Source organism: Algoriphagus sp. Y33 (assembly GCF_014838715.1).
Lineage (GTDB): Bacteria > Bacteroidota > Bacteroidia > Cytophagales > Cyclobacteriaceae > Algoriphagus.
The window spans coordinates 5,022,057-5,079,727 of the sequence record NZ_CP061947.1 but is presented as its reverse complement, the minus strand read 5'-3'; the positions used below and the strand labels follow the sequence as shown (position 1 = coordinate 5,079,727).

Genomic DNA, 57,671 nt, shown 5'->3' with positions numbered 1-57,671 from the left:
ACTGAGAATTATAAGAAAGCAATGGAATCAGGGGCCAAGGAATTTTTCACTAAACCGATAGATTTTGATTCCCTAAAAAAAGAAATTGGAAGAATAATCAATCAAGAATAGATCATTGACCTATGGCTAAGATACTTGTAGTAGACGATGAAGCAGATTTGGAAATCCTGCTAATGCAGAAATTCAGGCGTAAGATTCGAACGGGGGAGTATGATTTTGTATTTGCGCTGAATGGGCGGGAGGCTTTAGAAAGGTTACAGGCACATCCTGATATCGACATGATTTTGAGTGATATTAATATGCCGGAAATGGATGGACTTACTCTCTTGACCAAAGTAAAAGAACAAAATCCACTGCTCAAAGCTGTGATTATCTCTGCTTACGGCGACTTGGAAAATATTCGTACTGCGATGAATAGAGGAGCATTTGATTTCATTACCAAGCCAGTCGATTTTCAGGATTTGGAGATTACTATAGAGAAGACTCTTCAGCACATCAACCAGATCAAATCTACCCTCACTGCGCTGAAGGAAAACAACATCCTGAAAATGTACGTGGATGAAACCGTCCTCAATTTCATGATAGGAAAGGAATCTGAAACATCCCTGATGGAAAACGAAACAGTGGAAGCAACAGTGGTTTTTGTGGACTTGTCAGGATTTACCCGGATTTCTGAAAATGAAGAACCTAATGTGGTCGTCTCCCTGCTTAATGAGTATTTCGACCTGATGGTACGCGAAATTATAGATCAAAAGGGAGCTGTGGACAAATTTATAGGTGACGCGGTAATGGCCGTTTTCAAAGGTCAGGATCAGATAGAAAGAGCATTGAGGGCTAGTATAGCTATTCGGGATAAAATGAACTCAATGCCTATGTATTCCAAAAAATCAAATTTCAGCCCCAAGGTATCTATAGGGCTGAATTCAGGGGAAATGGTTTCCGGAAATATCGGCTCCCAATCATTGAAAAGACTGGACTACACCGTGATCGGTGATGCTGTAAACGTAGCTGCCCGACTTCAAAGTACTGCAGCCCCCGGCCAGATTCTGATTTTGGAGAAATGTACTCAGGGAATTTCTGACCTATTTACTTTTCAACAACTGGGAGAGATCAGCCTGAAAAATAAGGCCAAACCGGTTTCCGTGCTAGAAGTTGTGAAATAGGACCTCTGAATTGCTTCTGTTCTTTTCTCTGCCTTACTTGGCTTCGTGAAAAATAAGTTGATCACGGCAATGGTATTCTTTCGTCTTCTGACATTTCAGAAAATAATTAACTATGCGCTGCTAGTCTGCTCGTTTCAGATTTCCAAGCTTGTGGGCAGACCGATTCTTTGGGGTAAGCCTACTACACTTTCCATAGAGCCTACTACTGGCTGTAACTTACGCTGTCCGGAATGCCCCTCGGGATTACGGGCATTTTCAAGACCTACGGGTATGCTTCAAGAAGCTCTTTTTCAAAGAACTATTGATCAAACATACCAGCATATCACTTGGCTGCATTTATATTTTCAGGGAGAACCATTTTTGAATCCACATTTTTTGGAAATGGTAGCCTATGCAGATTCCAAAGGAGTTTTCACCTCAACCTCTACCAATGCACATTATTTAACGGAGAATCAAGTCAATGGAGTTCTCCAAAGTGGCTTGAAACAATTGATAGTTTCAGTGGATGGGATCACGCAGGGGATTTATGAAAAATACCGCATAGGGGGCCGATTGGAGCAAGTGCAGGAGGGAATTAAGCTACTCTTGACAGAACGGAAAAAGTCCGGACAACACTTTCCCCGTGTGATATTGCAGTTTCTTGTCACGGGACAAAACGAACATCAACTTCCCGGATTAAAACGCTGGGCAGAGAAATTACAGGTTGATGAACTGCAGCTGAAAACTACCCAGATCTATAATTTCGAAAATGGTTCCGAGTTGATCCCGTCTGATTTGGGATATTCCAGATATGTACCTGCAGAAAATGGTAAATGGAGATTAAAGAAAAAGCAAGAGAATAAATGCTGGCGGATGTGGCAAGGCGTAGTAGCTACATGGGATGGAAAAGTAGTCCCATGCTGCTTTGACAAAGATGCCAAGTATGTAATGGGTGAATTGAAATCACAATCACTAGCTTCTATCTGGACATCTCTACCCTATCAACACTTCCGAACACAGCTGCTCGGTGATAGAAATAAGATCGACATTTGTAGGAATTGTACGGAGTAGTTTACTTGCCTCCACGGTGAAAAAGCTTTAACACAGAGAATGCGAAGGATGCCGCAGGGATTTTGTTTATTTCCTATGAGTTCATATACCCAGTAAATATGGGCTCCTGAACGTGTATCTGTAGGTTTTTGGGACTAAATTTGGAGGAACTAGGGAATTCATGGAATTTTAATCCCCATATTTGTTATTGATTCACCGGAACTACCTTTTCTTATGATTTCAATTGTACGATTCTCACACTTTTTCTTGTTTCTGGCCTTTATAGGGTTGGCTATTCCTCAAACTTTCGCACAAGAATTAAACGAGGCAAGCAAAATCATAGTTGATGAGCTTTCAGATGAACAGGTCGATGACTTGCTCTTGCGGGCAGAAGAGGCAGGCTTGTCCAGATCTGAGTTTCTCAAAGCACTGGAAGCGCAGGGAATGCCAAAAAGCGAAGTTGCAAAAATGAGGGCTAGAATTCAGGAAGATGTCCAAACATCGGGAAGAAATACTCAAAACTCCAAGAGAGAATCCCGCCAGCAGGTTAATATGGCAGGAATCAATGAAGGAATGATCCAGCCTTCTGGCGAAACTTCAATGAATACCGGTGAAAATGAAATTTTTGGATCCTCTCTTTTTTATCAGACGAATAGAAACTTAAGTTTTGAGCCAAGTCTGAATCAAGCTACCCCAAAAAGCTATATACTAAGTCCAGGAGATTTGATTTATGTGGATATCTATGGTCAGTCAGAGCAGTACTATGAAGCTACGGTCAACCCGGATGGGTTTGTTCTTCTTGATAATATTGGGCCTGTATATGTCTCAGGCAAGTCCATCGAGGAAGCCACAGGAATTCTGAAAAATCGCGTAGGAAAGTATTATTCGGGACTCCTCGGGAGTAATCCCAATACCTTTCTCCAAGTTACTTTAGGAAACGTGGGTACTATAAAGGTGAACATTTTGGGAGAAGTCCGGTTACCTGGCACATTTACATTAAGTGCATTTTCCACGGTTTTCAACGCACTCTATGCCGCAGGGGGGCCCAATGAAAACGGATCCATGCGAAAGATCAAATTGGTCAGAAATAATAAGCAAGTTGCGGAAATCGATGTCTATGATTTGCTAATTAATGGTACGGCACAACTTGATCTGAAGCTTCAAGACCAAGATGTCATATTAGTACCGCCCTATCTTTCTCATGTGAAAATCAAAGGAGAAGTAAAGCGACCAATGATTTTTGAGGCAAGTGACAGAGATACGTTTACTGACATTTTAAATTATGCGGGTGGATTTACAGACCATGCGTTCAAAGACCGTGTGGCGATTTCAAGAATTACCGGAAACCAGCGCTCCGTATCCGATGTGTATCAGAATCAATTTGATATGTTTATCCTTAAGGGTGGGGATGAGATCACCGTTCAGAGGATCTTGGATCGCTATTCCAATCGCGTTCAGATCAAAGGCGCAGTATATCGGCAAGGTACATTCGCATTGGACGAGGGACTTACCCTATCTCAACTGGTAAAAAATGCAGAAGGGCTCCGTGGAGATGCCTATACTACGCAGGCAAGTATCCTTCGGACTAAGGATGATCTGAGCACGGAGATGATTCAGGTAAATCTGCGGGGAATTTTGGATGGGACAAGTCCCGATATTTTACTTTATCGCGAAGATGTGGTAAGGATCGCCAGCATATATGATATCAATAACGAAGAATATGTACAGATACTTGGAGAGGTGAAAAGACCCGGCGTTTATCCTTATTCCGCAAAGATGAAGGTAGAGGATTTGATTGTGATGGCAGGAGGTTTTCAGGAATCGGCAAATTCCCAGGATATAGAGATAGCAAGGCGGCTGGAGGATTCAGACTTGGGAACCTTGGCGGATATCATTCCCACACAGGTGAATCCAGACTTGGGGTATCACCCAAACTCCCCTTCTTTGGTACCTTTTGATCAGGTCATTGTAAGAAAAAGAGCGAGTTTCACCATGCAGAGATTGGTAGCTGTTGAAGGTCAGGTGAACTCACCCGGGATATTTGCTATCGAGAGCAGTGCTGACCGTATTTCCGACTTGATCAAACGGGCTGGAGGGCTTAATCAATTTGGCTATGCAAAAGGCGCAACGCTAATCAGACGAACCGAGTTTTTCAACACCGAGTCTGAGCAACTGCGCCGGCAGCGGAATTTGGAAGGGCTGCGTATGAAACTTGCCGAAGATCCGAGCAACTCTGAGGCACAGACAGAACTGCTTCAGCGCTTGTTGAATGATTATCAGCAAACTAACTCTCCTGTAGACAACCAGTTGGCACAGGCGAAGAAAGAATCCTTGGATCAAATTGCCTCGGAAACGCCCGGGTTTGCGGTCAAACTAAAAGAAACCGAAGCAGTGGCAATCAATCTCGATGAAATATTGAAAACCCCGGGCTCAGAAAATGACCTTCTATTGGAAGAAGGTGATATTCTTTCAGTTCCCAAATTATTTCAAACGGTAAGAATGAGAGGCGACTTAGTTTATCCTACTACCCTTCGGCATGAGTCGGGACGCAGTCTGAAATATTACATCAATGGTGCAGGTGGTTTTGAGCGTCGTGCCAATAGAAAGCAAACTTACGTGGTCTATGCCAATGGGGCAGTGAAGCGGACCAAAGGCTTGTTGGGAATCAGAAATTATCCGCAGGTAGAGCCCGGGGCTGAAGTCATTGTACCCACGAAAGGACCTAAAATACCACTACGCTTAGGTGAAGTGGTCGGAATCACTACTGGATTGGCCACTCTGGGTTTGGTTATTTCTCAAATCAACTGGTAATGTCAAAATCTAAGCATTTTTCGGATAGTCAATTTACGTTTAGGGAAGTCACTCAAAACTTGTCAGGGTGGATGTCCTATTTTATCTCCCAGTGGAAAATATTAATTCTGGCAGGGATAGTGGGCATAGCGTTAGGAGCACTGGTTTCTATTTTCAAGAAGCCTGTATTTGTTGCCAGTACTTCCTTTGTATTGGAAGACGGCGATTCGGGAGGCATGGGGCAAATGTCAGGTTTAGCCTCATTGGTGGGTGTAAATCTGGGATCCATGGGTGGAACAAGCGGACTTTTTCAGGGAGACAATATAATGGAACTTTACCGCTCTGACCGCATGCTGGATGAGGCATTGCTAAGTCCATTTGATGAAAATCAATTGTTGATAGACCGGTTTATACAATTTGAGAAGATTGACAAAAGATGGGCTTCCAAAGTAGATATAGCCGCAATGGATTTCTCTATTCCCAGAGAGAATTTTACGGTTTCTCAGGATTCCGTAGTGAAAGAAGTAGCCAAACTGGTACGCGAGTATCAACTTTCGGTAACCAAACCGGATAGAAAATTGACGATAATCAAGGTTACTATCTCTTCGAAGGATGAGGCTTACGCCAAAGTGTTCAATGAAAACCTAGTGGAAAATGTCAATGAATTTTACAGGGAGACAAAGACAAAAAAAACCAGCGAAAACTTAGATATTCTTCAATCTCAAGCTGATAGTATTCGTAAGATTTTGGATGCAAGCATCGGTGCGTTTGCTTCGGCTACAGATCGTGTTCCCAATGTCAATCCCCTCCTTTCTTCCGCTACTATAGAGACGAAAAAGCGACAAATCGATGTACAGGCGACGGGTGCTGTCTATGAAGAAGTAGTCAAAAATCTGGAAATTGCCAAAGTCAACCACCGAAATAATTCTCCCCTGATCCAAATTATAGATTTCCCTAGATTTCCACTGGAAAGAAACGAAATTCGCTTAGTGAAAGGAATGGTGTTTGGCTGTATCATCGGGGGGTTATTCACAATTTTTGTATTGTATTTCCGCCGATTGTACCATAACCAGAGTCATGTGAGAGAAAGCTAATCCATAAGCCGGCATGCTAGAAAAACTCGGTCTTAATCCCATCTCTGACATTATCAAGAATAAATCAATCCAGAATTTTTTATTTCTGGCGACTATTCAGTCTTCAAACATTCTGATATCCATTATCTCCATGCCCCTACTGATTCAGGGGATAGGAGTGGATCAGTTTGGTCTGGTGAACCTAGCTCTTTCGGTAATTGTTTTGCTTAATGTACTGGTAGGCTTTGGATATAACCTGAGTGCTCCCCGGGAAGTGGCTGTCAATCAAATGGACAAAACTGCGCTCTCCCACTTGCTTAGCAATGTGTTTTCTACCAAAATCCTGCTTGCCGGCCTTGCCACATTTCTGATTCTGATAGGGGTTTTTGGACTAAATCTTTTTAAGGAGTATTCGTTGATTCTTGTCTATTCTGTATTGCTGCTATTTTCCGAAGCGACTTTACCGCTTTGGTTTTTCCAGGGAATGGAGAAAATGAAGCTGGTCAGCATCGCCAATATATTCAGCAAGTTACTTTTCCTGATGGGGATTGTATTGTTTATCCACAGTCCTGAGCTGAGCAAATGGGTGAATTTTATGATGGGATTTTCAGGTTTGCTGATCAACCTGTTCTTACTGGCTTATATCCATACATTCTTGCAGATTCAATTTTACAGGCCGCAGTTTTCTTCGATTTGGGCCAGTTTGAAGGAAAATGTCTTGTTCTTTTTCAGCAATCTTGCCAGTTATATTTCCATCAATGGGGGGTTGATTATCCTGAGTTTCTATGCTGCAGCCGAAACCTTGGGAATGTACAGTCTGGCAGAGCGGGTGGTGATGGTCTTACGGCTTTTTCCATCATTGATTGTTCAGGCGATATTTCCGAATGCCTCCAAACTTTACAAGACAGACGAACAATCTTTTTATCGGTTTTTGAGACTGGTGTATATCAGAGTTCTACTTTTCGGAGTGTTGATAGCCACTTCTGTTTATCTTGCGGCACCGTGGATCATCCGGGTATTGTCCAGATCGGACCTGAGCGAGTCCGTCAGGTATTTACAGCTTCTGTCCCCGCTTTTATTCCTTTCTTGTTTGAATATTCCGAATATTACCATGATGCTGGTGGCTGATCTCAAGCAGCTGTTGTTTAAGGCCAGCTGGATGATGTGCCTGTATATGATCATTGTGAGTTCTGTTCTGACTTATCTCTATCAGGGCAATGGACTTTGTTTTAGTATTCTATCCACGGAAATTGTAGCCTACATAATCTGTATGGTACTATTGTATAGGCGAAATAGAAAACTTTTCCATGGCTTTTACTCCTAATCCTTCTGTCGCAATTATTCTGGTGAATTGGAATGGATACGCCTTCACCGCAGATTGCTTAGAATCATTAAGATTAGTGCATTTCCCCGATTTTGGAGTTATTCTGGTGGACAATGCTTCCGATAACAGAGAAGGACAAAAGCTGAAAGCTGAATTTCCGGAGATTGACTTAATCGAAACTACCTCTAATCTGGGGTTTGCCGGCGGAAACAATGTTGGCATAAGGAAAGCTTTGGAAACAGGCTATACCCACGTTATGCTACTGAATAATGACACGGTGGTGGAACCGGAATTTCTTGATCAAATGATTAAGAAATTTGAAGATAACCCGCTTCTGGGTATTGTACAGCCACTGATTTTCTTCCTGCATGACCGGGAAAAAATATGGAGTGCAGGAGGGAAGTGGAGCCAACTTTTGTGCAGGGCAATTACCCGTGGGGACCGAAAGTATAAGGAGGAGTACCTTCCCAATGATTGTGAATTGGACTGGGCTACAGGTTGCTGCATGCTGATCGCAAGAGAAGCTTTACTGAAAACAGGACTGCTTAATGAGCAATATTTTACCTATTTTGAAGATGTAGAATGGTCGTTGCGTTTTCGAAAAAAGGGTTTTGAAATCAATTTGGCAACAGAGTCCATTATTTATCATGAAGCTGGAGCATCCTCTAAAAAAGAGCATTCCGAGGGGACGCTTAGCGCAAATGCATTTTATTTTCATGTTCGAAACCAATTTTATCTTATTCGCACAGAAGCAAAGGGAATCTCGGTTGCTCTATCGATTATTTATCATAGTTCGAGGTTCATGGGCTGGATTGGGTATTTTTGCCTGAGAAGGCGTTTTAATAAACTTAAAGCAGTCATTAGAGGAATAAAGGAAGGATTAATCTTACCAATCTAAAACAGGAGTATGGCTTTAGTATTTCGCCTGAGTTCTATTTCGGAATATTTATCACGGGAATAAAGCAATACTAATCAAAGAGTTAATATTATGATTCTACATAGAAGTTGTCCAATCTGTCAATCCGTGAATTTGAAAGGATACGCAATTGATACGGTTCGGAATGGCCCCCATATTTCAAGGGTCCAATGCAAAAATTGTAAACTGGTTTTTGCCAACCCCATGGCTGATGACAAGGAATTGACATTGCACTATACGCATTATTATGACAAAGATCATTACGAAGCACTTGACTATAAAAATTTGATCTTAGATCATTTTGAAAGAATTTCGAAATTGGATGAGACTTCAATCCGAAGGGAAGTTAGATTTCTAAATAAGTTGGAAAATAATGCCAAGTTCTTGGACATTGGCTGTGGATTGGGCTTGGGGCTAGCCTATGCTAATAGGCTGAACTGCGAACTATTTGCTACGGAATTTGATGCAGGAGCACTGGCGTTTGTGAGCGAGCATTTCCCTGTCAGGACTTTTCAGGGAGACGTATGGGATGCCAACTACCCAGATGACTATTTTGATTTTATCCATATCTCTCATGTGATCGAGCATGTCCTGGATCCTAAAGCCTATATTTTGGAGATGAAGCGTATATTAAAGCCGGGAGGGTATATGGCCATTGGTACCCCGAATATGTCAAGTAATCTTTATCGATTCCATAGATGGTACAAACTGCTCCGTTTGCAAGTCCCTGATATCATAGATGGATTAGAACACACTTTTATTTTTCCAAAAGAACTCCTTAGAAAAGTCTGTGAAGAGCAGGAACTGAGCGTAGTCGATCATTATACCCACGACCTTGGGGAGAAGTTTAGTAATTTGATCCGCTATAAAATGTCCATAAAAAAGAAATTCAATAGATTGGCTCAGAATGCATTTCAGGTAAATCAGTGGATTGTCTGCAGGAAGTAAAGCTCGATAGATATTTGATTGGTTGCGAAGGAATAAACGATGTGTGGTTTTATAACTATGCTTTTCAGTGGGATTTCAGGAATTGACTAAAAGGGGAGGTAAAATGCAGCGAAAGAATGAGAGGTTTTCAGAGGTACGGACTATTCCTTAGTTATAGGAAGAAACATGATTTTGCATGTTTCTTCCCAATAAAAACGTTAATTGAATTGATCAACTTTTATTGTATAAAAGGCAATTGCACCCCCAGTCCAACCGCCTGATGACACAACGCCATCATTTGTCAAAGTTGTAAAATGAAATCCTTTATTTGGATGATACCATTCATAAACCGGAGTTCTTTCAGAATTTCCGGTAGTATAAACCCGTGCAATTTCACCCTGATTTACATTGCCTGGATAAAGTGCTCCGAGGTTTGGATTCAAACTCAAATAGTCAACATGTGTAATATTGTGCCTGTATTTGTACAACGGAACCGTACCTGATTTGGGAGAAGTATAAACATACCCTATGTAACCCCAATAGGCAAACCCTTGCGCTCCATAACCATAAGTTGACCAATCAGGAGTCCAATTGTAACCCCCCGTAGCTGATTTTAGGTATGTATAAAATGGTTTCTCGCTTGTATCCAGAGGATATAAAGTTCTAATCGACAGCTGATCTAAATAAGGAAATCCTGTCCAGCTTGGAACAGGAAGGCCAAAGAAACCTCCAGAATTCATTATAGAGTGGGGATCTCCTGTGTATGTTCCTGGGACTAAAATATGATTTGGACTGGCACTACTATCTGTATGACGTAGACCTACTAGATGGCCTATTTCATGGGCAGTAACAAAAACTCTTTGGTCATAGTCTAAGTCTCCAAAGAGACTTAGTGTAATAACCATTTGATTCCCAACGGTACCATTTCCGCCTGAAGTTGGAATTGGCAGATAAGCATATGCGTAAGAATTAGGGTCAGAATTAGTGCTGGTTATTAATGTGTTATAAGTTCCTGAAGTAACTTCTTCATATCTAATTTTATAATTTCTTATTTGATTCCATTTCACAAAGCCATCTCTGATACTATTTCTTAATCCTGATGGGATATTTGAATCAAATTTATACTTAAATGTAGTAATTTGGTTTGCTGGCGTAGTTACCATTGTACTATATCTCCATTGTAAGTTTTGCCCTTGCAATTCCTCCATTTCATTATAGGCTGTGATTAATTCAGCTTTGGAAAAGCTGATATCCCCTTCTACCACATAACCGTCTTCTGTCTCATGAATTTCTGACAAAGAAATTTCATTAAAACCAATTGCTTCCAAGTAGCGAATAAATCTTGGATCAATAGAATTGCTTTCACTTGGCAAGTTCTGTTCATCAACGACAGGCAGATTTTCTTCAGTATCACAGCTGAAAAAGGCTGCGAAAATTCCTGCAAATAATACTTTTTTAAAATGTGTTTTCATAGTGTGTAAAAGTTTAGTGTTCAGGAATTTAGGTTTATTATTAATTAAATGCAAGAAAATATATAAAAAGTAGTATTTAATGCAATTTTATATGTTTAAAGATTAATTTTATCTATTTATAATAATTTATCACTAATTAAATGTCTTAAAGAGCGATAAAAACGTATTTTATAAAAATGATGCTCGGTTTCTTGGTTTTTTACATCAAAAAAATACCCTGTACAGGGTATTGTGAGTCTCGTTTTTTATGCTATAACTCTTGATTTTTATTGTCTTCTCTTAATCATCAGTTCATTAGGAATTTTTATTTTGCTGACAGACACTATTAATGAACAGTGCAAAATATGCAATAGTGTTGCAATAATTTCTTGTCTTAATCTAAACAAGTGTAGTGTTAACCAGAACCTGTCAGGTTTACACCGTCGATTTTTGATGAATAAATAGGTTCTGGGGGCCTAATAGCAAAATCAGACAGTTTTGCTCTGTACTTTTTACAATTATACATAACACTAGGAGGGAAGTAATCTTTCCCGCAAGGAAGGTAGCAGAGTAAAATACAGCCCATATTACCAAGTTTTTTTCATGATGTTGGAAGAATTCCAGTTAGCGATAGCATGGAGAGATAGAAGCACATAAGTTTCATATCAAATCGATCGTTACACGGATGATGCCGGGTAGCAGATTTAGATAGGGCTTGCTGAAAAAGTCTCAGGTATGCAGGGTTCAGGACGTCCGAGTGAAGATGTATGCCTATATCTCGAATGAGGCCAACGTAGAAGATGGTATGGCTGAGGCTAGCTTGGAAATCCCGATTTTGAGATGAATGAATGAAGACCTATTGTGGTCAATAAGTTTGCCCCCGCTAAAAAGCCATTTACATGAAAATGGGTTAATCATTCAAAATGAGAGCTTTTGATCTATTGCTGGCGTTTTCAGCATTCCCTAGATATTCAAAGGGTCAGGTTAAAGTCTGAGGACATTTTTTGACCCTTGTAGCATTTAGGGCTTCCCATTCGTAGTTTATATATCTTATTTATCTGTAACTTTTAAATTTCCATTACCGATGAAAAACAACTACTAGTACTCTGCCTCGTGGCTATGGCCCTGTTCTCATGCGACAAAGAGGATGAAGATCCTAGCCTTCTTTTGGAGGGTTCCTATGAAAATGTTTTACCAACATCCGAAGAAACTCCGACTTATATCACGGTGATGACTTTTTCTACTACAGGAAATTTGCTGATTGAACGGTTTATAACACCTGTGGGATCTAATGAGCGATGTTTAAGTTCTTACTCTGAAGGAACATATCTGCTTCGAGGGGAAGACTTTACAGAAACTATTACAGCCACCTTCGGATTTGATCCAGAGGAATTTGATATTTTCCAAGAATGTCCTCCCAAAGATCAAATGGTCAAAAATTCAGATCCTGAAAGCAGTGGCCAGTCGAGTAGATTGGTTTTGGATGATTCCAATGAAAGTTTTACACTTTACTATCCATGCAATGACGTAGAGGGCTTAAGTGGTAACTGCATTGGGGATCTGAGCTATACCAAAATAGAGTAAGTGAGAGATACCAAAAACTTATTTTTTTTAGTGTTGGATACTCTAATATCCCAGTTAGCATGAAGCTATATTTGCTAAGGCACCCCACTTCTAGACCCCTAGTGGGGTGCCTTTTGAGAACTGTTTTTGACTTAGCTAATGCTTAAAATTAATTCGACCCCCTTACTAGGACTGCTAAAAATCCACGCATTTACCGAAAACCCAAGTACCATAAGAGAACCTTTTTGTGAAAACTAAAGTTTGGTATCTTTCACTAAACTAATAGCCTGTCACTAAATGCATTTAAAGAAAATCTTACTCCTATTAATTCATTTGTTGGTTTTTCATAGTAGTTTTTCCCAATCAGGAATTAATGGGCTATTTGAGCAACTGAAAAAGGAGCGTTTTTTTCCTAAGCAGGAAGAAATTGCAAATCAGCTCTATGATTCTTTGGAGCTCAGCTTAAAAGACCTTCCCGCACATGAAGTTTTGTCCTTGATAGACCCGGAATATTCAGATCATATTCGTGTTCTCAATTCCACGTGTGATGACGGGGAGCACAGCAGGCAACTGAGTGTGGTTGTGCTAGTGCATCCTAATTATTTCAAACAGGTATATTTTTCTGATGCTACCAGCTTAGATGAAAAGTCTAGTTATGCAGAGGAATTTTATCCGGTAATCCAATGGATAGGGAATGATGGAAGTCTCAGATCCAAAAAGTTGTATGCAAGAAAGGACGAGAAAGCTCCGGGATCTGAGTATACCTTCTCTTCCTATAGAGGAACAAAATCAGATTTCTACGAAATCCATAAACTGCCTGCCGGAAACAGCGAGTTATATCTGTTAACAGGTATTATCCCGTCAGATCAGATGCCTGCATTGCTCTCATTTTTCGTGCTTGAAATCAAAGATGACGAATTGAATTTTGACTATCTTGCCTTTGAGGGAATGTCTCCATTGCTTCAGTGCACTATCTACGATAATACATCCCCTGATGCTTATTTCAACTATTTTGGATACGATAGAAAAAAGCATCGTATCTATTTCAAAAATCTAAAAAGGGAGGAGACAGTCACTGTCAATAAAGATGTGTATAGATCATCCTTCAAAATTTTGAACCCGGAGAAAGATATTGAAATCCAGCTTGAATTTGACGGTGCGGGATTCCAAAAGATTAATTAACATTTAAGTGAATCCTTTTTGCTACCACAAAAGCGGTTAAAGTATCCTAAGATTTGGTAAACTCTATCATTTAGATCACTTCGGCCTGTGCCGCCATGGCAAATCTCTACCAGTCCTTTAGACAGGCGGGTGTCTAATAAACCAAAGGAAACATCGACACCGGCATGATTGCATATAAGTCTATTAACCTTTAAGTGAAATTATCTTTCGACTAAAAAGCCTCCCTAGTTACCTAAGAACAGTATATTTTATCAATATTTTAATAGTTAGAGCCTTATAAAGGTTAGGAAGGGGATCAGGTTAACAATTTGTGTTATTTTTGAATTTTAAATTAGAGCCTAGGGCTTTGGTCTCGGCGGAAATAAACTAATGGATTAATAATCATATGATTAATTTTATAGAAATTGAGGAGAATCTGGAAAAATTCAGATTAGCCTATCATATTGCCCAGCCATTTCCCCATTTGATAATCGACAATTTTTGTGATGAGGAGAGGCTGACCATCGCCTATAATTCAATTCCGGAACTAAGTAATAAAAGTAGAGACTACGTTTTTGCAAACAATAAATTTGAAAAGTCGAATTATAAGGAGCTTTGTCCTGAGCTTCATGAACTGTATGAAGACCTAACTTCAGAGCGGTTCAACCATATCCTCTCATTCATCACTTCGAAAGAAGTATTCGTAGATCCCAAAAACCATGGAGGAGGACTTCATCAAGGCAAGAAAAACAGCTTTCTGGATATGCACCTTGATTTTAACTACCACCCCCTAAACAAAGATTGGTATCGGGAGCTAAATCTCCTACTTTACCTGAACAAGGACTGGAAACCGGAATATAGAGGGAATCTGAAGATTTTGGATCTTAGAACAAGTAACGAAGCTGAGCTTGAAGTTCCTTTCAACCGGATGATTATACAGCAGTGCGCCCCTTATACTTTGCATGGGTATGATATGACAGCCTTTCCTGAAGGTAAGTATAGAACCTCAATCGCTACCTATGCTTACCAGAAGCATGACCACCTGATCGAGAAGCCCAGAACTACAGATTGGCATCCTAACGAGGAATCCAATCTTTTCAAGAAATTGTTGGCTAAAAATTATAATTTTCTGGTTTCAACCAAGAATAAATTATTTGGAAGCGGAACCGCAAAAAATCAATAAACCGCTTAAGAATTGCTTGCCTATCTCTTACTGATCGTTTTTCTTCTTTTTTTTACCACATTGGTCCATGTGACTGCAAAGTCAATGATCTTTGAGGGAAGATGGCAGTATGTTATTTTTTTTATAGCTGCATTTTTACCGTTTTATATTTCTTCTCTGAGCATCATATACCAAGCTACCGGACAGAGAGAACTGGTGGCCGTGGTTCAGGTCACCAAAGACCTATTGGTCATTCTCGGTGTTATTCTCTTTGTCATCTATCAGAAAAGTATTTTTGACTATCCTTTTCGGCTAGCCGTCACCGATATAGTTTTCCTGATGTTTCTTGCCTGGGCGTTTTTCTATGTTATTCTCCCCATAGGGGAAGCCAGTTTTGGAGACAAAGCTGTCTATTATAAAAATATGCTGATTCCCGGATTGGTTTATTTTATTGGAAGAAATACTGCCTTTGATGACTTTGAGGTAAAGCGGCTTTTCAAGGTCATTTTCTTCATTGCCATAGCTGCTTTTGGGTTCAATATATTGGAGGGATTACTTGACACACATCTCCAGAGTTTTACAGGATACGCCTTTTTCAATCACGGCATTTATGACATTGAGCCTGCGGGTAATTATGGCCTTTCCTGGACGTTTGAGACTCAGGCGACCACGAAGCGCTTCGGGTCTTTTTTTTCTGATCCGCTCGAGCTGGCCAGTTCCATGCTCCTGGGTTTTTCGGCAGGGCTGATTTGGTTTTTGACTTCAGAAAAAGAGCGCTCGCTTCCTTACATTTTGGTTATGATTTGCTCGGTGGGAAGTCTTTTTTATTCGTCGTCCCGGGCAGCTTTTGCAGCATTTTTCATCATGCTGTTTTTCTTGGCGATTGTGTTTCGACTGTACAGGTTGTTATTTGTCGGCTTTCTTCTATTTCTGTCGTTTGTGGTTTTTATAGTTTTCTTCGCATCAGACGGGCTCTATTATTTCGTTGTTGATACGTTGACTTTTGAAAATGCATCCAGTGCGGGTCATGTAGTGGAATGGCTTATGTCGGTAAATTCTATGCTGGCCAATCCCATGGGCATCGGGCTGTCCATGAGTGGAAATCTCGGCACGGTGACTGACGAAGTTCGAATAGGGGGAGAAAACCAGTTCCTGATCTTTGGAGTTCAATTAGGCTTCATTGGCATGATTCTATACATCTTACTTTGGGGCTTGGCTATCTCCGGATCGCTGCGGATATTCAGAAAAACCGATAATATTATGACGGCAAGGATAGCCTTCACTGCGGCTTCGGTTAAGGTTGGCATGCTTTTGCCCCTTTTCACTGCCAATGCGGAATTATACATTTACGTTAGCTGGATCTCCTGGTGGATGGTCGGATATGCCATAAATCAAGGAGCGAAACCCAAGATTGCCCATGTCTAAGCCTAAGATTCTAATAGACGTGTTTTATCTGCATGTGGCTCAGACGGGCATCAGGACATACATGATGTCCCTTTGTCGTGAAGTGGAAAAGAACAGGGGTACTGAACTTGACTACCTGATTACACCTGACTTTAGAAAGCTGGAGAATAGTGTTTTTTTTAAGGGCAAAACAGCAAAATGGAAAAACCTTAGCTTCCAGCTGTTGTATTTTATACGAAAACAGGTGGTTATTCCCTTTCTTTCCTATTACCACAAGGCAAGTATTGTTTTCAGTCCGGATATTATGAGTCCATTTTTTGCCAGGGGAAAGAAAGTATCTGTAATTCATGATACCTTTTTTTGGGACAACCCGGAGCACTACAATAAGCTATGGCTGAACTATTATTTGTTTTTTTTACGGCAAGGCTTGGCAAAAAATGGAAGTATTATTACGATTACGGAATTTTCCAAAGCTAGACTGACTCAATTAGGGAAGTTCCAGCATTCATCCATCCGGGTAGTTTATCCTGCATCTGATCTTCAACCTGTAATTTCTGATGTCGGTAATCCATTTCCATTTCGCTATTTTCTCCACGTGGGGGTGATGGAGAAAAGGAAGAATCTGGGGATGTTGGTAGAGGCGTTTGCCAAATTGGCAGAGGAGGAGGGATTTCAGGACTGCAAGTTAGTTTTGGTTGGGCAAAGAGGTCCAAGGGAAGCATTGGATGATTTTGATCGTATTCGAAGCTTGGTGCGTCAATTTGGGATTGAGGATCGTGTGCTTTTTCCAGGGTATGTGTCGAGTTCTGAGCTGTCAGCCTATTTTAGCCATGCCCTTGCCTACATTTTTCCATCACTAAATGAAGGGTTCGGACTACCGGTTTTGGAAGCGTTCTCCTATAATCTTCCGGTGATAATTTCCAATCAGGGAGCACTTATAGAAGTGGCCGGAGGGGCAGCTATGATACTGAAGGAAAACACTGTTTCCTCCTTGTATCAATCGATGAGAAGGATTCTTTTGGAACCGGAACTCCGTGAATCGCTCATATCAAAGGGAAGAATTCGTCTTCAGGACTTTTCTACGCTTAAGTTTTTCTTACTTTTAGAAGCTAATTTTAAAGAGATTCTCGATGCCTAGCTTTATAAGAAAAGGTTTCTCAAGGATTACCGGTATGGATTTTGGTGAGCGATTTGGCAAAGAGTGGGATATGCTCTCTACGCTTGGTCTGATCTCCCGAATGGGAATATGGTATCTGCGGGGACTATTGATCAGATGGACATTTTCAGAGCACAAGGGAGTCTTTCTGATAGGAAAGGGAGTCACCATCAGGCAAGCCGGCCACATACGGGTAGGCAAGAATTTCATAGCCCAGGATCATTGTGAAATCAATGGATTGTCTCAGAAAGGTCTTGTATTCGGTGATAAGGTCACGGTAGGAAGCTATGCAATCATCCGTCCTACCAACCTGTATGGAGGGGAAGCAGGTGTAGGGCTAAAGGTAGGAAATAATAGCAGCATCGGACCATACAGCTATATTGGGTGCTCTGGATATATTGAGATCGGTCATAACGTTATGATGTCGCCAAGGGTGAGTATTTATAGTGAAAATCATAATTTTGCGGATGTCGATTATCCAATGATAGAACAAGGTGTGACCCGATCGTATGTGAAGATAGAAGATGATTGTTGGATTGCGGCCAACAGTGTTATTTTGGCTGGAGTTACGATAGGAAGAGGAACAGTAGTAGCGGCTGGAAGTGTGGTTACAAAAGATGTTCCTCCATATAGCGTCATAGCAGGTAATCCGGCCCGCATAATCAAAAGTAGGAAAGTAGATTTATGAAAGCCTGAAAAGGCATTTTAGTGATGCATAAAAGAATATTGGCCAATCCATTGACTAGTTTATTGTTTAAGTCGGCTTTGGATATCAAAAAGAATTTTGGCGTAGCTCGCCGGTCATTTTTGTACAGAGAATATATGAAAAACCGGACAGCCCATTTGTTTTTATGAAGGGAAGAAGGGTTTTAGTCATTTTTGGAGCTGCTGACCTTTATGGAGCCAGTAGAAATTTGATCCGGTCTCTTCAAGCTTTTAAGCGTATGGGATGGGATATAATCACTGTTCTACCGTATTCAGGGCCATTGGTCGAGTTGATTGAAGCGGAAGGTATTAGGATTATACAGCTAGAACATGGAGTAATACGTAGGCAAGTGCTCAGCCCAAGGGGAATTGTCAAAATTTCCGGACAAATCTTTTCGGCATATAAGCAGCTATCCACACTGATCAAAAGGGAAAAAATAGAGTTGATCTATACGAATTCCAATGTTAATATCATCGGTGGTTTACTCCGAAAAACGCATAAGGTCAAGCACATCTGGCATATCCATGAGATCGTTGAGAAACCAAAGTGGTTTAAAAATTCCCTTGAGTTTTATATCAAAAACACAGAAGACAGTATCCTATGTGTCTCTGAGGCTGTCCGAAAAAATCTTTCAAGCATCAAACCTGAACGCCTGAAGCTCCTCTACAATGGAATCAACATCAGGCCATTTGAAGAAGCTGATTATGATTTGAAAGCTGAGCTGGGGATTTCGTACGATAAAATCCTGATAGGAATGGTAGCGAGGGTCAATTTATGGAAGGGACAGTTTTATTTTTTGGATATTGCGGCACTTCTTCATAAAAAATATCCCAACCTTCATTTTGTCATGGCTGGGGATGCTTTCACCGGTTATGAATATCTTTACGATGATATCAGCAGGCATATTGAGAGGTTGGGGCTAGGAGATGTTGTCACGGATTTAGGCTTTCGGTCAGATATACCTGAATTATTAAACGGTCTTGATATCTTTGTGGTGCCAAGTATACTGCCGGATCCCCTGCCTACCACAGTTTTGGAAGGGATGGCAGCCGCGAAACCTGTAGTGGCCACGGCCCATGGAGGGGCGACAGAAATGGTAATAGACGGTGAAACAGGCTTTCTGATTCCTTGGGATAAAAATGAAGAAGCAGTGAACGTATTTGAAAAGCTTATAGATTCTCCACAGTTACGAAAAGATATGGGGCGTGCCGGTCAAAAGCGTGTAAAAGAATTTTTCAATCAAGAGAAGTATTTGATCAACTTTGCCAAGTTGGTTTCAGAGGTTTAATATCAATTCCTATAATTTTAATTATACACAGTTCTCTTGAAAACATCAATAAACCATAGCCCTTTAAAAGTAGCCATTATGGGGGCGAAGGGATATCCGTACGTTTACGGAGGATACGATACGATGATCAGAGAACTGGGTGAACGTCTAGTGAAGCGTGGAGTGCATGTACGCGTTTACAACCATAGGGCATTGTTTCCCCAGAAACCCAGGTATGTAAACGGTATCGAATGTATTTATACTCCGGCGATTGAATCGAAAAAATTGACTCAGCTCTCCCATAGTTTCTTTTCTATGGTTCATGCTTGCTTCTCAGATATAGATGTTATTCTTGTAGTGAACAGTGCAAATGGTCCTTTTGGAGTAATATCAAGATTTTTCAGGAAGAAGACTGTAATTAATGTAGACGGACTGGAATGGCTGAGGCCGAAGTGGGAAGGTATCGCTTCCAAATACTTTTTTTGGGCATCAAGAATGGCTACCAAATATTATGATCAGCTGATCAATGATTCGGATGAAATGCAGCGGGTTTACAAGGAACTATTCAATGCAGACTCAAAAGTAATCGCTTATGGGGCAAATCCACGTGCCGATGTGGATCCTGAGCCCATAGAGAAGTGGGGGATTAAGTCTCAAAGCTATTTTCTAATTGTAGGCAGACTGATCCCGGACAATAATGCAGATCTAATAATAGATGGGTTCTTAAAATCCAACTCTGAGCGTAAGCTTGTCATTGTAGGCGATGTTCCTTTTGATGACGATTATGCGAGCATCCTAAAGAATAAGGAAGATGAAAGACTGCTGTTTTTGGGTTATGTCACCGATCAGAATGAATTGGCAGCGTGGTATTCCCATTGCTTTGCCTATTTTCACGGACATGAATACGGTGGGACCAATCCGGCAATGTTGAAAGCATTGGGTTTTGGCTGCGCTATTTTGGCATTGGACACTCCCTTCAATAAGGAAATGCTTCAAAATGGTAAGCATGGATGGTTTTTTAAGAAATCAACCGAATCAGTTCAGGATATCGTGGAGGCATCGGAAAGCAGTAAAGAAAGGATGGCCTATTTCCGCGGCACAGCCAGGCAAGGATTGATCCAACGCTATAACTGGGATTATGTGACGGATCAGTATTTAGAAGTGTTTCAGGAGCTGTCAGGCAAAAAGCCATTTGGCAGCTCGCCCGAAAAACCTAAGCTAGAACAGGTGAAATCTTAGGAATCACGTGAATTTGGATGAACTTTTGGGCTTATTTATTACTTTCACTACTATAACTTTTAACCCTAAAAATCTTTTAAATCATGATCAGAAAAGCAACGGCCGTATGGCAAGGAACAGGTAAAGACGGTAAAGGCACTTTGACCACACCGAGTACTGTTTTGGACAAAACCCAATACTCATTCAAGTCCCGTTTCGAAAGCGGCGTAGGCACCAATCCTGAGGAATTGATTGCAGCAGCTCACGCAGGATGCTTTGCGATGAAATTAAGTTTTAACTTGCAGGAAGCTGAATATACCGCAACGGAATTGGATGTGACCGCAAACATTACTTTCGAAGACGGTACTCTTAAAAAGTCCCATTTGGTTCTAAAAGCGAAAGTTGACGGCATCTCACAGGAGAAATTTGACGAGTTGGTAAAAGATGCTGAGGAAAACTGTCCAATTTCAAAAGTACTGGACTTGGAGATCTCTGTAGAAAGCACGTTGAATGCTTGAGTGTTAGAGTCAAGAAAAAAGATTCAAGGTTCTTGAAAGCCGTTCGTGGTGACACGGACGGTGGCTTCAGAAACAAGAAGTTAGATTTTAGTATCAAGTATCTATACATAAGAGCGGCGGTTTGAGTTAATTCAAGCGCCGTTTTTTTATTATGTATATCCGCTTTTTTGCCGGTAAAGAGATAAAAGCATTCTAGGATTTGGTGAACTTAAGCATTTGGCTCACTTCCGCCTGCCTACGGGCAAAGGCAGGTCGTCACCCCCGCCTGATGTCGGACAGAGGTCTTCGATCCATTAAACCAAGGCTATTGACATCATTGCGAATAATCACATATTCCCCAATTTCAAACTCTCAAATTTTAAATTCTACGTCCACCTTCTTTTTCTCCAATTCTCCTGCTGTTCCGGATTCAGAAAAGTCCAAGCGATAAATCTGCTTTTCTTATTTCCCTGAGTCATCTCGATAATCTTCCGATCAGCGACTCTGGCTTTTTTCAATGCTAAAATCAGTTCCCTGAGATGCTCTTCCTTCGATACTATGGCCGTGTACCAAAAGCAATTGAATTTAAAAGTTTTGCTTTCTGAGATCATCTTTTGAATGAAAGCGAGTTCTCCACCCTCACACCAGAGTTCGTTGTTCTTTCCACCAAAATTCAAAGTAACCTTCTTGCCTACTTTACCTTTGAGGTTTTTTACCTTTCTCGTACTTCCTGCCTCAGCGGCGGCCATAGATTCATGGAATGGAGGGTTGCATATCGCTAGATCAAAGACATCGTCTGACTTGATGATTCCTACCAGAATTTTCTTGGAATTTTCCTGAAGCCTCAGGGTGACTTTTCCACGGAATTTGGGGTTTGCATACAGGTTTTCCTGGGCTGAACCCAATGCTTCCTCGTCTAGTTCTGATCCTACAAAGGACCAGTGGTAAATCGAATTTCCCAGTATGGGGTAAATGCAGTTTGCCCCCGTTCCTACATCCAAAACCTTGATTTCCTCACCATTCGGCATCTTTCCCCCATTGCTTTCCTTAAGCAAATCAGCCAGGTAATGGAGGTAATCTGCTCTTCCCGGAATCGGTGGGCAGAGATATCCGGCAGGAATGTCCCATTGATCAATCTGATAGAAATGCTTGAGCAATGCTCTGTTGAGAGCCTTGACAGCTTTCGGATCGGCAAAATCAATGCTGAGGTCGCCGTATGCATTTTCAGAAACAAACTGACCCAGTTCAGGCAGAGAACTGATCAAGCTCGGGAAATCGTAGCGCTCACGATGGGCATTTCTGGGATGAAGTACTGTTTTGATGGCCTTTTCGCTCATTCTGCAAATTTAGTGAAATCAACATGTAAATGAGTGGGTCTACAAAAAGGATAAACTCTAAATTCATGTTTTACTATTGATAATCAGCAGGTTATTTATGGGTTGGTTTTATTAATGATTTTTATTCTAAAAAGAATGTAGTTTCAGAAAATTTTAGCTGTATGAAATCGAGCATGATCCCATATGGCCTTTAAAAGACAAATTATAATCATATGAAAAAACTTTTAATTCTGCTGATAGTTGTCAGCTGTTTCTTTAGCCCAAGCTACTCACAGGAATTGGATAAGATACCTTATATTGTCAAAGAGGTGGGGCTCAAAAAACTAGACGAGTATTCTGGATTTATAGGCTCTGATGAAAATGGATTATACCTACTTAGAGAATCTGATAATTTAACAGGATTATATGGAACAATGACAGAAGTCTATATTGACTATTTTAATACTGATTTTGAGTTGCAGAACAGTATTTATTTGGAGGGGTATTATGCATGGCTTCATATGCCTAGAAGCCTTGATAGAGTTGAATTTGTTCATTTGTCTCCTCAAGGGAAACTATATTTAGGTTATACGACCTTTAAAGACTGGTAATCAGAATTTTACATAGGTGAAATCGACAAACAAACCGGAAAGATCCATTCGAAAAAATTAGTTTTTTCAGCTGAGAATATAGATCTGCGTCAGACAGTTTCAATAGTGGAGTCGGAGGACAAAAAATTGCTTGGAATTTACTCTCTTGTTCCTAATAAGTACGAAGGATTTGAATCATATCTTTTCACTGCAGCCTTGACCCGGGATTTTGAAGTGGTAAAGTCTAATTTGGTGGAATTGCCAATTAAATCCAAGAGGTCTTCCTCTGATATTTTAGGTGTAAGTACTAGTAATTCTAATGCTACTTTAAATTTTGATAACGGTGGGGATTTTAGTTTTTTAATGCGTGTAAATATTAGGGGAGCTGCTAAGAATGGGGTAAAAGATTATTACTATACTATTTATAGTATCCAGAATGAGCCGGGTGAATACTTACAAACTGCCTTAGGAACTGCTGACACCAATTTTATAAACGATGTATCCATCCATAAGCTGGATGATAATAATTTGATATGTGTTGGAAGATATTCTTCCTATTCTAATACTACAGAAATAACAGAAGGTTTAGCGATCTACACCATAGATAAAAGAAATTTTAAGGATCCAAAGTATATTTTTATTCCCTTTACTAAGGATCAATTGGAAAAGCTAAAACCAAAGGTAGGGCAATCAATGGAGAGATTAGCGGAAAAAAATTATAACAAAAAAGAATTAGAGAGTGGGATACCTTATTTCAACATCACTTCATCAAAAGTTAAAGATAACGGTAGTATTTCTATTAGAACGGAATTGAAGTATTTCCGGTATAGCCTAATCAATCTTGGAAACCTATCAATAATTGATTTCGATAAGAATGGAATAAATTCAATCCAATCGATAGATAGGAATCAGGAGGAAGCTACTTTTACAGGCAATATATTTTCCCAGATATCCACTGATAATTTACAATTGTTTATTGATCAAAATCGGGGAGAGAAAATTATTAGAATTCAAAGCATAGAAAAAAATGCACCTACAAAAATATATGAATTATTTAACACTAAGGTAGATAAGGACTTTTCTGTTACTGACAGATACTATATTGTAGAGAGCACCAAGAAGCTAGTATTTGTACTTAATCAGAATAAGTCTGCGAAATTCTATCAATTTGACATCTCCGGTCTTTATCCCTAATCCACCTCAAAACTAAGCTTCATAGTGATTGAAGCGGTTTTGTTCTTGTCTGCGGTATTAAAGGTGCCGCCCCAAGAATAGTCTTCCCCTGAGTTTTGCCCCGTGATCTGGAAGATTCCCATATTCGCTGAGATAAGGTTGCCGAGATCTCCTTTGGAGTTTTCGGCTATCCGTTCGGCTCTGATTCTTGCATCCTCGGTTGCCTTTGCGATCATTTCCAGTTTGAGAGATTCTAGTTCTGTGTAGTAATAGCGGGGTGACTGGGAGTAGAAGGCTATTCCCTGATTCAGCAATTCTGTGATTTCACGGCTGATTTTCTCTACTTTTTCCACTTCGGAAGATTCTATCTTTAGGGATTGATTTAGTGTATATCCATCAAATGTCTGTCCGAGGTATCTGCCGTCATTGGAATAGTTTTGCTGATATTTTGGATTGGTGTTTACTGCATTGAATATCAGTTTCTCGGCAGGAATACCCTTTGAAATCAGGTAGTCAGTTACCAGTTTTTTGTCTTTTTCCAGGTCTGCATAGGCCGATTGCAAATCGAAGCTCTCTCTACTGAAATTTCCTTCCCACACGACCAGATCAGCCGTGAAATTACTTTCGCCCAAGCCCGTGACATTTATGGTGCCCTGAGGTCGATTTCGGTTGATTACTGCATTTCCCAGCACAATAGATGCGATGACGATTGCTACTGCAAAAAGGATTGGGGAGAGATTGTTCTTCATGGTTGTAAAAATTAGATCCGGCAGCTAAGTAACAAATAATCCGCCAAGTGAAGGGATTTAAGGATGTTTAACTGGGGATTAAATTGATTTCTCAAAGTTCCTTTCCAATCCGGTTTATGCCTGATAAAATCTTAATAAACCCGCTGCATAAATTCCTGCTCTTTAGGATTCTCCAGATCAATCAAATAACCATTTACAACAGCGTATTTTCTCACTCCGTCTTTCTCCAAAAAGAAATTAGTGGACTCTCCTGTTCTCCAACCTGCAGAGAAATTATCTGTGCTTTGCAAAACCAAGATGGGCAACTGATGCAGATCGCCTTTAGCTCCTTTATTGACTTTCACTGCCAAATACCCTTGCTTTAATAATTCCATTGCCTTGGCCCCGTCAATGTTATCCAAAGATTCAAATGCAGTTTCAAAGACTTTTCCTTCGGCATAGTTCAGTCCGGTAGCATCAAATTCTTCTAACCCAAAGTACACCTGCATATCACCCAAATCATCTACCGATCCGGTTACAAAATAGGAGCCTCCTGCGCTGCTCTCCCGCCTTCTGATTGCCAGATCTACAGGATAGTACTTCCCATTGACAGGAATCCGGATTTCATTGATAAGCAAGTCAACCAATTGAAAGCCATTGTCTGGAATGGCAAAATATTGTTCTGTTGTGTATTGCCCGTAGCTTCGGGTAGCGATTTGTTCAAGAGCATTGAGAATAATCATAAAATTCAGTTGACGGATGTATTGCTTTTCCGGATCATTGGGATGCCCACCCGATTCGATCAAAATGGTGCTTGTCCCCCACTTGGTCATATTGTCTCCAAAAGCTCTGGGTTCAAATCCGTCGTCATATTTTCCCACATTACCCGGTACTACTTCTTGGAGTATCTGATTCATCCCCACGATCGTCTGCATTGCTCTCTTCCGTACTTCATTTACGTCCGTTTCATAATTGTATGCCGGTGCCAAAACGGAAATAGTTGCTTGTTTTGGGGTGCCGGATACATTGTAATAGACCTGCTGATCGTGGAGATTAAAGCCAAATTTAGGCTCAAAATCATCCCTAGCTCCTTTTAAGATCACAGCTTCCGGCGAAATCTGCGAAATAGCATCCCGATTCAAATCAATATCTAGAGCGTTCCTTCTTTTGAATACTTCTGCTCCATCAGGATTGATCATTGGGATAAACCTCAGGTCCAGCTTTGATTTCAACAGATCCCGTAGTTCATCGTATTCATCCCCACTTGCTTCCAGAAAATTAAATAAGTCGAAAAGTGACATCGTGGCCGTACTTTCATTTCCATGCATCTGGGACCATAGCATCACCTTGGTTTTGCCAGTTCCCCAATCCAAACTGGAAATACTTCTTCCCTCCACCGATTCCCCAAGTGTGGTGATCCTAAAAGCAGCCGAATGCTTCTGAATCAAAGGCTGAAGGTCGGCATGCCTGAATCTCCTGTGTGTGATAGCAGGTTCCTTGAACTGGAAATAGGCTGATTCAAGTGCCGCTACAGTAGCCGTGACTTCAGGTGCTGAGACTTTTGCTGTTTTACAACTAAAAGTGAAAATTAAAAACAGCAAAAACAAGCTGTTCGAAAGGTTAAAACTGGCTTTCATAATTTTTTCTATTTACCTTGAATAAAATGTAATTCTGCCTGTCAAACAAGGTAGAAGCCTTTAATTTTACATCAAATCGAATATTTTCCTCAATGGACATATCTTATCAAGTGGTAGATCTTCCGCTAAAACATACATTCACTATCGCCCATCAAAGCAGGGATGTGCAAGATACCCTCATCGTAAAACTGCAAGATGGCGCATATTACGGATTGGGTGAATCTACGACAAATCCTTTTTACGGAATGACCATTACCAATATGATGGAAAGTTTGGAGAAATTTAGGCCTATCGTGGAAAAAGCTGAGTGGAAAACCCCGGAGGAGCTTTGGGATCTTGGGAGGGAAATTTTTAAAGACAATCCTTTTGCCCAGTGCGCACTGGATATGGCGGTTTGGGATATTTATGCAAAAAAGAAGAGCCGGAAACTATACGAACTGCTGGGGCTGAACCCTTCCGATATCCCAATTACCAACTTTACAGTCGGCATAGATACTGTCGAAAAGATGGTCACAAAGATGAAAGAAGTTCACTGGCCGATCTACAAGATTAAATTGGGTACTTCGGATGATTTGGCGATTATCCGTGAGCTCAGAAAGCATACGGACGCAGTTTTCAGAATTGATGCAAACTGTGCTTGGAATGCGGAGCAAGCCATAGCCTATTCTGTAGAGCTGAAAAAGCTGGGAGTGGAATTTATGGAGCAGCCGCTGGGAAAGGATGATCTGGAAGGAATGAAGGAAGTATTCAAGCATAGCAAACTTCCGGTGATCGCAGATGAGAGCTGTATAGTAGAAGCTGACGTGAAGAAATGTCATGGGCTTTTCCACGGAATCAACGTGAAACTGGTAAAAGCCGGAGGAATCACTCCCGGACTGAGAATGATCCATGAGGCAAAGAAGCTCGGAATGAAAACCATGGTGGGCTGCATGACCGAATCTTCTGTAGGAATCACGGCAATCGCGCATATAGCACCCCTGTTGGATTATGTAGATATGGATGGAGCGATGCTACTCTCCCACGATCCTGCTAAGGGGATTGTAATCACACCTGAAAAAGTAATTTTCCCTGAAGGAAATGGAATCGGAGCGGAATTGGTGTAAAGTGCAAGACGCTAGTCAAGAACAAAAGCCAGAGCGACTAAATCACCCTGGCTTTTCGTTTGTTTTCTACTTCAAACGTTAGTTTTATTCACATGAGCATCCGACATCGGGCATCCAACATCAGACAGCTTCTCATCCCTCGCTCACGATCAGCTTAAAACCTTCACCGTGAACAGTTATGATTTGTACTTTTGGATCGTCTTTTAACAGTTTACGGATTTTGCTCAGGTATACATCCATGCTCCGCGCATTGAAGTAACTGTCGTCGCCCCAGATCTGCTTAAGCGCATGACTTCTGTTCACGAGGTTGTTTATCTCAGAAGCCAGCAGACGGATAAGTTCATTTTCTTTGGAAGTCAGTTTGTGACGCCCCTTTGGCCCATCCAGGAATTGCTCATCGTAGTGGAGTACAAAGCCGCCAAATGAATACACCTTTAGCGGATTTACCTCTTCATTTTTATGAGTTCTACGAAGGATGGCATTTACACGAAGCAGCAATTCCTCCATGCTGAAAGGCTTGGTGAGGTAATCGTCTGCACCTATTTTGAGGCCTTCAATGATGTCGTCCTTTTGATTTTTTGCAGTAAGGAAGAGTATGGGAAGAGTTTCCTCCACTTTCTTGATTTCCTTCGCCAGAGTGAATCCATCTTTTTTCGGCATCATAATGTCAAGTAGGCAAAGATCAAACTTTCCCTTCTTGAACTTGTTCCAACCTTCTTCACCATCACGGCAAAGCGTAGGTTCATACCCTTTCATTTCCAAATATTCCTGTAGGATATCTCCCAGGTTTGGATCGTCTTCGACCACTAATAATTTCGCTTTACTCATTGTTTCTTTGGTAAGTTAATGGTGAATGAGCTTCCTTTTCCAAGTTCGCTGCTTACTTGAATTCCTCCCTTATGTGCTTCCAGCATGGCTTTCACATAAGATAATCCTAAGCCGAAGCCTTTGACATCGTGTACATTTCCCGTAGGAACCCGGTAGAATTTATCAAAAATTTTCCTCTGTGCATCTTTGTTCATTCCAATTCCTTCATCCTTTATAGTGATGAAGATCTGTGATGCATCATCTTTAGCCTCAATACTGATCATTGGATTTTCCGGCGAGTATTTATTTGCATTGTCCAGCAGGTTGTTGAAAATATGGGTAAGGTGAAAGTGATCTCCCTCAATTATCGGGTCTGACAGTTCATTGACCAGAGAGATCTGACCTCCTTTTTTCTCAACCTGAAGCCCAAAATGATCAACGGTATTCTCCAGAATCTCCGTTAGATTCAGCGTCTCTATTTTCAGTTTGAAATCCTTCTTATCCAACGCAGCAGCTTGAAGAACGTTTTCCACTTGCGATACCAGTCGCTTGTTTTCATCTTTGATGATGCCCAAATACCTAGAACGAAATTTGTCCTGACTGGACAATTCTGGATCTTGGAGTGCTTCTACGGCCAGACTTACGGTAGCTAGAGGGGTCTTGAATTCATGCGTCATATTATTGATGAAATCATTCTTAGTGTCCGAAAGTGCTTTTTGACGGATAATTACCTTGATAGCATAGATGAAACAAGAAATAATTACTGCCATGAAAAGGATAGAACTTGATATAGGAAGCCAGACTTCGCGAATCACATGTGTGTTCTTCTTGGGAAAATAGATTGTCAAGTAGTTTTCTTTTCCGAAGATGTCATTAGGGAAAAGTCTAGCCTGAAGTCCCTTCTGGCTTAAGACAAACTGCTGTTTGACTGGCCCTATAGGCAGCAATAAACCATCATCCCTGATCAGTCCCAATTCAAAATCCTCAGAGATATTTTTTTCCAGCAAGTATCCCTTCAACAGCCTCCTTACTTTTGCCGTATCCAGTCTGTCCAATATTGCCTGCTGACCTGCGGTGATCTCTTCCAGAGCCTTGTTAATAAACTCAATTTTAATGTTTGTTCTATATACCTTTTCCAAGGCATCTTCACTGATGTTGAACTCTGGACGGACCTCTACGATAGATTCACTTATCGTGGCAGCTTGCTGTTGGGATGAATTTTCACGTCTACTCAAATACTGGAGCTGACGTTCCTTTTCTTGAAGTAAAATTTCCATTTCATCCGGAGTAAACATTTTAGATGCCAAATCCGGAGTCATGTAGGCAAAAAAAGCATCAAGTTCCTCAAGTTGATTCATATCCACTCCCCTTGATTCAAGGATTCTCCGAAAAGTCTGGCTAACTCTCGGGGCGGGCTCTTGAAAGAACGAATCTACCAGCGAAGGCCTGGATATGGAAATCCGCCTGGAGTTTACCGTAAGATCAAAATCTATTGGGTCAATTTTTTCGAAGAGGGATCTGCTAATGATAGAATCCTGCATTATATAGCTATAAAAAGCTGCCGAAGTTTCCCCTTTCTCCAATTGTTCGACAGTGCCTGAAAGTGCCTGATATACATTTTGCTCAAAGCGCTCTCCATTTATTCGGATTGCATTGCTCACCCAATACAGTTGGAATCCCATTAGGCCAAAGCTCGCCAGAGACATCAATACAACGATTAGAATGATATTACTTTTCGACATTGTGCAAATTTAATCCTAAAATCAGGCTACTACTGGAGCTTAACAATATTTAACCGCCCCAGAGTGAGGAGAATGATGTTCAATTTCAACTCCTTGTTCTATATTTAGGTTCGAAAACAGCGTTTTCTTAATTACACTATAACTTATGAAAATAGGGGGCAAATGCCTCCTTTTTTTGTTATTTGGCTATCTTTGGCCGCAAATTCCAGATAATGTCAGCATCTCAACATCCTACTCAACTCCAGGGAGTAAGCTTAGAATCCATCGCCCAAGAATTCGGCACGCCCGTATATGTATACGATGGGGAAAAGATCGTGAATCAAATCAAATCTCTTCAATCCGTATTCGCCTCCGTTCCTCTGAAAATCAAATATGCCACCAAAGCGCTTTCCAATATCAATATATTGAAACTGGTAAAGAGGGCGGGAGAAGGTGTAGATGCTGTCTCTATAGAAGAAGTGATGATTTGCATGCAAGCAGGATTTACAGCATCAGAAATCATGTATACACCAAGTGGAGTGAATTTCCGAGAGGTAAAAAAAGCAGTCGAATTGGGAGTCATGATTAATCTGGATAGCATCCCGCTATTGGAAGAGTTTGGAACCGCCTATGGCAATACTAAACCGGCTTGTATCAGGATCAATCCACACATTATGGCCGGAGGAAATGCTAAAATTTCTGTTGGCCATATTCAAAGCAAATTTGGGATTTCTATTCAGCAGCTTCCCGAAATATTGGAAGTGGTGGAGAAATTCAATCTTAAGATAAAGGGGCTTCATATCCATACCGGCTCTGATATTCTGGATGCTGAAGTGTTCTTAAAGGGGGGGAATGTACTCTTTGAGGCAGCAATGAACTTCCCTGATCTTACCTTTTTGGATTTTGGCGGAGGCTTCAAAGTTGCCTATAAGTCCGGTGATCCAGCGACGGATATCGTAGAAGTGGGGACAAAAGTGTCTGCGGCATTCAATGAGTTTTGTGAGCAATACGGACGTAAATTGGAGCTGTGGCTCGAGCCGGGCAAGTTTCTGGTAAGCGAGTCTGGATATTTGATTGTGGAATCAAATGTGGTGAAGAGAACTCCCCAAATTACCTTTGTGGGAGTTGATTCAGGATTGAATCACCTGATCAGGCCTATGATGTATGAGGCATTCCATGATGTATATAATTTAAGTAATCCTGAAGGAGATTTAATGCCGTATAATGTAGTAGGCTATATCTGCGAAACAGACACACTGGCCAAAGACCGGATGCTTGCGACGGTTTCACAAGGAGATCTTCTTGTATTCAAAAATGCCGGAGCCTATGGTTTCAGTATGTCTTCCAATTACAATTCCCGGTTGCGTCCTGCCGAGGTATTGGTGTGGAAAGGTAAAGCACAACTTATTAGAAAACAGGAAGTATTTGAGGATTTGATTAAAAATCAAGTCATATTGGATATTTAATTTCGCATATTTAAAATCTCATTCCCTTTGGTATAGTTATTGACCTAAATTGTGGCAACTTGGGAATGTAATTCAGACATTACATTCCCAAGTTGGTTTGATTTGAAATTCAACTTGATTGCAACCCCCAATCATAAGCCCTAGTAACTTCAAATCGTTAAATCATAATTATTTAACCTTCGCCATTTTACTATTGTATAGATTTGTACATGGTGGTGGTTTAGTCGTGTATGTTTAGGAGAATAATTGGCGTATTTATTATTTTAGGGGCTATTTGTTGCATTTTTTCCAATGTAATAGCTCAGGATACCCAGTACTCTCAATTCTATGCCGCTCCCTTGTATCTAAATCCCGCATTGACCGGCGCCAGCGAGCTTACCCGTGTAGGTGTCAACTACCGAAATCAATGGCCGGGACTGGATCAGAGCTTCAATTCCTATTCAGCCTACATTGATCATTATATTTTTGATTACAACAGCGGTATAGGATTGATTTTCAACAGCAACAAGGAAAGTTTGGCAAATCTCTCCACCAATGAAATCGGACTCTCTTATGCTTATCGGTTGAAATTGAGTGAAAACATGTTTTTCCGGATTGGAGGTATGGTCAGCTATATGCAGCGGGATGCATTCTTTTCAGATTTGGTGTTTGGAACCCAGATTGACATCATCAATGGCACTATAGGAGGCATATCAGATGAACTCGATGGAATCCCGATAGATAGCCGTTACAGTTTTATGGATTACAGTGCAGGAGGTATGTTTTACTCCAATAAAATCTGGTTAGGAGCATCGGTCCATCACCTGTCAGAACCTAATACGTCATTTGTAGAGGGTCAGATCTCTAAGCTCCCGATGAAATTTTCTGCCCAGGGTGGTATAAAATTTGATTTGCCGCCAGGCCGCAGAGATTATTTCACACATGCATATGCAGAGCGCACCCTTTCGTTTGCTTTCAATTACAAGCAGCAAGACCCGTTCAATCAACTGGACGTGGGGACACAATTGTACGTGAGCCCGTTGGTGTTGGGAGTGTGGTATAGAGGACTTCCTACCAAAAACAACCTGCCTAATAATGAGGCTGTCATAGGATTGGTAGGGGTGTCCTTGGAAAATGGCCTTGACATAGGTTATTCTTATGATGTAACTATTTCAAAATTAGGCTTAAAAAATAGTGGGGGTGCACATGAGATTTCGCTTACCTATACTTTTTTGTGGGGAGATGAGAAGAGCAGAAACCAAAAATCTAAAGTTATCCCTTGTTTCAAATACTAAGTTAGTATCGAGGTTTGTAGGTTTCTGGGTGCGATCATGTAGATCAGGGAGAAATTACTTTTGCTATAAATCCTTCATAGGTTCGTCAATAGTTAGGCAATAAATCAACAAAACAGGTGCGTCTACTTTATTAAAGACTAAGCCTTGAAGGATTCGATGATGGGATTTTAAAGGTGGTGATCCTGAGAGTTTTTCCTGCACTTGAGCACCTAGTATCAAAATATAAACGTCTGATTTCTAAATGATGCAGATGGTTAGAACATTAGTTGGTTTTGTTTTGCATAGTAAAATATAAATCATGAAATTTACACAAATGCAGAATGTTTTGTAGATCACTGCTTGGCCAGTTCCATAGTAAAAATAGTAGTTGCTGATTCTATCATTACCTTTCTACTGTTTTGAATGAGTATTGTTAACAAAAAATCTTCGACTTATTAAAACTCTTCTTTTTTTTTTAATCTTACTTTCGACAACTGTTTCATATGGACAAACGAACGACCCTGATTTTATAGAAATCTGCGAAGGTGAGCCTGTTTCTATTAGACCCAAACAAAATCAGGCGGGAGCTTTATATACTTGGTATCATGATCCAGCAGGCACAGAAGAAATTGTCTCGGAAATTGTAGATGGAGTGGAATTTCAAATTGAAAGTGATGGAGCGCTTACAATTACTGGGTTAGTCTATGAATCTACGGCAAATACCTATCTTCAAGCCTCTACATATAACTATTATGTGGGAATATCCGATCGGGATATACCAGCTTCATTAGAACACATCAAAGTCAGAGTTTTTGATGTTCCCGAACTAAGTACTACGAGGCCGTCAGCACTTTGCGACCCTAACGGTTCTGTGGATTTGAGTAATTCCATAGTTGATTTTGACACGGAAACTTTTGACTATCAGGTTTTGGATCCTCTAGGAAGACCAATACCTATCGACGAGATCTATCATCAAACTGAAAACGGCGTATACTTGGTTAAAAGTAGTTACAAGGATTTCAATTGCTGGTCGGAGACTAAAGGCATTGATGTAACGATCGCGGAGGAGATATTGGAAACGAGCTTTAATTATGAAATGGACCTGGGGAATGGTGACATGCTTGTAAATGACACCATTCAGGTTCTTCAGGAGATTAATTTCATAGATATGTCCCTATGGGATGGCATAGCGTGGCATTGGGATTTCGGAGATGGGAGTATAAGTAATCTTAAGAACCCACAACATACTTATGCTAAAAAAGGGAATTATACGGTAGCCTTGAGTGTCACAAATAGTATTGGTTGTATATACTCTTATGAGCGAACGGTGGTAGTAAGGGATGATTACAGGATTATCTTCCCCAATGCATTTACTCCTTCTAAGGCAAAGAACCGCTATTTTAGACCTTATTATATAGGTTTTTCCTCCATCGAATTCTATGTGTTTAACACGTGGGGGGAGTTGATTTTTGAAGACAATTCATTGGAAACTCAGGGATGGGATGGTTCATGGCTGGGAAAAGAGGCACCAAATGGGAACTATGTTTATAAAGCCATTTTCTATACAAGTTCTGGCCGGAGAATTGAAAAATCAGGTTTATTTCTTTTGATTAAGTAGATCATGGATTATTCTTTTGGGTCATTTCAATTCTGGTTTTCGGAAGGCTTTCGGGGTAATTTTTCTGAATAAACTCAATCATTTTTTCCCTGACGAAAACCCGTAAATCCCAAGCAGTGGGAGAGTTTTTTGCACTGACCAAAATCCTTGTTTCAACAGTGAATTCCTTGGCATCGGAAACCTGTAGTACTTTTACCTTTTTGTCCCAGAGAGGAGTAGTTTCCAGAATTCTATCCAATTCTTTGCGTAGCGCATCAAAGGGTACAGTGTAGTCTGTATAAAGAAAAACAGACCCCAATAAATCAGCCGAGGTTCTAGTCCAGTTTTGGAAGGGTGTTTCCAGAAAATAGGTGGTAGGAAGCACCAGCCTGCGGAGATCCCATATTCTCACTACGATGTAGTTTAGATTTATCTCCTCGATCCACCCCCATTCTCCCTCTACGACAACAGCGTCTTCAAGTCTGAAGGGTTGAGTAAATGCGATTTGAATCCCTGCGATCAGCGTACCAATCGCTTTCTGGGCAGAAAAGCCAATGATGATGCCTGCTACTCCTGCTGAAGCAAAGAAGCCTACACCAACTTTCCGGACCGAGTCAAAAGAGATAAGTATTAAGCCTATTCCCAATAGTATGATTACGAAATTGGCGACTTTTACCAAGATATTTATCTGGGTAAGCACTTTCCTTGCACGAAGATTATCTTCTTTTGAGATATCGTATTGTTTGATAAAGATTCGCTTTAGAATCTGCATCAATACCAATAGGCACCAGGTAAATCCGCAAATAATGAAAACAGTGTTGATGTGGGGGAGATAAGACCATACTCCTTCCCAATCTTTGGAGACAGCTTTGAAATAGAATTTTGAAAAAGCAAGTGTGAGGGTCACCAAAAGCGGGATTACCAACCTTGTATAATATTTCATAAACTCAGTTTAAACGGGGTATGAATGATGAACTGATATTTTCAGTCACTGAAAAAGGTGATTTTGGGAGAGGCAAGTTTAAAATTTAGCAAATTGACAGGAGAAAGCCAAAACCGTGTCGGGCAGATCCTAGTCACAAGGTATAGGAGACAAGACCAGAGCGTGGTTAAAGTTTAAAGAATCAATGTTTGCCTGCACAGGAATACCATCCTCAGATTTCATTTCACCGTAACCTTCTTTCCACCCTTCTTCCGTGTTCTTAAAAACAACTTGACGCTTGGAAGAATCCCCTTCGGACATAAAAGTATATTCTGCTATAAGCAAATTATCTCTTAGTTCTCCTTTGATGTAACCGCTATTTTTATCTTTTTCGAAAATCATATAGTCTAGTGTTCCGGTTACTTTGGTTCCTTCTACGTAGGTAGTGAGTCTGACTGTGTCTTTTTCACCAAAATAGTGAAAGCACTCGGTATTGATTTTTTGAATATGTTCAGCGTCCGGGGAAAAGGCTGCGTCTATTGGGGAATCCTCTTTTGGCTGGTTGCAAGCTATCATTGCTAAAGCAGCCAGTACTGGTATATATAGAGTTTTCATAGTTGTTATTCAGTTTGTTAAGTGCTATAAGAACAAAAAAAACGCCAATTTTCAGGTCTCCAATTTTATATGGAGAATTGTGAACTCGCCTTTTTAAAAAAATAGTATGATAATGTGTGTCTGTAGGACTCTTAAAAATTTTAAATCTATGTATCCGTTTAGCTGCACGTATTTATTTGGGAAGTTCAGCATTGGCAATTCCCTCCTGCCCAGCGGCGGGCAAGGGAGGACTTTTCATTATGAAATCAAGACATAATCAAACATAATTCTAGCACGTGCATTCATGCGGATACAAATAAATTTAAAAAGGGGAAATCGATTTTTTGTAGCGTAAGATTAATTTCTTTCGTCAGATTTATACCTTTCCAACAAAACCCTTTCATTATGTTAAAATCAGTTTACTTACTTCTTTTTGTAGCCATTCTTTTTACTTCCTGCAAAGAGGATGAAGATCCAATTTCACTAAGTTATTTGAGTGGAGCTTATGAAAATGCCCGCCAAAACACGGATTCAGGGCTTTGGTATATAGACAGGTATGAGTTTAATCAGGATGGAACGTATGAAAAGTTCCAGATTGTGCGAGAAAGCCAGAAGGACTCTGATTTGGGATATTCTTATCATGCAAAAGGCACCTATCTGCTTAGAGATGAAAACTTTTCTATTGCAGTTACAGACGTTAATGCAATTAACTATGAGGAATATCCAGAGGGATATGCTGAAAGCTTAGCTAGCCTGGAGGCTCAAGAAATGTCCACAAATTATAGAGAGTCAAACGGCGTTCTTAGAAAACTTGAAAATGGTAATAAATTAGGTATTGTCTTCGAATGCAACGATACCATAACAGGTGTCCAACTTATGTGTATTGGAGAGCTGCTTTATGATAAAGTTGATTAATCTATTTTCCGGTATTCAAAAAATATATTCCTGCCGTGATGTTTGCCTAGTATAGGTTATAACCATCACGGCGGATTATTTTAATACCGGTAGTTCACTTAATTGGATTAGCAGCAACTCCTTCAAACGTCATTTTAATAGGCTTGATCGTACCGTCTTCGTTGAATTCCATCACATCAATTGCCGTTACGCGATGATCACGGCCTTCATTTGGGATTGGTCTTCTGTGATAAACCATGTACCAGTCGTCCGTCTCAGGTTTTTGAATCACCGAATTATGACCAGCTCCCATCGCTACGGTTGTGTCAGATTCTAAAATGGTATCAATCCGATTCCATGGACCTGTGATTTTGTCCGCCATCGCATAGGCTACTTTGTAGCTGTTATTTGTCCAGCCACCCTCAGACCACATGAAGTAATATTTTCCTTCTCTGATAAAAACAAAAGGGCCTTCCACATAACCTTCAGGTGTGATTTCATGGAAAAGTTCCCCATCTTCCCATGGCTCGAATCCTGTAAAATCAGCATTTAGCTTGCCTATATTGCAATGACTCCATCCTCCATACAACATGTAATAAGTGCCATCAGTGTCCTTAAATACAAATTGATCTATCGGCTGCGCATCGTTGTGGAACTCAGATAGCAACGGCTTACCGATGTGGTCTTTGAAAGGACCACCGGGCGAATCAGCAACCGCCACTCCCAATCCTCCAAAATGATTGATGTCATTAGTGGGATCCCAGCCTTCACGGCTGGGTCGCTGAATATCATTTGCAGAGAAAAACAGGTAATATTTGCCGTCTTTTTCAATCGCAGCCGGTGCCCACATCGCTTGACGGGCCCACTTGATTGCTGCGGTGTCAAGGATATTTGCATGCTTTTCCCATGTGACCAGATCTTTGGAAGAGAAAGCATCGAAGTGCAATTGATCTGTATATCCTGCGGAGAAGGTAGGATATACCCAGTACTCATCTCCAAAAACAACTCCTTCAGGATCTGCATACCAGCCCTCGAAAATGGGGTTTCCGGAAAGTTTTGGAGCTTCTGTTTCTTCTGTGGTTTTTGGGGATGAGCAGGCAAAAGCAAAGCCCGCTGCCATTGTGTATAGACAAATTCTTGAGTTCATGTAAATAATTTGTGGTGTCACCTAAAATTACTAACAGAGAATGAGAGGTGGATATCCTTGACGTAAAAATGCGCTTTTTTGAAGATTTTTTAGCTATGAGCCGATTACCCTCCTTATTCGGATCATATTATATTAAATTATGAGCCGAATAATTATTATATTTGGCTCATGAGATACAATTGGGAACAGTCGGATTGGCCAAACTTCACCTATAAGGAAGGGAAGTCTGGAAAAATACTGCTTGATTTTCTTATGAAATCCGGACAACTATCCGGCGTACTTACCGGTTTGTCTGAAGGAAATCAGACTGAATTGCTTCTGGAAATGATGGTAGTGGAAGCAATTAAAACCTCGGAAATCGAAGGTGAATTTCTCAGCCAGCCGGATGTGATGTCTTCTATCAAGAAGAATCTTGGTATTCATGAGGAGCAGCCTTTGCTTGTCAAAGATCGGCGCGCCAAAGGCATTGCCAAACTGATGATCAAGGTACGGTCGGAATTTGCTCAAGCCCTGACAGAAAAAATGCTTTTCGAGTGGCATGAGCTACTGATGGAAGGCAATCGCTATGTGAGTGCCGGGCAATGGCGTGCAGATACTGCTCCTATGCAAGTGGTTTCGGGTTCGATTGGGAAAGAGATTATCCATTTTGAAGCACCGCCTTCAGCAGTGGTTCCTGCAGAAATGGACTCTTTTATTTCTTGGTTCAACAAGACTGCTCCCGGCAATTCTGAGGCGATAAACAATCCACTGATTCGGTCGGCAATCACGCATTTATATTTTGAATCGATTCACCCCTTCGAAGATGGCAATGGTCGAATAGGCCGCGCATTGGCGGAAAAAGCACTGCATCAAGGCTTGGGGCATGCAACTTTGATCAGTCTTTCCGGCACGATAGAGGGGAAGAAAAATGAGTATTACCATGCCCTGAAAAGTGGGCAAAGCTCCAACGACATCTCTGATTGGCTGGACTATTTTGCTGACACGGTCTATCACGCACAGCTTAGCGCGGAGCAATTGATCAACTTCACGCTCCAAAAAGTCAAATTCTTTGATCGCTTTGCGAATGTGCTCAATGAGCGTCAGATAAAAGCCATCAACCGAATGCTTGCCGAGGGGCCATCGGGTTTTGAAGGAGGAATGACTGCGAAGAAATACATTGCGATCACTAAAGCTTCCAAAGCCACAGCAACCCGTGATTTACAGGGATTGACGGAATTAGGCATCTTTTTGCCACAAGGTGGAGGCAGAAGTGTGAGTTATGAGCTGGTGATTAGTAGTAAGTAGCAAGGCAAAAGTATCAAGATGCTAGAACTAAATGGATTGTAAGATTGCAAAATTTGAAGATTGGAAAATTGAAAGAGAGACTTCGTCTATTGAAAGCTGGCATTTTTTCCGATTCATCCTCCCACAAAGGGGGATTTCTTCTATCTTTGTGCCTGCTTTTGAGGAGGATGTTTCCTTGATTGCGTGAGGGATAGAAGTGGCATCCACACACCCTGATGGTTATCGGGGGTAATGGATACAGCGGATAGCCCGACCCCGGCTTTTTCAGACGGGGCACGCCCAAAATTAATTATCACCTACTTGCCCGTAAGAAAGGATACAGTGAAGACATATCAGGAATTTAAACAAGTGGATTATCCCGAAATCGGGGAGTCTGTATTGAAGTACTGGAAAGAAAACCGGATTTTCGAGCAATCAGTTGCCCACCGTGATGGGGCCGAAACATTTACATTTTTTGAGGGTCCGCCTTCGGCAAATGGTACTCCTGGAATTCACCATGTGATGGCGCGTACGCTGAAAGATATTTTCTGCCGATACAAAACGCTTCAGGGTTTTCAGGTGAAGCGAAAAGGCGGCTGGGATACGCATGGCTTGCCTGTGGAGCTACAGGTCGAAAAAGAATTGGGGATTACCAAAGAAGATATCGGTAAGAAGATTTCAGTAGAGGAATACAACCAAAAGTGCCGCGAGACGGTCATGCGATTCAAAAATGAATGGGATGAACTCACGGAGAAAATCGGATATTGGGTGGATTTGGATGATCCCTACATCACGTTTGAGCCCGAGTATATCGAGTCAGTTTGGAGTTTGCTGAAGAAGCTGTACGACAAAGATCTGATCTACAAAGGCTACACCATACAACCTTATTCTCCTGCTGCGGGTACGGGTTTGAGCTCTCATGAACTGAATCAGCCAGGTACTTACAAAGACGTAAAAGACACGTCCATCACCGCACAGTTTAAGCTGAAAGGCGAAGAGAATACCTATATCCTAGCTTGGACGACTACGCCTTGGACTTTGCCGGCCAACTCGGCTTTGGCGATCGGTGAGAACCTGGATTATGTGAAAGTACGGACGTTCAATCCTTATACGTTCGATGCCTGCACAGTGATCTTGGCGAAAGCCAGAATGAATGCCTACCTGAATCCGAAAGCTGCTGATCTTAAGCTGGAAGACTATAAAGACGGGGATAAACTGATTCCTTTTGAGGTAATCGGAGAGTTTAAAGGCAAAGACATGCTGGGCTGGGAATATGAGCAGCTGTTTCCAATAGCTGACTTGGCTCTTCCGCATCCGGCATTTACGGTCGTTTCAGGGGATTATGTGACTACGGAAGACGGTACTGGTATCGTGCATCTTGCCAAAGCCTTCGGTGCGGATGACTTTAGAACTTTGGCACAGAATAATGTGCCCGGCGTCTTCGTCAAGGATGAGCAAGGAAAAGATATTCCGATTGTGGATAAGCAGGGGAAATTCATCACACTAGTGGGTGAATTCTTGGTAGAAAAAGTAGCAGAACATGGAATAACCGCCCATAAGAAATATGGTGTAGATGACTTCTATGTGAAAAACTACACCGAGGATGATGAGAATGCGACGGACTTTAAAAGCACCGATGTGATCATCTCGATCATCCTGAAAAATGAAAATAAAGCCTTTAAGGTCGAGAAATACGAGCACAGCTATCCACACTGCTGGAGAACGGACAAGCCGGTGCTTTACTATCCTATAGACAGCTGGTTTATCAAAACCACTGCCTACAAAGACCGCTTGGTAGAGCTGAACAAAACGATCAACTGGAAACCTGAAGCCACAGGTACCGGACGTTTTGGCAACTGGCTGGAAAATCTGGTGGATTGGAACCTGAGCCGCTCACGATTCTGGGGTACACCCCTTCCTATCTGGAGAACTGAAGATGGGAGAGAGGAGCTATGCATTGGATCTATCGCCGAACTTGAGCAAGCCATTGAAGAATCCATCGCCAAAGGTTTTATGGAAAAATCTCCTTACGAAGGCAAGGAAATAGATCTTCACCGTCCCTATGTGGATGACGTGATCTTGGTTTCTTCCCAAGGGGAGAAGATGTTCCGCGAACCTGATCTGATCGATGTATGGTTTGATTCCGGAGCAATGCCCTATGCGCAATGGCATTATCCATTTGAGAATGAAGACATTTTTAACGCTAATTATCCGGCGGATTACATTGCAGAAGGTGTGGATCAGACAAGGGGCTGGTTCTTTACGCTTCATGCCATCGCCGGGATGCTGTTCGATAGTGTGGCGTTTAAAAACGTGATTGCAAACGGATTGGTGCTGGACAAGAATGGCAATAAAATGTCCAAGAGACTGGGGAACGCCGTCGATCCTTTCAAGACACTTAAAGAATACGGGCCTGATGCAGTGCGCTGGTACATGCTGAGCAATGCAAATCCTTGGGATAATCTGAAATTCAATCTGGACGGAGTTACGGAAGTGCAGCGTCGCTTCTTTGGCACGTTACAGAACACCTATAATTTCTTTGCGCTGTATGCGAATCTGGACGCTTTTGTCTATGACAAAGCCAGAACGGTACCTGTGGAGGAAAGAGCTGAATTGGATCAGTGGATTGTGTCTAAACTGCAGTCTTTGATTGCCGAGGTAGAGGAAGCCATGGATAATTATGATGCGACCAAAGCTACCCGTGCGATCATGGGTTTCACAATAGACCAACTTTCCAACTGGTACGTGAGATTGGCTAGAAAGAGATTCTGGAGAGGTGAAATGAATGTGGATAAACAGGCTGCTTACGAGACGCTCTACGAATCCTTGCTCACGCTTACCCAGTTGATGTCTTCTTTTGCGCCGTTCTACTCCGATTGGTTGTACCAGAACTTGACGGAGTCAGGATCCGATTCAAAAGCATCTGTGCATCTGACTGATTGGGTTGCTGCAGATTCCGGGTTGATCAATAGAGACCTGGAGGAGAGTATGGAATTGGCTCAGACAATTTCTTCTCTGGTTCATTCGCTGAGAAAGAAAGAGAAGGTTAAAGTGCGTCAGCCATTACAGAGAATTTTGATCCCAATCCTGAAAGAGAAGACCAAAGCGCAGATTGTTCATTTGGAAGAACTGATCAAGTCAGAGGTGAATATCAAAGACATTGAGTTTATCGATGATGCTTCAGGAATCTTGGTGAAGAATGTGAAGCCAAATCTTCCGGTTCTTGGTAAGAAATTGGGACCGAAAATGCGCTTCGTAGTAGGAGCTATAAACAAATGGGGACAAGCCGAAATCGCTGAAATAGAGCGTGAAGGTAAAATCTCTGTTGATGTTGATGGCGAAAGTCTGGAATTGCTTCTGGAAGAAGTTTTGATCACATCTCAGGATATTCCGGGCTGGTCAGTTGCTTCCGATCAGGGTGTAACGGTAGCACTTGATGTGACGCTTTCGGACCAACTGAAGGAAGAAGGAGTCGCAAGGGATTTGGTAAACCGTATCCAGAACTTACGTAAGGATATGGGGCTGGAAGTGCAGGATAAGATTAACATTAAGATCGCTGATGGAAATGAGTTGGTGAAAAATGCTATCGCTTCCTTTGGAGAATATATCCAAACCGAGGTGCAAGCGTTAAACCTAGAACTGGCTGCACTTGCTGAAGATGCAACAGTACTTGATATGGATGATTTTGAACTAGCTGTTCTGGTAGAAAAAGCCTGATAGCAAAACGCATATAATGAATAAATACCTGAAATACTTTGGCATCGCCCTATTGGTCATCATTATTGATCAAGTGGTGAAAATGCTAGTTCACTTCCAGATGGACTTTGGTTCTCCGGGACAGATTCCGATATTCGGGGACTGGTTCAAACTGCATTACACCACCAACCCCGGCATGGCATTCGGAATGGAACTGGGCTCTGATTATGGCAAATTGCTCTTGACATCTTTTCGCTTGGTGGCGATGGTGGGAATAGGGTATTACTTATACTACATTATTGAGAAAAAACAGCCGGGCTTATATATAGTATGTATAGCTATGATCTTGGGAGGAGCAATAGGCAATTTAGTCGATTCTGTCTTCTATGGAGTTTGGCTAAACAACGCTCCATATAATGCTTCCACGCCTTGGTTTCACGGTCAGGTGGTTGATATGTTCTATTTCGATATTTGGGAAGGCTATCTGCCTGAGTGGCTTCCTGTGTGGGGAGGTAGTTATACTGCACTTTGGCCGATTTTCAATGTAGCGGATGCTGCAATATTTGTGGGTGTAGCCATGATTCTGGTTTTTCAAGGTAGGTTTTTTCCTGAAAAATCTGAAGAAGTGAAACATTCAAAAAATGAGGAAGCAGAGCAGATTGCTGAATAGTATTTTCTCCTGATTTCATTAAAAGACCCTAGGATCAGAAATACTGATTTAAAGGGTCTTTTAATGTTTTATGGCAGATAATTGACTCAAAACATGAATTTGAGCAGTATTCTTTGTAATTTTCAACTTGCTTTTCCCTTTTTTGGGATATATAACCAAGACTTAGCTTCTTTTTGCTTAACCCCAAATCTCAGGAAGTTTTGTTATTCCGATAATTATATGATAGTTAATTCTGATAAACCCTTTCAGATAGTTTATTCTATTTATAGCCATGAGTACCTAGGGCTGCTTATTGAATCCTTTGTAGTACAGATAGACCCTCAAGGAAGACTTTCCCTAGCCTATCAAAATATCAGTTCTGCAAATGCCGGTGAATTTGATTCGGGATTGGACAAGACAGACTATGACCTGATAAAAATTATGGATTCAATGAATCCTGAAGTAGTAGTAAAGCCTTTTATCAAAAGAGGTAATATACGTCCAAAGCAATATTTGGCTAAAATTTTTGATCCCAAAACTGAGGATAAAAAGACTCAGGATGCCATAGAAGAAGTAATCGAGAAAAAGCGCTCGAAAATAATGCCTTTGCTGATCGGAAAGAGGCTTTTTGAAATGGGAAGTGACGGTAACCCTGTATGGAAAGAAATAGCAGTAAATGCTGAGCGTGCAAGTGTGCTTTTTCATTTTCACAAAAATGAGGAAAACACCCATTACTGGCCCACCATTAAATTCAAAGGAGAGAAACTTGACTGGCAATACAAGAATGGTTACTTCATCAGCAACGATCCCGGATGGTTGGTTGTTCAAGGTCAGCTCTTTCATTTTGAAAAGGGGATTGATGGGAAGAAGCTCAAGGCATTTTTGAACAAAAAGTTTATTGTCATCGACAAGCGAATAGAGCCAAGTTATTACCGCGGTTTCATGGCCAATCTGATCTCCCAATTCGATGTGGAATCTGTTGGTTTTGACATTAATATTGAACGAGGCACACCGGAAGTTTTTATAAACATCAGTGATTTACCAGGTGGATCAGGAAAGAATCTCTTTGGGGAAGAAGGAGAGAAACTGGAGGAAGATAAGATCGTGTTCGAACTTCGATTTAAGTACGGAAGTATTGATTTTCCCGTCCAGACACCGAGCTCGGAAAAACATGGTGCTTCCGTAAGGCTGGAAGAAGGGGACAATAGCTATACATTCTATAAAACGATACGCAGCACACAAAAAGAAAAAGCGTATCTGAAATTGCTTCGGGACAAAGGATTGGAATTCAAAATGGGTAAAGATGCGTTGCCCAAGACGGAAGCCTTTGAGTGGATTGGGGAAAACGAAGATTTTCTGGATATTGAGAAGATCAAAATTGTCCAAAAGCCGAATGCCAAAGGCAAGGTTTATAACATAGGCAAGGCACAGATTTCCATTGAGGTCAATGAAAATATTGATTGGTTTGATGTGAAAGCGCTGATCAAATTCGGAATTTACCTTGTGCCTTTTGCAAAGCTTCGAAAGCTCTTGCTTCAGGGGAAAGCAGAATTCGAATTGCCTAATGGGGAAATTGCCGTGATTCCTTCATCTTGGTTTGTGAATTACTCCGAGCTTTTTAATTTCATGGAAGACCGTGGAGATGATAATACCATGGTGCTGCGCAAACATCATTTGGCCCTGGCTAGAGAAATGGAAGAAGGGAATCTAGTCCAGGTCACGCTGAGTAGGAAGCTGGAAAGACTCAGAGACTTCGAATCAATTGAGGAATATTCTCTTCCAAGTAATTTTGAAGGGATTCTTCGTCCTTACCAGCATGCAGGATACAATTGGCTTCGATTTCTCAATGAATTTAAGTTTGGGGGCTGTCTGGCAGATGATATGGGTTTGGGTAAAACCGTACAGACACTCGCTTTGCTTGCCCACGAGATGGAAGAGAATCCTGGATTGACTTCCCTCTTGGTGATGCCTACCTCCCTGATTTATAACTGGGAACTGGAAGCCAAGAAGTTCACTCCGGATCTCAAAATCCTGGTTTATTCGGGGACTCAGCGTATCAAAGATCCATGGAGATTTGGAGATTATGATTTGGTGCTGACCTCCTACGGGATCACCAGGTTGGATATTGAAGTGCTCAAGGATTTCTATTTCAACTATATCATTCTGGATGAATCCCAGGCAATCAAAAACCCGGGGAGTAATATCGCAGGTGCAGTAAACCAGCTGAAGAGCAAGCAAAAATTGATTCTGACAGGTACGCCTGTGGAAAACAGTACGATGGACCTCTGGTCACAGATGAATTTCATCAATCCAGGTTTGTTGGGCAATCAGAATACGTTTAAGAAGCAGTTTCTGCTTCCCATCGAAAAGCAGGGAGATGTGGATAAATCTGCCAAACTTCATGCGATGATCAAGCCATTTATCCTAAGAAGGCTGAAGTCTCAGGTGGCTACGGATTTGCCTGAGAAAATCACCAACGTGAAATATTCTGACATGACCGCAGCGCAAGAAGAAGTGTATGAAGAGGTGAAAAGCTACTATCGTGAAAAGATTATTTCAGATATCCAGAGCACAGGAAGAAATAATCAGCAATTCACATTACTGCGTGGACTTACTCAGCTTCGTCAGATCGCCAATCACCCTAAACTAGTCCGGGACGATTATGAGGGAGAATCGGGTAAGCTGGAAGATGTGACCTATATGCTGCAATCAACCATCTCTGAAGGGCACAAAGTGCTTGTGTTTAGCCAATTTGTGAGGCATTTGGGGATCGTGAAGGAATACCTTGAGAAAGAAGGGATTTCCTATGCTTACCTAGATGGCGCGACTAAAGACCGTCAGGCACAAGTGGAGAAGTTTCAGGAAAATGAAGATATAAAAGTATTCTTGATTTCTCTGAAAGCCGGTGGAGTGGGCTTGAATCTGACCAAAGCGGAATATGTATTCTTGCTTGATCCATGGTGGAATCCTGCTGTGGAAGCTCAGGCGATTGATAGAGCACATAGAATCGGACAAGAAAACAAAGTCATCATCTATAAATTCATCACCCGTGGATCTGTGGAAGAGAAAATCATGGCACTTCAGGACCGTAAGCTGGCGCTGGCCGGAGAGCTGATTAATACTGAAGAGAGCTTTATGAAAAGTCTGGGGCAAGATGATATTGCCGCATTGCTGGACTAAAAAACGCATATTTTTCTCAAAAGGGCAGAATCACAAATTCTGCCCTTTTTTTATTGGTTTGATAGTCAAAGGTATAGGGAGTGGACATATTTAATTAACCATAAATTCTCACGGAAACGTTGACAATAGCCCGATTATTTTTCTAAATTAAATCATATAGTACCACTACAATACCTGCGCATGCCTAGAGCCAAATCCGATAAAGATCGGAAAATCTTTGTGCTGGATACTTCGGTGATCCTCTTCGCACACAACTCCATCATGAATTTTGCCGAGCACGATGTGGTCATTCCGATCACTGTGCTGGAGGAACTTGATCAATTCAAGAAAGGCAATGACACCAAGAATTTTGAAGCCCGTGAATTTATCCGTTTACTGGATAAACTCTCTCAGGATCAGATGATTCACAATTGGACTCCCCTGAACGGGAAGACAAAGGGGAACTTTAGGGTACTGATGAATCCGGAAAATCAGATTAATGCCAATGAGATTTTTGGCGAGGAAAAGAATGATCACAAGATTCTAAACTGTGCACTATACCTGAAGCAGCATGAGAAGGGCAGAAAGGTAATCTTGGTCAGTAAGGATATCAATCTTAGACTGAAGGCCAAATCACTTGATTTGCTGGCGGAAGATTATGAAACCGGCAAGATCAAGAATATCGTTGAGCTGGAAAATACTGGGAAATACATCCTCGAAAACATAGATCCCGAGCATATAAACAAGCTTTATGAACAAGGATATGTTGAGGCTAAGTCTGTCTTGGGAACCCGAAAGCGGAAGTCTAATGCTTACTATATTCTGAAAAGCAATAAGAATTCAGTGTTAGCCTATTATAATTCGGATGAAAGCATTCTTGAGCGTGTGGACAAGAAGCTGGCCTATAATATTAAGCCAAAAAATGCGGAACAGACTTTTGCCCTTCATGCGATCACCAATCCAAACATCCGATTGGTTTCTATCCAAGGAGTAGCCGGGACAGGAAAGACATTATTGGCGCTGGCTGGAGCACTGGAGCAACGAAGAGAGTACAAGCAGATATTCTTGGCCAGACCGATCGTCCCCTTGAGTAATAAGGACATTGGATATTTGCCGGGCGACATCAAATCCAAGCTTAATCCCTATATGGAGCCGCTGTGGGATAATCTAAAATTCATCCAAAATCAATATAAGGAGACGGATAAGGAGTTTCAGAAAATCACAGAGCTGGTAAATCAGGAAAAGCTGGTGATCCAACCCTTGGCCTATATTCGAGGACGCTCCTTGTCCAATATTTTCTTTATTGTGGATGAAGCGCAGAACTTAACTCCACATGAGATTAAGACAATTATCTCAAGGGCGGGAGAAAACACCAAGATCATCTTCACAGGAGATGTGTTCCAGATCGATACACCTTACTTGGATTCCCAGTCAAATGGCTTATCCTACTTGATAGATCGTGTCAAAGACCATCCACTCTATGCGCATATCAAACTTGAAAAAGGAGAGCGCTCGGAGCTGGCAAACCTTGCGAATGAGTTGTTGTAAACTTTCATTTACTTGTCAAAAAAGCTCCAGACGGAGCTTTTTTGCTTTAGAGACTAATGAAACAGGCTTGTGGCCCATTGAGCTTATCAAAAAAACAGGTTAACTGCGAAGTGTTTTTTATAATTTTATCATTTAGTGTAACCCGCCAATCTATGGATTATTGTTCATCTCTGGGGTTTACATGTTCAAAAACGTACATAGTATAATGATGTGATTTTCTTAACTCATTGATTTTTAAAGTGTTTGTTGTTTTGGGTCGCTTTTTGGCATATAGTCGGTATAGAAATTAAACCAACTTATTACTGCCATGATTACTTCACTATTTTCCCAAAAAAACATTTGTGCTGCATTGGGCTTCGTAATGGCAATTACCATTGTATGGAAAGCTAAAGTAGAAACAAACCTTGCACAGCATACTGCCTTTGTTGAATACACTGAACCAACTTACAATATCGGCATATCCTCTAATTCCGGAGCTGAAAAAGCCTATGAATTCAAAAAAATAAGCACCGAGCAGTCGGTTTTTTGATAAGTTAACTGGGCAAAAAGCCCTAAGAAATACTCGTAAGGGTAGATTTGGTTGATTGTTTGATCGAAAGAGGTGGGTAATTAGCCCACCTTTTTGTTTTTAGCTTTCTGTGATGGTGCTAAGTTTTGCAAGGAAACTGTTGTAGTACTGTCTGCCTACCTGCACAGTTGCTCCAGAGCGTAGTGTTATTTCTTTTGTACTGAAACTCTCTATTTGTCCTAAGTGGACAATATATGATTTTTGTACCCGTAGAAATAACTGGGAAGGAAGTGTCTCCTCTATTTCCTTCATCGATTTGCGGATGTTAAATTCTCTTTTCTTTGTGTAGACGGTGACCATATTCCCATTGGCCTCCACATAATAGATGTCATCATAAGGAACTCGTTCAAAAGAACTGTCGGCTTTGATGAAGACAGCGTCGGTTACTAGGTAAGGGTTGTCATTCGTAGGGACAGCCGCAGCTACGTCAGTTGCCAGCTTTGTCCGCTTGTTATAAAGAACAATCTCTACGATGGCATGAATGTCATTTGTATTGAACGGTTTCACGATAAAGCCTGCCGGATTTATCCGCTTTGCTCTCTCTATAATGGTAGGGTCTGAATAGGAAGTGACATAAACTAATGGTGCATCGACCATTTTCTTTAAGATTTCTCCAAGCTCTATTCCGTCTTTATCGCCCTTTAGTTTGATATCCATGAATATCAGATCAGGACGATATTTTTTGATGATCTTAATACATTGATTTGCCGAGTTGGCGATGTCGGTATTGACATAACCCAGGAGTTCCAATATTTCCTGTATATTTTCTGCGATGCTGATATCGTCTTCGACGATTAATATCCGCTCTTCTTTCATAAGTAGCTGGCAGATGTGCGTTTTAGGAGTGAAACTAATTATTCTGGCCTATAGGCCTATTTACTCCCTAGTTACTAAAATTATCAGTGGAATCAAATGCTTTTATTTGGGTATAAAACCTACAAACTCATCATTTCCTTAAACCTTGCTGCCTGCCTTCTACTGACCTCAATTCTATCGCCTCCTTTGAGAGTAACCACAAGGCCCCCATTAAACCAAGGCTCTATTCCCTCTACCCAGCCTAGATTAATGATATGCTTTCGGCTGGCACGGAAGAAGGATTTCTCATCCAGACGTTCATCCAAGGCATTCAAAGATTTGTGTATCATTGGTTTGAAATTGTCAAAATACACTTTAATATAATTACCGTCTGACTCAAACAATCGAACATTCGATAGTCTTACAAACCAGCATCTATCTCCGTCTTTTACGAAAACCTGATCTTCAAGGGTAAGTTTCTTGTGGCTGTGTATAGATGGAGTTTCTTCGTTTTTGGAAAAGCCATCTATTTTTCCCTGAAGCTTGGCAATAGCTTCTTCAAGCCGCTTCGGCTCGATAGGTTTCAACAGGTAATCCAAGGCATTAACCTGAAAAGCTTTTAAAGCATACTCGTCATAAGCAGTGGTAAAGATCACATGGGGGACGTTATCCAGTTCTTCCAGAAGCTCAAAGCCTGTTTTCTCGGGCATCTGTATATCCAGAAATATAACATCCGGATTCAGCTGGTCGATTTTATCTTTGGCATCGTCCACATTTACAGCTTCTCCTACTACTTCCACACTTTCTAGTTGGTTTAAGAGATTGATCAGCTCCTTGCGTGCTAATCTTTCATCATCAATTACAATGGCTCGCATTTTTGTTGAGTTTGTTATTCAAATGTAACTTTTTGTTTAGGAATCTTTATTTCTGTGATAACGAATTGATTCCCTGAGTTGAAGATACGGAAGCTTGCTTTATCTCCATATATTAGCTTAAGTCTTTGTACAGTATTACTCAGTCCGTGACCTTGCTCGTCTTCAGAATCCAATGAAGGCTGGTGGGTCAGCTGCCCGCTATTCTTGACTTGAATGTACAAATCATCATGCAATCCTTCCCTGCACTTCACTTCAATCGTACCTCCCTTCACCAAATTAGACACCCCGTGCTTGACTCCATTTTCCACGATTGTTTGTAGCATCATAGGGGGAATTTTATAGCTGTAGGCTTCATCCTCGATATGGTACTCTACCTTCAGTCTTTCTTCGAAACGGATAGATTCCAGCTCCAGATAGTCTTTTACGGTATTTAATTCTTCTTCAAATTTAATGGTTTGTTTTTTGTCCATCATCAGTGAGAAGCGAAGCATATTCGAGATTCTCGTGATTGCCGTTTTTGCTTTGATAGGGTCTTCATCCACCAACGCCCGTACACTATTCAGTGCATTGAATATAAAATGAGGATTGAGCTGGCTTTTGAGGTGATTTAGCCTTATTTCATTGATTTTCGCCTCGTATTTCAACGTAGTGTTGTAGTTGTCCAAAAAGTGAACCAGAAAATACATTACAAACCATAAGGCATAAAGTAGAATTGCCTGAAATATATTGGCTAGAATCACCAGGATTTTGAAATCTTCGGCAGGATTTAGGGTGCCAAAGGCAATGTTTATCAGAATCTGCGCTACAAAATTAGCTAATGAAAGTGCTATTATGGCTAGAAAGGATTGAAAGAAAAGCTGGCCGATGCCGAGTCTAAACCAATTGTAAGTTTTGACTATATACCGTAAAAAGTGTGTAGAAATAAGATTTGTTGCCGCCAGGACAATAAAAGCCCAGATTTGAATAGAAGTAACTCCTTGGGAAAGAGAGGCCAAAAAAATACTCACAGCGGCAAAACCACCCCATCCGAGTACTTGTAAGAACCAATACAGTCTTATTCTGTTCATAATCGCCCAAAGATAAATAACGCAGGAGTCTCCTCTTTCTTAATGTGATAAAAGGAGGATACCCTTGATTATAACCCTTGTTAGCTGTTTAATTCCATTTTAAGAAATCGGCCGGTATAGCTGCCAGCTGTAGAAGCTACCTTTTCGGGAGTCCCCTGCACTACGATTGTCCCGCCTTTATTTCCACCTTCCGGTCCCAGATCTACTATATAATCTGCCATTTTGATCACATCCATGTTATGTTCTATGATCAATACAGTATTCCCTTTAGACACCAAGCCATTTACTACGAGCATCAGCAGTTCTATGTCTTGGAAGTGAAGTCCGGTAGTCGGTTCATCAAGGATATAGAATGTTTTCCCGGTATCTTTTTTGGATAGTTCGGTGGCTAATTTGACGCGCTGAGCCTCTCCTCCAGAAAGAGTCGTGGCATGCTGACCAAGTGTAATATACCCCAGCCCCACATCGTTGAGGGTTTTGATTTTTCTCAGGATTTTAGGAAGCTTATCGAAAAATTCTACTGCCTGTTCTACCGTCATATCCAGCACATCGGAAATGGATTTCCCTTTGTAGCGAATCTCCAGTGTCTCCCGATTGTAGCGTTTGCCCTTGCAGGTTTCGCATGGCACATGCACATCCGGGAGAAAGTCCATTTCGATCAGCTTCATTCCTGCTCCTTCACAATCCTCACATCTTCCTCCCTTTACGTTGAAAGAAAAACGGCCGGGTTTGTAGCCTCTGATCTTGGCTTCAGGCAGTTCGGTGAAAAGAGTCCGTATATCAGAAAAAACACCCGTATAAGTAGCAGGGTTGGACCTTGGCGTCCGTCCTATTGGAGATTGATCCACTTCTATCACCTTATCCAAATGCTCCAGTCCTTTTACACTTTCATAAGGCATTGGATTTTTTTTGGAATGATATATATGCTGGTTTAGAATTGGATAAAGTGTTTCATGAATCAAGGTGCTTTTCCCGCTTCCCGAAACTCCCGTAATACAAATCAGTGTGCCTAGCGGTAGTTTAAGATCTATATTCTTGAGATTGTTGCCTGTTGCTCCCTTAATTGTAAGTACCTTGTCTTTCCCCTCTCTTCGCTCTGCCGGAACAGGTAATCCTATCTTTCCGGAGAGGTACTTGGCGGTGAGTCCTCCCGTTTGTAGGATTTGGGCAGGTGTGCCATCCGCTACTATACTTCCTCCATGTCTACCTGCACCGGGCCCCATATCTAGGAGATAATCCGAAGCCAGCATCATGTCTTTGTCATGCTCTACGACCAACACTGAATTGCCCAGACCCCGCAAACTCTGAAGTGCTTGGATTAGCTTTTCGTTGTCACGCTGATGAAGCCCTATACTTGGCTCATCCAGTATATAGAGCACCCCCACCAACTGGGTTCCGATCTGCGTAGCCAATCGGATCCGCTGGGCTTCACCTCCTGAAAGTGTCCGAAGAGGTCTGTTGAGGGATAAATAATCCAATCCTATATCGAGCAGGAATCCAATTCTCTTTCGGATCTCCTTCAGTACTTCAGCTGCGATTACATTTTGCTTTTCGGAGAGTCTGTTTTCCAGACCTACAAACCATCCTCCCAGCGAACGGATATCCATCACAGCCAGCTGGCCAATATGGGTGTCGTCTATTTTGATGTGTAATGCTTCTTGTTTCAGTCTATAGCCGTGACAATCCGGGCAGGTCTGTGTAATAGTATATTCACTTACCCAGTCTTGGATCTTGTCCGAACTGCCTTCCTGATATTTTTTCAAAAAGTTAATTATCCCTTCGAAAGTGGTGTGCCACTTGGTTCCCGGATGTTTTACGGAATCTACTGCTACTTCTATTTTATCACCGTTAAGAAGAATTTCTACTACATTTTCCGGTAATTTCTCTATAGGAGTACTCATGCTACACTTGTAGTGCTTGAGAATGGCTTCTATTTTTTTGAAAATCCAGATATCCCGGTATTCACCAAGCGGTGCTATTCCGCCCCTTGTTATACTGAGTTTCGGGTCCGGTATAATACTATCACGGGTGATTTCTTCTGTAATCCCCAGTCCGTTACAGGTGGGACATGCTCCATAAGGGCTGTTGAAGGAAAAGGTATTTGGCGCAGGTTCTTCGTACGAAAGTCCTGTCTCAGGATCCATCAGATACTTCGAGAAATGATGAATCTCTCCCTCTTCATCACGGATCATGATGACTCCTTTGCCATGCTGCAAAGCAGATTTCAAGGATTGGGTAATGCGAAAACGATCGGATTCTTCTGCGACGATTCTGTCAATGACAATCTCAATATCATGGATTTTGTAACGATCCACCTGCATTTTGGGTGCCATTTCCATGACGACTCCGTCCACACGGACTTTTGAGAAACCCATTTTTCGGATTTGCTCAAAAAGCTCACGATAGTGTCCTTTTCGCCCCTTTACTATCGGAGCAAGGATGTATAGTTTCTTGTTCAGAAAGTTGGTAAACAGCAGATCGATGATTTGATCCTCCGTTTGCCGAACCATTTTCGATCCGGTCAAATAAGAATATGCTTCCCCTGCTCTTGCATAGAGCAAACGCATGAAATCATAAATCTCGGTGACTGTGCCGACGGTAGAGCGTGGATTTTTGGAAGTAGTCTTTTGCTCTATGGCTATTACCGGAGAGAGGCCGTTGATTTTATCCACATCAGGACGCTCCATCCCACCCAGAAAAGATCGGGCATAGGCTGAAAATGACTCCATATACCTACGCTGTCCTTCTGCATAGATGGTGTCAAATGCAAGGGAGCTCTTCCCGCTACCACTTAGACCCGTAATTACCACGAGTTTATTTCGGGGTATCTTTAGGTCTAGGTTTTTAAGATTGTGCTCTCGGGCTCCAAAAATCTCTATGTATTCTTCCTGTGCGGGAGTGACTTGACTCATATAATCTGCTGGCAATTTTAAACGGCAAAGGTACGGAATTTCGACCGGACGCCGCAGTAAACTTCAAAGAGTATAACCCGAAAGGGCAAGATTGGTTCATTGACAGAATAAGCGGTTTCCCTTCTCCATTTCAGGTTTGAATAATGGGTTTTTTCTACAGGTTCTACCGGATTTCCAACACTTTCTAGAATCACTCCGGAAGCAGGATTTCATAGCTTTTTCCCCGTTTCACGTTCAAGTCCCTGTCTCGAAGCCAGGGGTTGTAAAGTTTTAGTTCTTTATAAGTTTTGCCTTGCAGTCTGGCCCAGGCTGCAAGATTCTTAATGTCATTGTTAACTATTATTTTTTTGAGAGCAGGTGTGTTGTAATAGTCTGATTCCCGAAGATGAAAACCAAACTCTCCCGGGTTTTCGAAGATTACCTTAAAAGCCAAAATGCGGAATAAATATCTGCTCGTTTCATCATTGAGGTACAGGTCATAATAATTCTTGGCCATCTGATCCTCCTGCCTACGTGAAAATCCGGATTGCCCCATGTTATAACTGGCTGCGACCGCTGTCCAATCTCCGAATTTTGCATGCGCTTTCTTAAAATATCTTGATGCTGCATAGGTGGCCTTTTCAAGGTTATAGCGTTCGTCCACATCCTTGGATATTTCCAGTCCATATTCCTCGCCTGTTGATTCCATAATCTGCCAAAAACCTTTTGCTCCCGCGGGGGAGGCTACGTTCATCAGTGCAGATTCTGCCATTGCGAGGTATTTGAAATCATCCGGAATGCCGGTTTCTTTCAACATTTTTTCTATCTCAGGAAGGAATTTACTTGATCGCTTCATTAGCAAAATCATGTTGGACTGCCAATAGGCATTCACATAGATTTCCCGTTCTAACCGTTCTTTGACATCTTCTATTTCCAAGGGGACTTTCTCCCCCGCAAAAGTCAGTTCCTCAGGAAGGTCAAAAAGTCTAACGGTGTCACGGGAAGGCAGTGGCATATTTTGTAGCATCTGTACATTCGCTACACTAGGTTCCTGAGGTATTTCTTCGGGTACTTTCCATATAGCGTATGCTGCCATCGCCAGACAAAGAATTACCAAGAGATAAAGGGGGATTATGTGAGATTTGTTCATTTAAAAACTTTAATAGATGAGTGCGTAAAACTTGAGTTTTAAGCTCCGCTTTTGGTCCTAGAAATTAGGACTCAACAAATATTTGTTGTAAAAATCGTCAATCACTTTCACTGCTTCCGTAGGGTTTTCTACTACTGCAAATAGATCAAGGTCTATTTCATTGATGTAATGATGTGCCAGCAAAGTTTTTCTTATCCAATCTACCAGACCTGACCAGTAATCTTTCCCTACCAGCACAATTGGAAACTTTCCTATTTTATTGGTTTGAATCAGTGTTAATGCTTCAAAAAATTCATCCATTGTGCCAAAACCACCCGGAAGCACCACAAATCCCTGGGAATATTTGACGAACATTACCTTGCGTACAAAGAAATAATCAAAAGTCATCAACTTATCCCGATCGATGTAAATATTGTCAAATTGTTCAAATGGCAATACTATATTCAGCCCTACTGACTTTCCTCCTTCGGAGTGTGCTCCTTTATTACCTGCTTCCATAATTCCGGGCCCGCCACCGGTGATCACTCCATAACCATGGCGGACAAGTTTGGCGGCAATATCCTCAGCCATCTTATAATGCCCATGATCCCTCGGTGTTCTTGCAGAACCAAAAATTGATACACAAGGCCCTATCTTGGCAAGCTTTTCAAATCCCTCCACAAACTCAGACATGACCTTAAAAATCACCCAAGAATCAGCACTTTTGATTTCACTCCAATCCCGCTCTTTGAATGCAAGGCGGATTTTATCTTCTGCATTTTGATTTTCTAGATTGCTCATATCCTACTTTTTATTTAAATAAAACGATCTCTCGGCTGAAATCGACGGTATATGGTCTACTATTCAGCCTGTCCCGTGATAAATGACTGATGCTCAATAGAAAAAAATCGTTGCTTAGGGGAACCAATCGCCCCGGTCTGGTGTATTTTTGCGTTCTATTTGAACTATAGAGATGAATCTCGCTGAAAAATCTCAAGCTACACAGAACGTGTTCGGTGAGCTAGAGTCAGCTACAAAGCAATTTGTATCTGAGAGTGGTTTAGGCTGTGTCTCGGGATGCGGCTTCTGTTGCGCAAACCCTAAAGTACCGGCTTCTCCTTTAGAATTTCTTCCGTTAGCCTTTGACCTCTATGACAAGGGGCTGGCAGAATCCACCTTGGCATTAGTAGAAAGTAAGGGTGAAGGTGGTAGCTGTGTGATGTACAGACCGCAGTCCGAAGACGGTAAGAAGGGGTTTTGTGGAAACCACACCAAAAGAGGAATGATTTGTAGACTGTTTGCTGCCTCAGCCCGTAGAACCAAATATGGCAAAAAAGACCTCATTATTTGCAAAATATTGAAGGAAGAGAAAGCGGAAGAGTTCCTGCTTACCAGCGATCGCATAAATAAAGACATGGAAATTCCGCTTGCAACGGCTTTCTATAGCCGCTTGGACGAAATTGATCAATCTCTTTGCCAGCAATTCACTATAAATGAAGCCATTTCTTTTGCATTGGAACTTGTTTTGAGATATAGATTTTACGAAGAGCAGGAAGTTGATGTGATTGCATGATTTTTTTGCTCCTGCCAATTGAAGTATATTGTGTCATATTTCAAGGGTAACATCTCACAAATTTTTAATTATGCTAAGAATCGGAGAAATAATACAAACTGTCAAAGGGATAGTGGAGACTAAAGTAGATCTAGTCAAACTGGAAATACAGGATCAGGTTGCAGGGATTTTAACCAGGATGATTTTTCTTATTTTGATGGGTGGAAGTCTCCTATTGGTATTGTTGTTCTTTAGCCTTTCACTGGCTTTTTTCCTAAGCCAGTATTTTGAATCTCCACATATGGGTTTCTTGCTAGTTGGGTTAATTTATCTGGTTATACTCGTTGTTTTATTCTTACTGAGAGACCACGACCCTACTGAGGATAAGGTGCAGAAAGGGTTGAAAGGGTTTATTTTTAGGGTAAGAAGGTTCAAAAAACGTAAAGAGAATGAATAAGGAATTGAGAAAGAAAGAAGAAGAATTAGAGGAGACTTTGGCCAGGCAGTTTGAACTTTTCAAGGCCGAGTCCGGAGACTGGGTGAAAATTGGCGGGGTTGTTTTAGCAGGAGGCTTGATAGCCTTGGCTATTTCTAAAACACGTAAAACCCGGAAAGACCGTCAAACGCAGGAGGTGCTTGAAGTTCTTGAAAGAGAAGGACTGCTTACCAAGGATATTGAGAAAAAGCTCACAGAAGGCTCTAAATCTTCATTCTGGCCAAGTAT

Annotated in this window: 48 protein-coding genes (2 of these 48 cut by a window edge); 33 read left to right on the top strand and 15 right to left on the bottom strand. The window is 41.3% G+C overall.

What is annotated here, in order from left to right; all coding sequences use genetic code 11:
- The 8 genes from ID165_RS20770 to ID165_RS20735 form a co-directional block, all read left to right on the top strand.
- Positions 1–111: the 3' end of a response regulator gene (locus tag ID165_RS20770; protein WP_192347340.1), read on the top strand. It extends 273 nt beyond the left edge of the window; 111 of the gene's 384 nt are visible here — the last part of the coding sequence; the start codon falls outside the window, past its left edge; it ends in the stop codon at positions 109–111.
- An 11-nt stretch (positions 112–122) separates the two neighbouring features.
- Positions 123–1,163, top strand: a complete 1,041-nt coding sequence (locus ID165_RS20765) for an adenylate/guanylate cyclase domain-containing protein (protein WP_192347339.1) — start codon at positions 123–125, stop codon at positions 1,161–1,163.
- Positions 1,164–1,208: 45 nt separating this feature from the next.
- A complete protein-coding gene (locus ID165_RS20760) occupies positions 1,209–2,213 on the top strand; it encodes a radical SAM/SPASM domain-containing protein (RefSeq protein WP_225586859.1) in 1,005 nt (334 codons plus the stop codon).
- A 213-nt stretch (positions 2,214–2,426) separates the two neighbouring features.
- The gene (locus ID165_RS20755) at positions 2,427–5,003 is read left to right on the top strand and encodes an SLBB domain-containing protein (protein ID WP_192347338.1); all 2,577 of its coding nucleotides are present in this window, start codon (positions 2,427–2,429) and stop codon (positions 5,001–5,003) included.
- On the top strand, positions 5,003–6,076 hold the full coding sequence (locus ID165_RS20750) for an exopolysaccharide biosynthesis protein (protein WP_192347337.1): 1,074 nt from the start codon (positions 5,003–5,005) through the stop codon (positions 6,074–6,076). The genes ID165_RS20755 and ID165_RS20750 overlap by 1 nt, the downstream gene beginning before the upstream one ends.
- Positions 6,077–6,089: 13 nt before the next feature.
- Entirely contained in the window at positions 6,090–7,379 is a 1,290-nt protein-coding gene (locus ID165_RS20745) for an oligosaccharide flippase family protein (protein WP_192347336.1), read from the top strand.
- The gene (locus ID165_RS20740) at positions 7,363–8,277 is read left to right on the top strand and encodes a glycosyltransferase family 2 protein (protein ID WP_192347335.1); all 915 of its coding nucleotides are present in this window, start codon (positions 7,363–7,365) and stop codon (positions 8,275–8,277) included. Before ID165_RS20745 ends, ID165_RS20740 begins: the two co-directional genes overlap by 17 nt.
- A gap of 222 nt (positions 8,278–8,499) precedes the next feature.
- On the top strand, positions 8,500–9,243 hold the full coding sequence (locus ID165_RS20735; RefSeq protein WP_225586858.1) for a bifunctional 2-polyprenyl-6-hydroxyphenol methylase/3-demethylubiquinol 3-O-methyltransferase UbiG: 744 nt from the start codon (positions 8,500–8,502) through the stop codon (positions 9,241–9,243).
- 197 nt (positions 9,244–9,440) lie between these two features.
- Here the strand turns inward: ID165_RS20735 and ID165_RS20730 are convergent, their stop codons facing one another.
- Positions 9,441–10,694, bottom strand: a complete 1,254-nt coding sequence (locus ID165_RS20730; protein WP_192347333.1) for a M57 family metalloprotease — start codon at positions 10,692–10,694, stop codon at positions 9,441–9,443.
- Between the two features lie 1,098 nt (positions 10,695–11,792).
- On the opposite strand from ID165_RS20730, the gene ID165_RS20725 reads away from it, so the two are divergent.
- The 9 genes from ID165_RS20725 to ID165_RS20685 all read left to right on the top strand — a co-directional run bounded on the left by ID165_RS20725 (position 11,793) and on the right by ID165_RS20685 (position 20,828).
- The gene (locus ID165_RS20725; RefSeq protein WP_192347332.1) at positions 11,793–12,257 is read left to right on the top strand and encodes a hypothetical protein; all 465 of its coding nucleotides are present in this window, start codon (positions 11,793–11,795) and stop codon (positions 12,255–12,257) included.
- A gap of 276 nt (positions 12,258–12,533) precedes the next feature.
- Complete coding sequence (locus tag ID165_RS20720) at positions 12,534–13,418, top strand: hypothetical protein (protein ID WP_192347331.1); 885 nt, start codon at positions 12,534–12,536, stop codon at positions 13,416–13,418.
- A 385-nt stretch (positions 13,419–13,803) separates the two neighbouring features.
- The gene (locus tag ID165_RS20715; protein WP_192347330.1) at positions 13,804–14,580 is read left to right on the top strand and encodes a 2OG-Fe(II) oxygenase; all 777 of its coding nucleotides are present in this window, start codon (positions 13,804–13,806) and stop codon (positions 14,578–14,580) included.
- A 12-nt stretch (positions 14,581–14,592) separates the two neighbouring features.
- Positions 14,593–15,984 (top strand): O-antigen ligase, encoded by a 1,392-nt coding sequence (locus ID165_RS20710; RefSeq protein ID WP_225586857.1) that lies wholly within the window; start codon positions 14,593–14,595, stop codon positions 15,982–15,984.
- Positions 15,977–17,101 (top strand): glycosyltransferase family 1 protein, encoded by a 1,125-nt coding sequence (locus tag ID165_RS20705; RefSeq protein WP_192347329.1) that lies wholly within the window; start codon positions 15,977–15,979, stop codon positions 17,099–17,101. Before ID165_RS20710 ends, ID165_RS20705 begins: the two co-directional genes overlap by 8 nt.
- Positions 17,094–17,807, top strand: a complete 714-nt coding sequence (locus tag ID165_RS20700) for an acyltransferase (protein ID WP_192347328.1) — start codon at positions 17,094–17,096, stop codon at positions 17,805–17,807. Before ID165_RS20705 ends, ID165_RS20700 begins: the two co-directional genes overlap by 8 nt.
- 163 nt (positions 17,808–17,970) lie before the next feature.
- Entirely contained in the window at positions 17,971–19,113 is a 1,143-nt protein-coding gene (locus ID165_RS20695) for a glycosyltransferase family 4 protein (protein WP_192347327.1), read from the top strand.
- 78 nt (positions 19,114–19,191) lie between these two features.
- Positions 19,192–20,331 carry a glycosyltransferase gene (locus tag ID165_RS20690; RefSeq protein ID WP_192351687.1) on the top strand — a complete coding sequence of 380 codons (1,140 nt, stop codon included), beginning with the start codon at positions 19,192–19,194 and terminating at the stop codon, positions 20,329–20,331.
- An 83-nt stretch (positions 20,332–20,414) separates the two neighbouring features.
- On the top strand, positions 20,415–20,828 hold the full coding sequence (locus ID165_RS20685; protein WP_192347326.1) for an OsmC family protein: 414 nt from the start codon (positions 20,415–20,417) through the stop codon (positions 20,826–20,828).
- A 365-nt stretch (positions 20,829–21,193) separates the two neighbouring features.
- Here ID165_RS20685 and rlmF read toward each other — a convergent pair whose 3' ends face one another.
- Positions 21,194–22,144 (bottom strand): 23S rRNA (adenine(1618)-N(6))-methyltransferase RlmF, encoded by a 951-nt coding sequence (rlmF, locus tag ID165_RS20680; RefSeq protein WP_192347325.1) that lies wholly within the window; start codon positions 22,142–22,144, stop codon positions 21,194–21,196.
- Positions 22,145–22,356: 212 nt separating this feature from the next.
- Between rlmF and ID165_RS20675 the strand changes: the two genes are divergently transcribed.
- Complete coding sequence (locus tag ID165_RS20675; RefSeq protein WP_192347324.1) at positions 22,357–22,734, top strand: hypothetical protein; 378 nt, start codon at positions 22,357–22,359, stop codon at positions 22,732–22,734.
- Positions 22,735–22,860: 126 nt separating this feature from the next.
- Entirely contained in the window at positions 22,861–23,907 is a 1,047-nt protein-coding gene (locus tag ID165_RS20670) for a hypothetical protein (protein ID WP_192347323.1), read from the top strand.
- On the opposite strand, the gene ID165_RS20665 is transcribed toward ID165_RS20670, so the two are convergent.
- Positions 23,904–24,635 carry an SIMPL domain-containing protein gene (locus ID165_RS20665; RefSeq protein ID WP_192347322.1) on the bottom strand — a complete coding sequence of 244 codons (732 nt, stop codon included), beginning with the start codon at positions 24,633–24,635 and terminating at the stop codon, positions 23,904–23,906. The two genes, ID165_RS20670 and ID165_RS20665, sit on opposite strands and share 4 nt — an antisense overlap.
- 131 nt (positions 24,636–24,766) lie before the next feature.
- Entirely contained in the window at positions 24,767–26,251 is a 1,485-nt protein-coding gene (locus ID165_RS20660; RefSeq protein WP_192347321.1) for a M14 family zinc carboxypeptidase, read from the bottom strand.
- 92 nt (positions 26,252–26,343) lie between these two features.
- On the opposite strand from ID165_RS20660, the gene ID165_RS20655 reads away from it, so the two are divergent.
- Entirely contained in the window at positions 26,344–27,354 is a 1,011-nt protein-coding gene (locus ID165_RS20655) for a dipeptide epimerase (protein ID WP_192347320.1), read from the top strand.
- A 132-nt stretch (positions 27,355–27,486) separates the two neighbouring features.
- On the opposite strand, the gene ID165_RS20650 is transcribed toward ID165_RS20655, so the two are convergent.
- Positions 27,487–28,182 (bottom strand): response regulator transcription factor, encoded by a 696-nt coding sequence (locus ID165_RS20650; protein ID WP_192347319.1) that lies wholly within the window; start codon positions 28,180–28,182, stop codon positions 27,487–27,489.
- Complete coding sequence (locus ID165_RS20645) at positions 28,179–29,903, bottom strand: HAMP domain-containing sensor histidine kinase (RefSeq protein WP_192347318.1); 1,725 nt, start codon at positions 29,901–29,903, stop codon at positions 28,179–28,181. The genes ID165_RS20650 and ID165_RS20645 overlap by 4 nt, the downstream gene beginning before the upstream one ends.
- A gap of 212 nt (positions 29,904–30,115) precedes the next feature.
- Here ID165_RS20645 and lysA point away from each other — a divergent pair, with 212 nt between their 5' ends.
- From lysA to ID165_RS20630, 3 genes are all read left to right on the top strand, one after another.
- A complete protein-coding gene (gene lysA, locus ID165_RS20640; RefSeq protein WP_192347317.1) occupies positions 30,116–31,348 on the top strand; it encodes a diaminopimelate decarboxylase in 1,233 nt (410 codons plus the stop codon).
- 230 nt (positions 31,349–31,578) lie between these two features.
- On the top strand, positions 31,579–32,622 hold the full coding sequence (locus ID165_RS20635; RefSeq protein WP_192347316.1) for a type IX secretion system membrane protein PorP/SprF: 1,044 nt from the start codon (positions 31,579–31,581) through the stop codon (positions 32,620–32,622).
- Between the two features lie 409 nt (positions 32,623–33,031).
- Positions 33,032–34,219: a PKD domain-containing protein gene (locus ID165_RS20630; RefSeq protein ID WP_225586855.1), complete on the top strand. Its 1,188-nt coding sequence runs from the start codon at positions 33,032–33,034 to the stop codon at positions 34,217–34,219.
- 1 nt (position 34,220) lies between these two features.
- Here the strand turns inward: ID165_RS20630 and ID165_RS20625 are convergent, their stop codons facing one another.
- Positions 34,221–35,141: a mechanosensitive ion channel family protein gene (locus ID165_RS20625; protein WP_192347314.1), complete on the bottom strand. Its 921-nt coding sequence runs from the start codon at positions 35,139–35,141 to the stop codon at positions 34,221–34,223.
- A 129-nt stretch (positions 35,142–35,270) separates the two neighbouring features.
- The gene (locus ID165_RS20620) at positions 35,271–35,735 is read right to left on the bottom strand and encodes a hypothetical protein (RefSeq protein WP_192347313.1); all 465 of its coding nucleotides are present in this window, start codon (positions 35,733–35,735) and stop codon (positions 35,271–35,273) included.
- A gap of 384 nt (positions 35,736–36,119) precedes the next feature.
- Between ID165_RS20620 and ID165_RS20615 the strand changes: the two genes are divergently transcribed.
- On the top strand, positions 36,120–36,629 hold the full coding sequence (locus ID165_RS20615) for a hypothetical protein (protein WP_192347312.1): 510 nt from the start codon (positions 36,120–36,122) through the stop codon (positions 36,627–36,629).
- Between the two features lie 94 nt (positions 36,630–36,723).
- On the opposite strand, the gene ID165_RS20610 is transcribed toward ID165_RS20615, so the two are convergent.
- The gene (locus ID165_RS20610) at positions 36,724–37,755 is read right to left on the bottom strand and encodes a glycoside hydrolase family 43 protein (RefSeq protein ID WP_192347311.1); all 1,032 of its coding nucleotides are present in this window, start codon (positions 37,753–37,755) and stop codon (positions 36,724–36,726) included.
- Positions 37,756–37,923: 168 nt separating this feature from the next.
- Between ID165_RS20610 and ID165_RS20605 the strand changes: the two genes are divergently transcribed.
- From ID165_RS20605 to ID165_RS20580, 6 genes are all read left to right on the top strand, one after another.
- The gene (locus ID165_RS20605; RefSeq protein ID WP_192347310.1) at positions 37,924–39,039 is read left to right on the top strand and encodes a Fic family protein; all 1,116 of its coding nucleotides are present in this window, start codon (positions 37,924–37,926) and stop codon (positions 39,037–39,039) included.
- A 321-nt stretch (positions 39,040–39,360) separates the two neighbouring features.
- Positions 39,361–42,735, top strand: a complete 3,375-nt coding sequence (ileS, locus tag ID165_RS20600; protein WP_192351685.1) for an isoleucine--tRNA ligase — start codon at positions 39,361–39,363, stop codon at positions 42,733–42,735.
- Between the two features lie 16 nt (positions 42,736–42,751).
- On the top strand, positions 42,752–43,384 hold the full coding sequence (locus ID165_RS20595) for a lipoprotein signal peptidase (protein WP_192347309.1): 633 nt from the start codon (positions 42,752–42,754) through the stop codon (positions 43,382–43,384).
- 219 nt (positions 43,385–43,603) lie between these two features.
- Positions 43,604–46,543, top strand: coding sequence for a DEAD/DEAH box helicase (locus ID165_RS20590; RefSeq protein ID WP_192347308.1), 2,940 nt, complete (start codon positions 43,604–43,606; stop codon positions 46,541–46,543).
- Positions 46,544–46,723: 180 nt separating this feature from the next.
- Complete coding sequence (locus ID165_RS20585; RefSeq protein WP_192347307.1) at positions 46,724–48,070, top strand: PhoH family protein; 1,347 nt, start codon at positions 46,724–46,726, stop codon at positions 48,068–48,070.
- Positions 48,071–48,377: 307 nt separating this feature from the next.
- Positions 48,378–48,599, top strand: coding sequence for a hypothetical protein (locus tag ID165_RS20580; RefSeq protein WP_192347306.1), 222 nt, complete (start codon positions 48,378–48,380; stop codon positions 48,597–48,599).
- A gap of 99 nt (positions 48,600–48,698) precedes the next feature.
- Here the strand turns inward: ID165_RS20580 and ID165_RS20575 are convergent, their stop codons facing one another.
- The 6 genes from ID165_RS20575 to ID165_RS20550 all read right to left on the bottom strand — a co-directional run bounded on the left by ID165_RS20575 (position 48,699) and on the right by ID165_RS20550 (position 56,196).
- The gene (locus ID165_RS20575; protein WP_192347305.1) at positions 48,699–49,454 is read right to left on the bottom strand and encodes a LytTR family DNA-binding domain-containing protein; all 756 of its coding nucleotides are present in this window, start codon (positions 49,452–49,454) and stop codon (positions 48,699–48,701) included.
- A gap of 119 nt (positions 49,455–49,573) precedes the next feature.
- Positions 49,574–50,308, bottom strand: a complete 735-nt coding sequence (locus tag ID165_RS20570) for a LytTR family DNA-binding domain-containing protein (RefSeq protein ID WP_192347304.1) — start codon at positions 50,306–50,308, stop codon at positions 49,574–49,576.
- 14 nt (positions 50,309–50,322) lie between these two features.
- Positions 50,323–51,375 carry a sensor histidine kinase gene (locus ID165_RS20565; RefSeq protein ID WP_192347303.1) on the bottom strand — a complete coding sequence of 351 codons (1,053 nt, stop codon included), beginning with the start codon at positions 51,373–51,375 and terminating at the stop codon, positions 50,323–50,325.
- 80 nt (positions 51,376–51,455) lie between these two features.
- On the bottom strand, positions 51,456–54,287 hold the full coding sequence (gene uvrA / locus ID165_RS20560; RefSeq protein ID WP_192347302.1) for an excinuclease ABC subunit UvrA: 2,832 nt from the start codon (positions 54,285–54,287) through the stop codon (positions 51,456–51,458).
- A 190-nt stretch (positions 54,288–54,477) separates the two neighbouring features.
- Positions 54,478–55,416 carry a lytic transglycosylase domain-containing protein gene (locus tag ID165_RS20555; RefSeq protein WP_192347301.1) on the bottom strand — a complete coding sequence of 313 codons (939 nt, stop codon included), beginning with the start codon at positions 55,414–55,416 and terminating at the stop codon, positions 54,478–54,480.
- Between the two features lie 57 nt (positions 55,417–55,473).
- The gene (locus ID165_RS20550) at positions 55,474–56,196 is read right to left on the bottom strand and encodes a TIGR00730 family Rossman fold protein (protein ID WP_192347300.1); all 723 of its coding nucleotides are present in this window, start codon (positions 56,194–56,196) and stop codon (positions 55,474–55,476) included.
- Between the two features lie 172 nt (positions 56,197–56,368).
- On the opposite strand from ID165_RS20550, the gene ID165_RS20545 reads away from it, so the two are divergent.
- From ID165_RS20545 to ID165_RS20535, 3 genes are all read left to right on the top strand, one after another.
- Complete coding sequence (locus tag ID165_RS20545) at positions 56,369–56,968, top strand: YkgJ family cysteine cluster protein (protein WP_192347299.1); 600 nt, start codon at positions 56,369–56,371, stop codon at positions 56,966–56,968.
- A 70-nt stretch (positions 56,969–57,038) separates the two neighbouring features.
- A complete protein-coding gene (locus tag ID165_RS20540) occupies positions 57,039–57,404 on the top strand; it encodes a phage holin family protein (RefSeq protein WP_192347298.1) in 366 nt (121 codons plus the stop codon).
- Positions 57,397–57,671, top strand: the 5' portion of a protein-coding gene (locus ID165_RS20535; RefSeq protein ID WP_192347297.1) for a hypothetical protein. 109 nt of this gene lie beyond the right edge of the window; only the first 275 of its 384 coding nucleotides appear in the window; its start codon is at positions 57,397–57,399; the stop codon falls past the right edge of the window. Before ID165_RS20540 ends, ID165_RS20535 begins: the two co-directional genes overlap by 8 nt.

Bases quoted from the DNA above. Each gene is read 5' to 3' on its own strand.
- ID165_RS20765 (WP_192347339.1), top strand. From the start codon at position 123: ATGGCTAAGATACTTGTAGTAGACGATGAAGCAGATTTGGAAATCCTG.
- ID165_RS20755 (WP_192347338.1), top strand. From the start codon at position 2,427: ATGATTTCAATTGTACGATTCTCACACTTTTTCTTGTTTCTGGCCTTT.
- ID165_RS20750 (WP_192347337.1), top strand. From the start codon at position 5,003: ATGTCAAAATCTAAGCATTTTTCGGATAGTCAATTTACGTTTAGGGAA.
- ID165_RS20745 (WP_192347336.1), top strand. From the start codon at position 6,090: ATGCTAGAAAAACTCGGTCTTAATCCCATCTCTGACATTATCAAGAAT.
- ID165_RS20740 (WP_192347335.1), top strand. From the start codon at position 7,363: ATGGCTTTTACTCCTAATCCTTCTGTCGCAATTATTCTGGTGAATTGG.
- ID165_RS20735 (WP_225586858.1), top strand. From the start codon at position 8,500: ATGGCTGATGACAAGGAATTGACATTGCACTATACGCATTATTATGAC.
- ID165_RS20730 (WP_192347333.1), bottom strand. From the start codon at position 10,694: ATGAAAACACATTTTAAAAAAGTATTATTTGCAGGAATTTTCGCAGCC.
- ID165_RS20725 (WP_192347332.1), top strand. From the start codon at position 11,793: ATGGCCCTGTTCTCATGCGACAAAGAGGATGAAGATCCTAGCCTTCTT.
- ID165_RS20720 (WP_192347331.1), top strand. From the start codon at position 12,534: ATGCATTTAAAGAAAATCTTACTCCTATTAATTCATTTGTTGGTTTTT.
- ID165_RS20715 (WP_192347330.1), top strand. From the start codon at position 13,804: ATGATTAATTTTATAGAAATTGAGGAGAATCTGGAAAAATTCAGATTA.
- ID165_RS20705 (WP_192347329.1), top strand. From the start codon at position 15,977: ATGTCTAAGCCTAAGATTCTAATAGACGTGTTTTATCTGCATGTGGCT.
- ID165_RS20700 (WP_192347328.1), top strand. From the start codon at position 17,094: ATGCCTAGCTTTATAAGAAAAGGTTTCTCAAGGATTACCGGTATGGAT.
- ID165_RS20695 (WP_192347327.1), top strand. From the start codon at position 17,971: ATGAAGGGAAGAAGGGTTTTAGTCATTTTTGGAGCTGCTGACCTTTAT.
- ID165_RS20690 (WP_192351687.1), top strand. From the start codon at position 19,192: ATGGGGGCGAAGGGATATCCGTACGTTTACGGAGGATACGATACGATG.
- ID165_RS20685 (WP_192347326.1), top strand. From the start codon at position 20,415: ATGATCAGAAAAGCAACGGCCGTATGGCAAGGAACAGGTAAAGACGGT.
- rlmF (WP_192347325.1), bottom strand. From the start codon at position 22,144: ATGAGCGAAAAGGCCATCAAAACAGTACTTCATCCCAGAAATGCCCAT.
- ID165_RS20675 (WP_192347324.1), top strand. From the start codon at position 22,357: ATGAAAAAACTTTTAATTCTGCTGATAGTTGTCAGCTGTTTCTTTAGC.
- ID165_RS20665 (WP_192347322.1), bottom strand. From the start codon at position 24,635: ATGAAGAACAATCTCTCCCCAATCCTTTTTGCAGTAGCAATCGTCATC.
- ID165_RS20660 (WP_192347321.1), bottom strand. From the start codon at position 26,251: ATGAAAGCCAGTTTTAACCTTTCGAACAGCTTGTTTTTGCTGTTTTTA.
- ID165_RS20655 (WP_192347320.1), top strand. From the start codon at position 26,344: ATGGACATATCTTATCAAGTGGTAGATCTTCCGCTAAAACATACATTC.
- ID165_RS20650 (WP_192347319.1), bottom strand. From the start codon at position 28,182: ATGAGTAAAGCGAAATTATTAGTGGTCGAAGACGATCCAAACCTGGGA.
- ID165_RS20645 (WP_192347318.1), bottom strand. From the start codon at position 29,903: ATGTCGAAAAGTAATATCATTCTAATCGTTGTATTGATGTCTCTGGCG.
- lysA (WP_192347317.1), top strand. From the start codon at position 30,116: ATGTCAGCATCTCAACATCCTACTCAACTCCAGGGAGTAAGCTTAGAA.
- ID165_RS20635 (WP_192347316.1), top strand. From the start codon at position 31,579: ATGTTTAGGAGAATAATTGGCGTATTTATTATTTTAGGGGCTATTTGT.
- ID165_RS20625 (WP_192347314.1), bottom strand. From the start codon at position 35,141: ATGAAATATTATACAAGGTTGGTAATCCCGCTTTTGGTGACCCTCACA.
- ID165_RS20620 (WP_192347313.1), bottom strand. From the start codon at position 35,735: ATGAAAACTCTATATATACCAGTACTGGCTGCTTTAGCAATGATAGCT.
- ID165_RS20615 (WP_192347312.1), top strand. From the start codon at position 36,120: ATGTTAAAATCAGTTTACTTACTTCTTTTTGTAGCCATTCTTTTTACT.
- ID165_RS20610 (WP_192347311.1), bottom strand. From the start codon at position 37,755: ATGAACTCAAGAATTTGTCTATACACAATGGCAGCGGGCTTTGCTTTT.
- ID165_RS20605 (WP_192347310.1), top strand. From the start codon at position 37,924: ATGAGATACAATTGGGAACAGTCGGATTGGCCAAACTTCACCTATAAG.
- ID165_RS20595 (WP_192347309.1), top strand. From the start codon at position 42,752: ATGAATAAATACCTGAAATACTTTGGCATCGCCCTATTGGTCATCATT.
- ID165_RS20590 (WP_192347308.1), top strand. From the start codon at position 43,604: ATGATAGTTAATTCTGATAAACCCTTTCAGATAGTTTATTCTATTTAT.
- ID165_RS20585 (WP_192347307.1), top strand. From the start codon at position 46,724: ATGCCTAGAGCCAAATCCGATAAAGATCGGAAAATCTTTGTGCTGGAT.
- ID165_RS20580 (WP_192347306.1), top strand. From the start codon at position 48,378: ATGATTACTTCACTATTTTCCCAAAAAAACATTTGTGCTGCATTGGGC.
- ID165_RS20575 (WP_192347305.1), bottom strand. From the start codon at position 49,454: ATGAAAGAAGAGCGGATATTAATCGTCGAAGACGATATCAGCATCGCA.
- ID165_RS20570 (WP_192347304.1), bottom strand. From the start codon at position 50,308: ATGCGAGCCATTGTAATTGATGATGAAAGATTAGCACGCAAGGAGCTG.
- ID165_RS20565 (WP_192347303.1), bottom strand. From the start codon at position 51,375: ATGAACAGAATAAGACTGTATTGGTTCTTACAAGTACTCGGATGGGGT.
- uvrA (WP_192347302.1), bottom strand. From the start codon at position 54,287: ATGAGTCAAGTCACTCCCGCACAGGAAGAATACATAGAGATTTTTGGA.
- ID165_RS20555 (WP_192347301.1), bottom strand. From the start codon at position 55,416: ATGAACAAATCTCACATAATCCCCCTTTATCTCTTGGTAATTCTTTGT.
- ID165_RS20550 (WP_192347300.1), bottom strand. From the start codon at position 56,196: ATGAGCAATCTAGAAAATCAAAATGCAGAAGATAAAATCCGCCTTGCA.
- ID165_RS20545 (WP_192347299.1), top strand. From the start codon at position 56,369: ATGAATCTCGCTGAAAAATCTCAAGCTACACAGAACGTGTTCGGTGAG.
- ID165_RS20540 (WP_192347298.1), top strand. From the start codon at position 57,039: ATGCTAAGAATCGGAGAAATAATACAAACTGTCAAAGGGATAGTGGAG.